Origin of the sequence: Hansschlegelia quercus (genome assembly GCF_004310425.1) — a bacterium.
Taxonomy (GTDB): domain Bacteria; phylum Pseudomonadota; class Alphaproteobacteria; order Rhizobiales; family Methylopilaceae; genus Methylopila; species Methylopila quercus.
In genome coordinates this window covers 281,596-336,610 of record NZ_SIUB01000001.1, presented here as the reverse complement: position 1 = coordinate 336,610, position 55,015 = coordinate 281,596, and the positions used below count along the sequence as shown (strand labels likewise).

54 protein-coding genes (2 of these 54 running past the window's edge) are annotated in these 55,015 nt (G+C 68.1%); 15 read left to right on the top strand and 39 right to left on the bottom strand.

The window, feature by feature from the left end:
- Positions 1-265: the final stretch of a transporter family protein gene (locus EYR15_RS01595; protein WP_131001135.1), read on the top strand. It extends 593 nt beyond the left edge of the window; 265 of the gene's 858 nt are visible here — the last part of the coding sequence; the start codon falls outside the window, past its left edge; the stop codon is at positions 263-265.
- 207 nt (positions 266-472) lie between these two features.
- Here EYR15_RS01595 and EYR15_RS01590 read toward each other — a convergent pair whose 3' ends face one another.
- Positions 473-1,069, bottom strand: a complete 597-nt coding sequence (locus EYR15_RS01590; protein WP_131001134.1) for a superoxide dismutase — start codon at positions 1,067-1,069, stop codon at positions 473-475.
- 207 nt (positions 1,070-1,276) lie between these two features.
- On the opposite strand from EYR15_RS01590, the gene EYR15_RS01585 reads away from it, so the two are divergent.
- Positions 1,277-2,608, top strand: coding sequence for a hypothetical protein (locus tag EYR15_RS01585; RefSeq protein WP_131001133.1), 1,332 nt, complete (start codon positions 1,277-1,279; stop codon positions 2,606-2,608).
- Between the two features lie 3 nt (positions 2,609-2,611).
- Here EYR15_RS01585 and EYR15_RS01580 read toward each other — a convergent pair whose 3' ends face one another.
- The gene (locus EYR15_RS01580) at positions 2,612-4,711 is read right to left on the bottom strand and encodes a S9 family peptidase (protein WP_131001132.1); all 2,100 of its coding nucleotides are present in this window, start codon (positions 4,709-4,711) and stop codon (positions 2,612-2,614) included.
- Positions 4,712-5,052: 341 nt separating this feature from the next.
- Between EYR15_RS01580 and EYR15_RS01575 the strand changes: the two genes are divergently transcribed.
- Entirely contained in the window at positions 5,053-5,475 is a 423-nt protein-coding gene (locus tag EYR15_RS01575) for a Ros/MucR family transcriptional regulator (RefSeq protein WP_131001131.1), read from the top strand.
- A 136-nt stretch (positions 5,476-5,611) separates the two neighbouring features.
- Here the strand turns inward: EYR15_RS01575 and ureG are convergent, their stop codons facing one another.
- The 20 genes from ureG to EYR15_RS01475 all read right to left on the bottom strand — a co-directional run bounded on the left by ureG (position 5,612) and on the right by EYR15_RS01475 (position 24,619).
- Positions 5,612-6,241, bottom strand: a complete 630-nt coding sequence (gene ureG / locus EYR15_RS01570) for an urease accessory protein UreG (protein ID WP_131001130.1) — start codon at positions 6,239-6,241, stop codon at positions 5,612-5,614.
- A complete protein-coding gene (locus EYR15_RS01565) occupies positions 6,238-6,924 on the bottom strand; it encodes an urease accessory protein UreF (protein WP_131001129.1) in 687 nt (228 codons plus the stop codon). The genes ureG and EYR15_RS01565 overlap by 4 nt, the downstream gene beginning before the upstream one ends.
- The gene (locus tag EYR15_RS01560; RefSeq protein WP_131001128.1) at positions 6,917-7,366 is read right to left on the bottom strand and encodes an urease accessory protein UreE; all 450 of its coding nucleotides are present in this window, start codon (positions 7,364-7,366) and stop codon (positions 6,917-6,919) included. The genes EYR15_RS01565 and EYR15_RS01560 overlap by 8 nt, the downstream gene beginning before the upstream one ends.
- Positions 7,367-7,391: 25 nt before the next feature.
- On the bottom strand, positions 7,392-9,104 hold the full coding sequence (ureC, locus tag EYR15_RS01555; protein ID WP_131001127.1) for an urease subunit alpha: 1,713 nt from the start codon (positions 9,102-9,104) through the stop codon (positions 7,392-7,394).
- A complete protein-coding gene (locus EYR15_RS01550; RefSeq protein WP_131001126.1) occupies positions 9,104-9,724 on the bottom strand; it encodes an urease subunit gamma in 621 nt (206 codons plus the stop codon). Before EYR15_RS01550 ends, ureC begins: the two co-directional genes overlap by 1 nt.
- Positions 9,725-9,737: 13 nt before the next feature.
- Positions 9,738-10,613: an urease accessory protein UreD gene (locus EYR15_RS01545; protein WP_131001125.1), complete on the bottom strand. Its 876-nt coding sequence runs from the start codon at positions 10,611-10,613 to the stop codon at positions 9,738-9,740.
- A complete protein-coding gene (gene urtE / locus EYR15_RS01540) occupies positions 10,588-11,283 on the bottom strand; it encodes an urea ABC transporter ATP-binding subunit UrtE (protein ID WP_131001124.1) in 696 nt (231 codons plus the stop codon). Before urtE ends, EYR15_RS01545 begins: the two co-directional genes overlap by 26 nt.
- A 4-nt stretch (positions 11,284-11,287) precedes the next feature.
- Entirely contained in the window at positions 11,288-12,046 is a 759-nt protein-coding gene (gene urtD / locus EYR15_RS01535; protein WP_131001123.1) for an urea ABC transporter ATP-binding protein UrtD, read from the bottom strand.
- The gene (gene urtC / locus EYR15_RS01530) at positions 12,043-13,194 is read right to left on the bottom strand and encodes an urea ABC transporter permease subunit UrtC (protein ID WP_131001122.1); all 1,152 of its coding nucleotides are present in this window, start codon (positions 13,192-13,194) and stop codon (positions 12,043-12,045) included. Before urtC ends, urtD begins: the two co-directional genes overlap by 4 nt.
- On the bottom strand, positions 13,191-14,801 hold the full coding sequence (gene urtB, locus EYR15_RS01525) for an urea ABC transporter permease subunit UrtB (RefSeq protein WP_245498091.1): 1,611 nt from the start codon (positions 14,799-14,801) through the stop codon (positions 13,191-13,193). The genes urtC and urtB overlap by 4 nt, the downstream gene beginning before the upstream one ends.
- 81 nt (positions 14,802-14,882) lie before the next feature.
- Entirely contained in the window at positions 14,883-16,175 is a 1,293-nt protein-coding gene (urtA, locus tag EYR15_RS01520) for an urea ABC transporter substrate-binding protein (protein ID WP_131001120.1), read from the bottom strand.
- Positions 16,176-16,453: 278 nt separating this feature from the next.
- The gene (locus EYR15_RS01515; protein WP_131001119.1) at positions 16,454-17,839 is read right to left on the bottom strand and encodes a cytochrome P450; all 1,386 of its coding nucleotides are present in this window, start codon (positions 17,837-17,839) and stop codon (positions 16,454-16,456) included.
- Between the two features lie 9 nt (positions 17,840-17,848).
- The gene (locus EYR15_RS01510) at positions 17,849-18,088 is read right to left on the bottom strand and encodes a DUF2188 domain-containing protein (RefSeq protein ID WP_131001118.1); all 240 of its coding nucleotides are present in this window, start codon (positions 18,086-18,088) and stop codon (positions 17,849-17,851) included.
- A gap of 69 nt (positions 18,089-18,157) precedes the next feature.
- Positions 18,158-19,336, bottom strand: a complete 1,179-nt coding sequence (locus EYR15_RS01505; protein WP_245498090.1) for an acyl-CoA dehydrogenase — start codon at positions 19,334-19,336, stop codon at positions 18,158-18,160.
- 45 nt (positions 19,337-19,381) lie between these two features.
- Positions 19,382-20,920 (bottom strand): cryptochrome/photolyase family protein, encoded by a 1,539-nt coding sequence (locus tag EYR15_RS01500; RefSeq protein WP_131001117.1) that lies wholly within the window; start codon positions 20,918-20,920, stop codon positions 19,382-19,384.
- A gap of 33 nt (positions 20,921-20,953) precedes the next feature.
- The gene (locus EYR15_RS01495) at positions 20,954-22,564 is read right to left on the bottom strand and encodes an NTP transferase domain-containing protein (protein ID WP_131001116.1); all 1,611 of its coding nucleotides are present in this window, start codon (positions 22,562-22,564) and stop codon (positions 20,954-20,956) included.
- Positions 22,561-23,250 (bottom strand): XdhC family protein, encoded by a 690-nt coding sequence (locus EYR15_RS01490; RefSeq protein ID WP_131001115.1) that lies wholly within the window; start codon positions 23,248-23,250, stop codon positions 22,561-22,563. The genes EYR15_RS01495 and EYR15_RS01490 overlap by 4 nt, the downstream gene beginning before the upstream one ends.
- Entirely contained in the window at positions 23,247-23,555 is a 309-nt protein-coding gene (locus EYR15_RS01485) for an XdhC family protein (RefSeq protein ID WP_131001114.1), read from the bottom strand. The genes EYR15_RS01490 and EYR15_RS01485 overlap by 4 nt, the downstream gene beginning before the upstream one ends.
- A 73-nt stretch (positions 23,556-23,628) precedes the next feature.
- Positions 23,629-24,096 carry a DUF488 domain-containing protein gene (locus tag EYR15_RS01480; RefSeq protein ID WP_131001113.1) on the bottom strand — a complete coding sequence of 156 codons (468 nt, stop codon included), beginning with the start codon at positions 24,094-24,096 and terminating at the stop codon, positions 23,629-23,631.
- 13 nt (positions 24,097-24,109) lie between these two features.
- Positions 24,110-24,619, bottom strand: a complete 510-nt coding sequence (locus tag EYR15_RS01475) for a hypothetical protein (RefSeq protein WP_131001112.1) — start codon at positions 24,617-24,619, stop codon at positions 24,110-24,112.
- Positions 24,620-24,847: 228 nt separating this feature from the next.
- On the opposite strand from EYR15_RS01475, the gene EYR15_RS01470 reads away from it, so the two are divergent.
- Positions 24,848-25,138: an usg protein gene (locus EYR15_RS01470; protein ID WP_131001111.1), complete on the top strand. Its 291-nt coding sequence runs from the start codon at positions 24,848-24,850 to the stop codon at positions 25,136-25,138.
- 12 nt (positions 25,139-25,150) lie between these two features.
- Here EYR15_RS01470 and EYR15_RS01465 read toward each other — a convergent pair whose 3' ends face one another.
- The 3 genes from EYR15_RS01465 to EYR15_RS01455 are packed head-to-tail and all read right to left on the bottom strand — an operon-like array spanning position 25,151 to position 30,532.
- A complete protein-coding gene (locus EYR15_RS01465; RefSeq protein WP_131001110.1) occupies positions 25,151-28,633 on the bottom strand; it encodes an ATP-binding protein in 3,483 nt (1,160 codons plus the stop codon).
- Positions 28,620-29,885 carry a metallophosphoesterase family protein gene (locus EYR15_RS01460; RefSeq protein WP_131001109.1) on the bottom strand — a complete coding sequence of 422 codons (1,266 nt, stop codon included), beginning with the start codon at positions 29,883-29,885 and terminating at the stop codon, positions 28,620-28,622. The genes EYR15_RS01465 and EYR15_RS01460 overlap by 14 nt, the downstream gene beginning before the upstream one ends.
- A gap of 59 nt (positions 29,886-29,944) precedes the next feature.
- A complete protein-coding gene (locus EYR15_RS01455; protein ID WP_131001108.1) occupies positions 29,945-30,532 on the bottom strand; it encodes a biliverdin-producing heme oxygenase in 588 nt (195 codons plus the stop codon).
- A gap of 130 nt (positions 30,533-30,662) precedes the next feature.
- Here EYR15_RS01455 and EYR15_RS01450 point away from each other — a divergent pair, with 130 nt between their 5' ends.
- Positions 30,663-31,571 carry an MBL fold metallo-hydrolase gene (locus EYR15_RS01450; RefSeq protein ID WP_245498089.1) on the top strand — a complete coding sequence of 303 codons (909 nt, stop codon included), beginning with the start codon at positions 30,663-30,665 and terminating at the stop codon, positions 31,569-31,571.
- A 5-nt stretch (positions 31,572-31,576) separates the two neighbouring features.
- On the opposite strand, the gene EYR15_RS01445 is transcribed toward EYR15_RS01450, so the two are convergent.
- The gene (locus tag EYR15_RS01445) at positions 31,577-32,368 is read right to left on the bottom strand and encodes a DUF1499 domain-containing protein (protein WP_131001107.1); all 792 of its coding nucleotides are present in this window, start codon (positions 32,366-32,368) and stop codon (positions 31,577-31,579) included.
- Positions 32,365-32,520, bottom strand: a complete 156-nt coding sequence (locus EYR15_RS16920) for a hypothetical protein (protein WP_165455392.1) — start codon at positions 32,518-32,520, stop codon at positions 32,365-32,367. Before EYR15_RS16920 ends, EYR15_RS01445 begins: the two co-directional genes overlap by 4 nt.
- A gap of 139 nt (positions 32,521-32,659) precedes the next feature.
- On the opposite strand from EYR15_RS16920, the gene EYR15_RS01440 reads away from it, so the two are divergent.
- Positions 32,660-33,091, top strand: a complete 432-nt coding sequence (locus tag EYR15_RS01440) for a GNAT family N-acetyltransferase (protein ID WP_131001106.1) — start codon at positions 32,660-32,662, stop codon at positions 33,089-33,091.
- A gap of 37 nt (positions 33,092-33,128) precedes the next feature.
- Here EYR15_RS01440 and EYR15_RS01435 read toward each other — a convergent pair whose 3' ends face one another.
- Positions 33,129-34,511 (bottom strand): aspartate aminotransferase family protein, encoded by a 1,383-nt coding sequence (locus EYR15_RS01435; protein ID WP_131001105.1) that lies wholly within the window; start codon positions 34,509-34,511, stop codon positions 33,129-33,131.
- A gap of 185 nt (positions 34,512-34,696) precedes the next feature.
- On the opposite strand from EYR15_RS01435, the gene EYR15_RS01430 reads away from it, so the two are divergent.
- Positions 34,697-35,023 carry a hypothetical protein gene (locus tag EYR15_RS01430; protein WP_131001104.1) on the top strand — a complete coding sequence of 109 codons (327 nt, stop codon included), beginning with the start codon at positions 34,697-34,699 and terminating at the stop codon, positions 35,021-35,023.
- A 4-nt stretch (positions 35,024-35,027) separates the two neighbouring features.
- Here the strand turns inward: EYR15_RS01430 and EYR15_RS16915 are convergent, their stop codons facing one another.
- On the bottom strand, positions 35,028-36,293 hold the full coding sequence (locus tag EYR15_RS16915; RefSeq protein WP_165455391.1) for an extensin-like domain-containing protein: 1,266 nt from the start codon (positions 36,291-36,293) through the stop codon (positions 35,028-35,030).
- A gap of 114 nt (positions 36,294-36,407) precedes the next feature.
- Between EYR15_RS16915 and EYR15_RS16910 the strand changes: the two genes are divergently transcribed.
- Both EYR15_RS16910 and dxs read left to right on the top strand, forming a co-directional pair.
- On the top strand, positions 36,408-37,631 hold the full coding sequence (locus EYR15_RS16910; RefSeq protein ID WP_165455390.1) for a hypothetical protein: 1,224 nt from the start codon (positions 36,408-36,410) through the stop codon (positions 37,629-37,631).
- A 75-nt stretch (positions 37,632-37,706) separates the two neighbouring features.
- Positions 37,707-39,626: a 1-deoxy-D-xylulose-5-phosphate synthase gene (gene dxs, locus EYR15_RS01415; protein WP_245498088.1), complete on the top strand. Its 1,920-nt coding sequence runs from the start codon at positions 37,707-37,709 to the stop codon at positions 39,624-39,626.
- Here dxs and EYR15_RS01410 read toward each other — a convergent pair.
- Both EYR15_RS01410 and meaB read right to left on the bottom strand, forming a co-directional pair.
- Positions 39,623-40,684, bottom strand: coding sequence for an SDR family oxidoreductase (locus EYR15_RS01410; RefSeq protein ID WP_131001100.1), 1,062 nt, complete (start codon positions 40,682-40,684; stop codon positions 39,623-39,625). The two genes, dxs and EYR15_RS01410, sit on opposite strands and share 4 nt — an antisense overlap.
- Positions 40,685-40,783: 99 nt before the next feature.
- Positions 40,784-41,779 (bottom strand): methylmalonyl Co-A mutase-associated GTPase MeaB, encoded by a 996-nt coding sequence (meaB, locus tag EYR15_RS01405; protein ID WP_131001099.1) that lies wholly within the window; start codon positions 41,777-41,779, stop codon positions 40,784-40,786.
- 177 nt (positions 41,780-41,956) lie between these two features.
- On the opposite strand from meaB, the gene EYR15_RS01400 reads away from it, so the two are divergent.
- Positions 41,957-42,157, top strand: coding sequence for a CsbD family protein (locus EYR15_RS01400; RefSeq protein WP_131001098.1), 201 nt, complete (start codon positions 41,957-41,959; stop codon positions 42,155-42,157).
- Between the two features lie 53 nt (positions 42,158-42,210).
- Here EYR15_RS01400 and EYR15_RS01395 read toward each other — a convergent pair whose 3' ends face one another.
- The 6 genes from EYR15_RS01395 to EYR15_RS01370 all read right to left on the bottom strand — a co-directional run bounded on the left by EYR15_RS01395 (position 42,211) and on the right by EYR15_RS01370 (position 50,901).
- Entirely contained in the window at positions 42,211-42,435 is a 225-nt protein-coding gene (locus tag EYR15_RS01395) for a hypothetical protein (protein WP_131001097.1), read from the bottom strand.
- Positions 42,435-44,588: a methylmalonyl-CoA mutase gene (gene scpA / locus EYR15_RS01390; RefSeq protein ID WP_131001096.1), complete on the bottom strand. Its 2,154-nt coding sequence runs from the start codon at positions 44,586-44,588 to the stop codon at positions 42,435-42,437. The genes EYR15_RS01395 and scpA overlap by 1 nt, the downstream gene beginning before the upstream one ends.
- Positions 44,585-46,525, bottom strand: coding sequence for a methylmalonyl-CoA mutase family protein (locus EYR15_RS01385; RefSeq protein ID WP_131001095.1), 1,941 nt, complete (start codon positions 46,523-46,525; stop codon positions 44,585-44,587). Before EYR15_RS01385 ends, scpA begins: the two co-directional genes overlap by 4 nt.
- A 130-nt stretch (positions 46,526-46,655) precedes the next feature.
- On the bottom strand, positions 46,656-47,666 hold the full coding sequence (locus tag EYR15_RS01380; RefSeq protein WP_131001094.1) for a hypothetical protein: 1,011 nt from the start codon (positions 47,664-47,666) through the stop codon (positions 46,656-46,658).
- 214 nt (positions 47,667-47,880) lie between these two features.
- Positions 47,881-49,260, bottom strand: coding sequence for a dipeptidase (locus EYR15_RS01375; protein ID WP_131001093.1), 1,380 nt, complete (start codon positions 49,258-49,260; stop codon positions 47,881-47,883).
- A 63-nt stretch (positions 49,261-49,323) separates the two neighbouring features.
- On the bottom strand, positions 49,324-50,901 hold the full coding sequence (locus EYR15_RS01370; RefSeq protein WP_131001092.1) for a helicase HerA-like C-terminal domain-containing protein: 1,578 nt from the start codon (positions 50,899-50,901) through the stop codon (positions 49,324-49,326).
- Positions 50,902-51,057: 156 nt separating this feature from the next.
- Here EYR15_RS01370 and EYR15_RS01365 point away from each other — a divergent pair, with 156 nt between their 5' ends.
- The 3 genes from EYR15_RS01365 to folP all read left to right on the top strand — a co-directional run bounded on the left by EYR15_RS01365 (position 51,058) and on the right by folP (position 52,826).
- Positions 51,058-51,426, top strand: coding sequence for a hypothetical protein (locus EYR15_RS01365; RefSeq protein ID WP_131001091.1), 369 nt, complete (start codon positions 51,058-51,060; stop codon positions 51,424-51,426).
- 94 nt (positions 51,427-51,520) lie between these two features.
- Positions 51,521-51,928, top strand: coding sequence for a DUF4332 domain-containing protein (locus tag EYR15_RS01360; RefSeq protein ID WP_131001090.1), 408 nt, complete (start codon positions 51,521-51,523; stop codon positions 51,926-51,928).
- A gap of 49 nt (positions 51,929-51,977) precedes the next feature.
- Complete coding sequence (gene folP / locus EYR15_RS01355; RefSeq protein WP_131001089.1) at positions 51,978-52,826, top strand: dihydropteroate synthase; 849 nt, start codon at positions 51,978-51,980, stop codon at positions 52,824-52,826.
- Here the strand turns inward: folP and EYR15_RS01350 are convergent.
- Positions 52,823-53,827, bottom strand: a complete 1,005-nt coding sequence (locus EYR15_RS01350) for an asparaginase (protein WP_131001088.1) — start codon at positions 53,825-53,827, stop codon at positions 52,823-52,825. The two genes, folP and EYR15_RS01350, sit on opposite strands and share 4 nt — an antisense overlap.
- Positions 53,828-53,899: 72 nt before the next feature.
- The gene (locus EYR15_RS01345; protein WP_131001087.1) at positions 53,900-54,259 is read right to left on the bottom strand and encodes a flagellar basal body rod protein FlgC; all 360 of its coding nucleotides are present in this window, start codon (positions 54,257-54,259) and stop codon (positions 53,900-53,902) included.
- A 152-nt stretch (positions 54,260-54,411) separates the two neighbouring features.
- Between EYR15_RS01345 and EYR15_RS01340 the strand changes: the two genes are divergently transcribed.
- Positions 54,412-54,708 carry a DUF7218 family protein gene (locus EYR15_RS01340; RefSeq protein WP_131001086.1) on the top strand — a complete coding sequence of 99 codons (297 nt, stop codon included), beginning with the start codon at positions 54,412-54,414 and terminating at the stop codon, positions 54,706-54,708.
- Positions 54,708-55,015, top strand: partial view of a DNA topoisomerase IB gene (locus EYR15_RS01335; RefSeq protein WP_131001085.1) — the beginning only. 739 nt of this gene lie beyond the right edge of the window; the window shows 308 of its 1,047 coding nt (coding positions 1-308); it begins with the start codon at positions 54,708-54,710; its stop codon lies off the right edge, out of view. The genes EYR15_RS01340 and EYR15_RS01335 overlap by 1 nt, the downstream gene beginning before the upstream one ends.

Genomic DNA, 55,015 nt, shown 5'->3' with positions numbered 1-55,015 from the left:
GACCTTCGGCAACTGGGAAGTCGGCGCTGTCGGCTTCGGCTCGACCGAATACGATCTCCCGACCGGACAGGCTGGCAAGGGCAAGCAGTTCGCGCTGGGTCCGCTCGTCGGCTACAACTTCGGCCCGGCCATCCTGCAGGCCTACGTGACGCGCGACATCTACCAGCGCAACCTGGGCGGCAAGGAGACCCGTTTCTGGGGTCGCGTGATCATCCCGCTGTGGACGCCGACTGCGGCGGCCGCTCCGCTGGTCACCAAGTACTGAGATCGACCGAACCTCTCGGTTAAACCGGATGCGACGGAAACGGGGACGCCGAAGGGCGTCCCCGTTTTCTTTTGGCGTTTCGGAGCCGGCTCCCGCAGAGAAGTTCTAGGTGAGCCGCGACGATCGCCGGACACAGCCGCCAGCGACTGGACATGAAAACGGGGCCTTTCGGCCCCGTTCGCAGATCACGTTCAGATTCAAGAGACGTTACTTCGCCTCGGAGTAGAGCTTCTCGACATATTCCCAGTTCACGAGATTCTCGATGAACGCCTTGAGATAGTCGGGACGCTTGTTGCGATAATCGATGTAGTAGGAGTGCTCCCAGACGTCGACGCCGAGCAGCGGGGTCGCGCCGTGGACCAGCGGGTTTTCGCCGTTCGGGGTCTTCATCACCTCGAGCTTGCCGCCCTTCAGCGCGAGCCACGCCCAGCCTGAGCCGAACTGGCCCTTGCCGGCCTCGATGAAGTCCTCCTTGAACTTCTCGACGCCGCCGAGATCCTCCTTGATCTTGGCCTCGAGCGCGCCGGGGATCGATCCGCCGCCGTTCGGCTTCATCCAGTTCCAGAAATGGAGGTGGTTGTAGTGCTGGCCGGCATTGTTGAAGAGGGCCGCGTTCTTGCCGTGCGACTCCTTCACGATCTCCTCGAGCGACTTGCCCTCGAGGCCCGATCCGGCGAGCAGCTTGTTGCCGGTCTCGACATAGGTGTTGTGATGCTTGTCGTGGTGGAACTCGAGGGTCTCCTTCGACATGTAAGGCTGCAACGCGTCATAGGCGTAAGGCAGTTCAGGCAGTTCGAAAGCCATCGAAATCTCCGGAGAAAGGGATTCGTTTCATTCCCGGCGGGAAAGAGGCGCGTCAGCGCTGACTCCCCCCGGCGGCTTGCAAGCGGTAGATAGGCAGGCCGGGCAAGGCGGCAACAAGACCGCGGGCCCGCCATGCTTCATCCGCCGCTAAGGCGCGCCGGGTCAAGAATGAAGAACGCCCGACGCGGAACGAGGCCCAATCCGTCCATGCCCTTCGTCATGCCCTTTGTACTGTATGCGCTCGGCGCAGCGCTTCTCGGCTGGAGCGGGCTGACCATCGTCCGGGCTGATGGATTCGGCGCGCTCGACATCGCCGCGACGCTCGCCGGAGCCGGCGTCCTGTCGATCGGCCTCGGCGCGATCGCGGCGGCGGTTTCGCGTGCAGGCGGACAGATCGTCCGGGCTTTCGAAGTGCGAACGGAGCCGGTCGCGACTTCAGCGAGCTTCACTGCGAGCGAGCCCGCGACTGAACCCGAGGCCGATCCAGCTCCCTCGATCATAGCTCCCGCGCCTGCCAAGGCGCCGGCGCCGCGCGTCGGCCCGACCTTGCCCACCGCGCCGACGTTGCAGGAGCCGCCCGCAAGCATCGAGGAGCGCGCGCCGCCGCCCGTCGCGCCCTCCCGCTCGGAAGCCGCGATGGCCGTAAAGCGGGGTCTGAGGCCTACGGTCCAGGTCGCCCGCCCGAAACGCGAATCTCGGCCTGCCGCGACTCCCGCGGCGGAATTTCCTGTTCCGCGTTCGATTGATGCGAGGACGTCCAAATCGCCCAAGCCGGCGCAAGAGCCTCGGCCGGGTGTCGCCGTTGAGTCGCCAAAGCCCGTGGCTGAGGAGCCCGTGACCGTCTCCGAAACTGCTCCTACGGAGTCTGCGCCGCCGGCCGCGCCCAAACCCGTGCCGGCTCGGCCTGTCGCGGCGGAACCGCCTACGCCCGTAACGCTGGCGCCGCTCGAACGTCGGCCGCGGCCTGCTGCGATCGAAAAGAAGCCCGCGCTCGTTGCGGAGCCTATAATCCCGTCCGAGCCGCTGGCTCCGGCGGAGCCGGCTCAGGCGGCGAAGACAGAGCCTGCAGCGGAGCCCACAGCCTCGGACTCGCCGGGCGCGACGACGCCGGAATGGCTGTTGCGGGCGCGGGCGAGGCGCGAGGCCCGTGCAAAAGCCGAAAGCGAAGCCGCCGCGCACGCGTCGCAGGCGCCTGTCGCGGCTGAACCGGCGACCCAACCCGGCGCCGCCGAAACCGCGCCGCGGGCCGAGGTCCAGCCGCCCCGCGTCGTGCTGCGCGAGGGCGAGCATAACGGCGTCACCTACCGCTTCCTCGAAGGCGGCGCGATCGAAGCCGAGTCCGAACACGGGACGCGCCATTTCTCCTCGATCGAGGAGTTGAAGGCGACGGTGGCGCGCGCTCGCGGCGAGAGCGGTGATCCAGACGCCGAGCTTGGACTCGGAACCGCGCCGACGAGCGAGGCGGACGCGCTCGACGCCGCGATTTTGGCGCTTGAGGACGCGCCGGCCGAAGAAATCGGCGCGTCTCGCCCCGCTTAGCCGTCAGTCGGTTAGGCCGACAGACTGTAGCGCAAAGGCGTAGGCAAGACCGACCTCCTCGAGCCTGTCGAACCTGCCGGCCGCGCCGCCATGCCCGGCGTCCATATTGGTGCGCAGTAGGATCGGACGGTCCGAGGTCGTCGCCTCGCGCAGTCGCGCCACCCACTTGGCGGGTTCCCAATAGGTCACGCGTGGATCGGTGAGACCGGCGAGAGCCAGGATCGCCGGGTAGGGGCGAGCCGCCACGTTGTCGACCGGGCTGTAGCTCAGGATGCGGCGGAAGGCCTCCTTGTCGCGGATCGGATCGCCCCATTCCGGCCATTCCGGCGGCGTCAGCGGCAGGGTGTCGTCGAGCATCGTGGCGAGCACGTCGACGAAGGGCACCTCGGCGACGATCCCCGCAAACAGGTCCGGCCGCAGGTTGGCAACCGCGCCCATCAGCATCCCGCCGGCGGATCCGCCCTGCGCGACGATCCGTCCGCTCGCCGTGAATCCCTCGGCGACCAGCGTCTCGGCGGCCGCGACGAAATCGGTGAAAGTGTTGGTCTTGGCCGCGAGTTTGCCATCGAGATACCAGCCCCAGCCCTTCTCGGTCCCGCCGCGGATGTGGGCGACCGCATAGACGAAGCCGCGGTCGACCAGCGACAGGCGAGCCCCGGAGAAGCTCGCCGGGATCGAGATCCCGTAGGCCCCGTAGCCGTAGAGCAGGCAGGGCGCCGAGCCGTCGGTCGGGACGCCCGCTTTATGGATGATCGTGATCGGCACGCTCTCGCCGTCCGGCGCGCGCGCGGAGAGGCGGCGCACGACGTAATCCTTCGGATCGTGGCCGGAGGGGATCTCCTGCCGCTTGCGGAAGGTCCTCTCGCGGCTGCCCATGTCATAATCCCAGACCTCAGCCGGCGTAGCGGGCGACGAGTAGGAGAACCGCGCGACGTCCGAGTTGAACTCCCGCGGCGCGTCGAGGCCCAGCGAAAACGCCTCCTCATCGAAGGAGATCGCGTGCTCCGCCCCGCCGTCGAGCGCGCGGATCACGATGCGGGGCAGGGCGTCGACGCGTTCGAGCCGTACGAGCCGCCGCTCGGTGACCGCGTGGTCAAGGATGTAGACGCCCGGCCGGTGGCCGACGATCTCGCGCGCAGAGCCCGTCGGATCATCGGCTTCCACCGCGAGCAGCTTGAAGTCGGTCGCGCCGTCCGCATTGGTGCGGAGCACAAGGGTCGAGCGGCCGTTGAGGTCCGGGTGGTGGTCGAGTTCGTAGCGCACGCCGGCCTGGCGCTTTAGCACCAGCCTCGGGGCCGACGCAGACGCTGTGCGGTCTATGAGATGCGATTCCGTGGTGTCGTGATCGGAGACGGTGATGACGCAGAAGGCGCCGGAGCGCGTCTCCTCGACGCCCACGAACCAGCCGGGATCCTGCTCCTTGAAGACGAGCATGTCGCTCGCCGAGGGCTGGCCGAGAACGTGGCGCCACACTTCCAGCGCGCGGTGCTGCTGGTCGAGCCGGACATACCAGTAGCTTGCCCCATCCGCCGACCAGACCGCCGCGCCGGTCGAGTCCGGCGTGACGTCGGGGAGGTCCTCGCCGGTGGCGAGATCGCGGATGCGGATAGACAGGAACTCCGAGCCCTTGTCGTCGGCGCTCCAGGCGAGCAGCGCATGGTCGGGCGAGACGCGCCAGGAGCCGAGCTGGAAGAAGGCGTGGCCTCTTGCAAGCGCGTCGCCATCGAGCAGCACGGTCTCGTCTCCGCCTGCGCGCGGCCGCCGCACGACGAGAGGATGCTGGCCGCCCTGGCGGTGGCGCACGGCGTAAGCGAAGGGGCCGTCGTCCACGGGCACCGAGGAATCGTCCTCCTTGATGCGTCCGCGGATCTCCGCCACCAGCCTCGTCTTGAGCGCGTCGAGCGGGCCGAGGACGCGGGCGGCGTAGGCGTTCTCTGCCTCAAGATGGGCGCGGATGTCAGCCGGCAGAACGGAAGGGTCGCGGATCGCCTCCTGCCAGTTTTCCGCCTTCAACCAGCCGTAAGGATTCTCCAGGACGACGCCATGGACGGTCCTGCTGGAGGGGCGGCGGTCAGCATGGGGGGCGCTGGCGGGAGCGGTCATGAACGATCCTCTGGAAGAAGGCGGAGACCCCGTCGGTCGACGTTGCGTGGGCGCGGAACGGCCCTGCAGTCGACGGGACTTGAAAGATGACGGTGTTGCGATGATGCGGAGCGGTTTCGCGCAGTCATCGAGAGCATCGGCAAACAAAAAGCGCTTGAAAACTGTGAGCAGAACTTGCGTCACTGAAATCGGTTGTCTATCAAACTACCAGTCACATCGGCTTCGAATCGATCGAACGGTAGCGCTTCAGGTCTGATTTAGGTCGCCTAAAGACATTCGCGGCGGAGATGGTTTTCCACGGTAATCCGTCGTGTCCCATCAAAACTCTGGAACCTGATTTCATGAGCGATACCGCGCCTTCCGCCAATTACATCGAGCTCGCCGCCGAGATCGTGTCGGCCTATGTGAGCAACAACTCGATTTCGGCGGCGGATCTCCCTTCGTTGATCAACGAGGTTCACGCCGCGCTCAGTCGTGTCTCCCCCGGAGTCGCCGAGCCGGCCGCCGAGGCGCCGAAGCCTGCGGTGCCGGTCAAGAAGTCCGTCAATTCGGACTACATCGTCTGTCTTGAGGACGGCAAAAAGTTCAAGTCGCTGAAGCGCCACCTGCGCACGCAGTACAACATGTCGCCGGAAGAGTACCGGGAGAAGTGGGGCCTGCCGTCCGACTACCCCATGGTTGCGCCGAACTACGCGGCGGCGCGCTCCGAACTCGCCAAAAAGATGGGCCTCGGCCAGCAGCGCGGCAAGCGCGGCTCCCGCTGACGCGTTTGGACGTCCAGATTTTGGAGACGCCGCCTAGGAGATCGGGCGGCGTTTTTGTTTGCGCGAACGACGGCCGCGCGCTCGTCGTCCCGGCTCGGCGCAGTGCGCCCTCCGGGACAACGCGTAATGAACGGCCTCACCTCAGCCCGCCGGCCTTCTCGATGAACGCCGCGACCGGTTCGACGCCCTCGCCGTTCCGTACGCTCGCGAAGACGTAAGGCGCGCCCTTGCGCATGCGGATCGTATCCGCCTCCATCACCGAGAGGTCCGCGCCGACCATCGGCGCGAGATCGGTCTTGTTGACGACGAGGATGTCGGAGCGGGTGATGCCCGGGCCCCCTTTTCGCGGGATCTTCTCGCCTCCCGCGACGTCGATGACGTAGACGGTGATGTCGGCGAGTTCCGGCGAGAAGGTCGCGGCGAGATTGTCCCCACCGGACTCGATCAGCACGATGTCGAGCTTCGGGAACTTCCGGCTCATCTCGGCGATCGCCGCGAGGTTGATAGAGGCGTCCTCGCGGATCGCGGTGTGCGGACAGCCGCCGGTCTCCACCCCCATGATCCGCTCCGCGTCCAGCGCCCCGGCCTCGACCAGAATGCGCGCGTCCTCCTTGGTGTAGATGTCGTTGGTGATCGCGCAGATCTCGTAGGCGTCGCGGAAGCGGCGGCAGAGCGCTTCCATCAGCGCCGTCTTGCCCGAGCCGACGGGGCCGCCGACGCCGACCCGCAGAGGGCCATGCGAGAGATTGGGTCCGTTGGAGCTCATGAGCGGAACAGCCTCGTATATTGCGTCTCGTGGCGGGCGGAGCCGAGATCGAGCCTGAATGTGGCGCTGGCGAGGTCGTCGATTGTGGCGGCCATAGCTCCCGCGGCGAGCCTGCTGACGAGGGGGGCGAGGCGCGCGACGATCTTCGCGCCGGATGTCTGGCCGACGGGCGCCAGCCTGACCCCGGCGGAGACCAGCGCCTGCGAGATCGCCAGCAGGAAGGCGGCCGCGGCGTTCTCCGCCGGGATATCGTGCGCAGCCGACGCGACGCCGACGGCGATGGGGTAGGCGACCTCGCCTGGAAGAGCCTCAGCGGCGAGGGCGAGCCGCGGATTCGGCCATGCCGCGAGCGTCGCGTCGAGGAAGCTGCGTCCCTGTTGACTGGTCTCGAGATTAAGCTCGCGCGTCGGCGCGAAAGCGAGCGCAAGCTCGTTCGTTTCGCCAAGCGTCCTCAGGTCATCGCTCAAGACGGCGCGGTGCGCAGTGATCAGCAGGATCGCGTCGTTGCGCGCGAAACCCAATTCAAGCGCCTCGCCGAGCCAGATTTCGAGGCTTGCCGCGTCGCGGACGTCGCCGTCCTCCACCGCCTGCTCAAGCCCGTGGCTGTATGCGTAGCCGCCGACCGGAAAAGCAGGCGTGAGCCAGGCGAACAGGGGAAGCAGCGCGGCGCCGCCGTCACCCATGGTCGTGCCCGTGGGAATAGGCGCCGAGTTCTGGTCTGAATGGCCGCTTCATCGGCCGCGTCGTCCCGCCAAGGCCGCGCACCATCTCCACCAGCACATGGTCGGGCGCGACGTAGATCGCGTCCTCCGTCACCTCCGCCGGCGTGTGCCGGTTGCCGAGGTGCCAGGCGATCTTGGCAAGCCTCAAGGGCGTCGCGGCGGTGATCTCAACGACCTCCTCCTCAGCGGCGCGGACAAGCACCAGCCTTCCGTCCTCCAACGCCAGCGCGTCGCCGTCGTCGAGCGCCATGGGGCGGGGCAGGTCGAGCAGGAAGTCGAGGCCGGCATCCGTCGTCATCGCGAGCCGCCGCCGGCCACGGGCCTCATGGTCGAGCGTGATGGCGTCGGAGACGGCGGCGGTCTTCACCGCAGGGCGACGCAGGACGGATACGGCGCGTGTCATATGATGCAGCGACGCACAACGCTTTTCAAAACAGGAAATACCGCTGCGCCATCGGCAGCACTTCGGCCGGCTCGCAGACCAGCAGCTCGCCGTCAGCGCGGACGTCGTAGGTCTCGGGGTCGATCTCGATGACGGGCGTGGCGTCGTTCAGCTTCATCGCCTTCTTGCCGATTCCGCCGCGCACGTTCTCGACCGCGACCATCGGCTTTTGCGCCCAGATCTTCTCGCCAAGTCCATCCTCGATCGCCGCCTTGGAGACGAAGGTCAGCGAGGTCGAGAGCGGCCCCGAACCGAAGGCCGCGAACATTGGTCGGTAATGCGCCGGCTGCGGGGTCGGGATCGAGGCGTTGGGGTCGCCCATCGGGGCGGCTGCGATCATGCCGCCCTTGATCACGAGGTCCGGCTTCACGCCGAAGAAGGCCGGCGTCCACACCACGAGATCGGCGAGCTTGCCGGCCTCGACCGAGCCGACATGAGCCGACACGCCGTGGGCGATCGCCGGGTTGATGGTGTATTTCGCGACATAGCGGCGGGCGCGGAGATTGTCGTTGTCGCCGCTCTCGCCGGGCAGGCTTCCGCGCTGGCGCTTCATCTTGTCGGCGGTCTGCCATGTGCGGATGACGACCTCGCCGACCCGGCCCATCGCCTGGCTGTCCGACGACATCATCGAAAGCGCGCCGAGGTCGTGCAGGATGTCTTCGGCCGCGATCGTCTCCTTGCGGATGCGGCTCTCGGCGAAGGCGAGGTCTTCGGGGATCGACGGGTCGAGGTGGTGGCAGACCATGAGCATGTCGAGATGCTCGTCGATCGTGTTGCGGGTGTAGGGCCGCGTCGGGTTGGTCGAGGAGGGCAGCACGTTGCTCAGCCCCGCCACCTTCATGATGTCCGGCGCGTGGCCGCCGCCGGCGCCTTCGGTGTGGAAGGCGTGGATCGTGCGACCCTTGAAGGCCGCGATCGTGTCCTCGACGAAGCCGCTCTCGTTCAGCGTGTCGGTGTGGATCATCACCTGCACGTCGGTCTCGTCGGCGACGGACAGGCAGCAGTCGATCGCGGCGGGCGTCGTGCCCCAGTCCTCGTGCAGCTTCAGCGCGCAGGCGCCGCCGCGGACCATCTCGTGCAGCCCCGCGGGCAGCGAGGCGTTGCCCTTGCCGGCGAAGCCGAGATTCATCGGGAAGCCGTCGGCCGCCTCGATCATCCGAGCCAGATGCCACGGCCCTGGCGTGCAGGTGGTGGCGTTGGTGCCGGTCGCAGGCCCGGTGCCGCCGCCGAGCATGGAGGTGACGCCGGAAAACAGCGCCTCCTCGATCTGCTGCGGGCAGATGAAGTGGATGTGGCTGTCGAAGCCGCCTGCGGTGATGATCTTGCCCTCGCCTGCGATCACCTCCGTGCCGGGCCCGACGATGATGTCGACGCCGGGCTGCACGTCCGGATTGCCGGCCTTGCCGATCTTGACGATGCGGCCGCCGGTGATCCCGATGTCGCATTTGAAGATTCCGGTGTAGTCGAGCACCACGGCGTTGGTGATCACCGTGTCGACCGCGCCTTGCGCCCGGGTGTGCTGCGACTGCCCCATTCCGTCGCGGATCGTCTTGCCGCCGCCGAACTTCACCTCCTCGCCATAGGTGGTGAAGTCACGCTCGACCTCGATCATCAGCGTCGTGTCGGCGAGCCGGATACGGTCGCCGGTCGTCGGGCCGAACATGTCGGCATAGGCTGCGCGGGTGATCCTGGCGGGCATCAGAGCGCTCCCATCACGTCCTGCCGGAAGCCGAACACTTGTCTTGCGCCGACGAAGGGCACGAGGGTGACGGTCCGCGTCTGGCCCGGCTCGAAGCGCACGGCCGTGCCGGACGCGATGTCGAGGCGCATGCCGCGGGCGGCCGCGCGGTCGAATTCAAGCGCCGCGTTGGTTTCGGCGAAGTGGTAGTGGCTGCCGACCTGAATCGGCCTGTCGCCGGTGTTCGCGACCTGGACGGTCATGGTCTCCGCGCCTGCGTTCAGCTCGATCTCGCCGGAGACGGCGACGACTTCGCCCGCCGCCATCTCTGACGCCGGGCCGCGGATCGGGTTGTGCACGGTGACGAGCTTGGTGCCGTCCGGGAACGTCGCCTCGACCTGGATGTCGTCGATCATCTCCGGCACGCCATCCATGACCTGATCGCTCGTCAGCACATGCGCGCCGGCCTCCATCAATTGGGCGACGGTCTTGCCGTCGCGGGCGCCTTCCACGACGAAATCGGTGATCAGCGCGATCGACTCGGGGTGGTTGAGCTTCACCCCCCGCTCCAGCCGGTTGCGCGCGACGATCGCCGCCATCGCGACCAGCAGCTTGTCCTTCTCGCGGTTGGTCAGGTTCACGATCGGGCCCCCGTTAACATGACCATACCCTCGGCAGAGGCCGCCCAAGAAGCAAGGGCAGCACGCTGCGCGAAGCGTCGCGCAACGCTTCCGTGCGCGCCGCAAGGAAGCGGACGACCAGCATGCCGTTCCAGGCGCTGACGCCCGACTCTACTGCCGGGTGGCCCTCCAGCGCGGCGCGGACCGGGTCGAGCAGGGCTTCCGCGTCCGGCGCGACATGGAGCAGCGTCGCAAGTGTCGTCGCTCCGGCGGCCACGGTCCGCTTCGCCATCAATTCGCGCACCGCGCCCGCGATCCGCAGCCGGTCGGCGAAGACGAGCTTGTTGTCGCGGCGCACGCGCCAGCAATCGTCGAACTGGCCGCTCTCCACGGTTTCGCCGCGCGCCGTGCGGCCGAACATGACGGCTTCGTAGACCGTGAGGCGGCCGTCGCGGGCGATGTCGGCATCCAGCCTGCGGGCGAGGCGGGCGTGGTCGAACAGGATCGTCTCCTGCGGGACCCAGGCGAGCGCGCCGCCTGGCTCGATGGCGAGCCGCGTTGAGACCTCGGTGACCGGTCCGTCCGAGCGGTAGACGCGCTCGGCGCCAGGCGTCGAAAGCGTAAGCGCGGCGCCCGGTCCGACGTCGGCCGCGACGCGCATCCGGTCGCCGCAGGCGAGGCCGCCGGCGACGTTCAGCATCACCCCGTCGAGCCCGTGCTCGGAACGCGGCAGGCGCAAGCGCGCCGCGCCGCTTTCGGCGACACGCGCCGCGCGGGAAACGCCGCGGGACGCTTCGGCCCGGACCACGATCGAGCCGTCCGCGCGCTGGCGACGGGAGGCGTCTTCGGACTGCGAAGGCTGGGGCGGCTCGCGCTCCAAAACCTCAGAAGGCGAGGCGCTGGCGTACATTGTCCCCCTGGAGCGCCTTGGCGTCGCCGCTCTCCACAACCTCGCCGCGCTCCATCACGATGAAGCGGTCCGCGAGCTCCTGGGCGAAGTCGAAATACTGCTCGACCAGCACGATGGCCATCGTGCCCTTGCTCCGCAAGTAGCGGATCGCGCGACCGATGTCCTTGATGATCGAGGGCTGGATGCCCTCGGTCGGCTCGTCGAGCACCAGCAGCTTCGGCCGCGTCACGAGCGCGCGGCCGATCGCGAGCTGCTGCTGCTGGCCGCCGGAAAGGTCGCCGCCGCGCCGGTGAAGCATGCTCTTCAGCACGGGAAACAGTTCGAAGATCTCGTCGGGAATGGTCCGCTCGGCGCGCTTCAGCGGCGCGAAGCCGGTCTCGAGGTTCTCGCGGACGGTGAGCAGCGGAAAGATCTCGCGGCCCTGCGGCACGTAAGCAATGCCGAGGCTCGCGCGGTCGTAAGGGCGAAGGCCCTGAAGCGAGCGACCCCCGAAGCTGATCGAGCCGCCTGAGATCGGCCGGTGGCCGGCGATGGCGCGCAGCAGCGACGTCTTGCCGACGCCGTTGCGCCCGAGCACGCAAGTGACCTCGCCGGCGTTCGCCTCGACCGAGACGCCTTTCAGCGCGCGGGCGGAGCCGTAATGCAGCGAGATGTCGTCGACCTTCAGCATGGTCTCAGCGCCCCAGATAGACTTCGATCACCCGCTCGTTCGCCGAGACCGCGTCGAGCGAGCCTTCGGCGAGCACCGAACCCTCGTGCAGGCAAGTGACCTTCACGCCGAGGTCGCGCACGAACACCATGTCGTGCTCGACCACGACCACCGACGCGGTCTTGGCGATCTCGCGCAGCAGGTCGGCGGTGTCGGCGGTCTCCTGGTCGGTCATCCCCGCGGCGGGCTCGTCGACCAGCAGCAGCTTCGGCTCCTGCGCGAGCAGCATGCCGATCTCGAGCCACTGCTTCTGGCCGTGGCTAAGCTCGCCTGCGCTGCGATGGCGCGAGGCGGTGAGGCGCACGCGCTCAAGCAGCGCGTCGATACGCTCCTTCTCTTCCCGCGTGCGCTTGGAGAACAGCACGGGGAACGGCCTCCGGTCCGTCTTCAGCGCGAGCAGGATGTTGTCTTCGACCGTGTGCATGTCGAACACGGTCGGGGTCTGGAACTTGCGGCCGATGCCGAGCTGCGAGATCGACGCCTCGTCGAGGCGGGTGAGATCGTGCCGCGCCTGGAACAAGGCGGTCCCGGTGTTCGGCCGGGTCTTGCCGGTGATGACGTCCATCATCGTGGTCTTGCCGGCGCCGTTCGGGCCGATGATCGCGCGCATCTCGTTGGCGCCGATCGACAAGGACAGCCTGTTCAGCGCGCGGAAGCCGTCGAAGGTGACGGAGACGTCGTCGAGATAGAGCAGCGCGCTGGTGACCTCCCCGCCGATCGTCATTGCGCGGGCTCCGCGGGCGCGGTCTTCGGAGCGACGACGCCGGGCGCCGCCGGCAGTTCGCTCTTGCGCCTGATGCCGAGAATGTCCGTCACCGCCCCGACCACGCCCTTCGGGATGAGCAGCGTGGTCGCGACGAACAGGCCGCCGAGCGCGAATAGCCAAAGCGAGGGCAGGGCGCCCGTGAACCAGGTCTTGCCGGCGTTGACGATGACGGCGCCGAGCGCGGCCCCCACCAGCGTGCCGCGCCCGCCAACTGCGACCCAGATCACCGCCTCGATCGAGTTCGCCGGCGCAAACTCTGATGGGTTGATGATGCCGACCTGTGGCACGTAGAGCGCCCCGGCGACGCCGGCGATCATGGCGGAAAGCGTGAAGACCACTAGCTTGTAGTTCTCGACCCGGTAGCCGATGAACCGTGTCCGGCTCTCGGCGTCGCGCACAGCGACGACGACCTTGCCGAGCTTCGACGTCACCACCCAGCGGGCGAGCAGGTAGCCGAGCGCCAGCGCGACGGCGGTGGCCGCGAACAGAGCCGCGCGCGTCTCCGCCCATTGCAGCGGGTAACCGACGATCTCCTTGAAGTCGGTGAGGCCGTTATTGCCGCCAAAGCCCATGTCGTTGCGGAAGAAGGCGAGCATCAGCGCAAAGGTCATGGCCTGCGTGATGATCGAGAGATAGACGCCCGTGACGCGGGAGCGGAAGGCGAGCCAGCCGAAGCCGAAAGCCAGCAGGCCGGGCACGGCGATCGCCACCAGGCACGCGAACCAGAAGTGGTCGAAGCCCAGCCAGAACCATGGCAGCTCCTGCCAGTTCAGGAACACCATGAAGTCGGGCAGCACCAGGTTTCCGTAGACGCCGCGCGAGCCGATCTGGCGCATCAGGTACATGCCCATCGCGTAGCCGCCGAGCGCGAAGAACGCGCCGTGACCGAGCGAGAGGATGCCGCAATAGCCCCAGACGAGATCGAGCGCGAGGGCGAGCAGAGCGAAGGCGAGGTACTTGCCCAGCAGCGGGACCAGATAGTCCGGGATGTGCAGGGCCGAGTCCGGGGCGAGCCACAGGTTCGACGCCGGCACCAGCACCGCGAGCGCAAGCACGATCGCGAGGAAGATGAGCCCCGCGCCGTCGATCAGGCGATAGCGGCTCATGCTTCGACAGCCCTTCCCTTGAGCGCGAACAGGCCGCGGGGCTTCTTCTGGATGAACAGGATGATCGCGATCAGCAGGATGATCTTGCCCAGCACCGCGCCGGCGAAGGGCTCCAGCAGCTTGTTCGCGACGCCGATCGAGAGCGCGCCGACAAGCGTGCCCCAAAGATTGCCGACGCCGCCGAACACGACGACCAGGAAGCTGTCGATGATGTAGTTCTGGCCGAGGTTGGGACTGACATTGTCGATCTGGCTGAGCGCCACGCCCGCGATGCCGGCGACGCCGGAGCCGAGGCCGAAGGTCATCGCGTCGACGCGCGGCGTGCGGATGCCCATCGAGCCCGCCATGCGCCGGTTCTGCGTCACCGCGCGGACCTGCAGCCCGAGGCTGGTGCGCCGCAGGAGAAGCTGGAGCGCGAAGAACACGGCGAGCGCGAACAGGATGATCGCGATGCGGTTCCATGTCAGCGACACGCCGAGGATTTCGATCGAGCCTTGCAGCCATTCCGGCGTCTGCACGGTGCGATTGCTCGGCCCGAACACCGAGCGGACGGCCTGCTGAAGGATCAGGCTGACGCCCCAGGTTGCGAGCAACGTCTCGAGCGGACGGCCGTAGAGGAAGCGGATCACCGTGCGCTCGATCAGCGCCCCGACGGCGCCCGCGACCAAGAAGGCGACGGGGATCGCGATGACGAGCGAGGCGCTGTTCAGCGCGGGTAGGTAGGCGCCGATCAGGCTCTGCGTGAGGAAGGTCGCATAGGCGCCGATCATCACCATTTCGCCATGCGCCATGTTGATCACGCCCATGACGCCGAAGGTGATGGCGAGGCCGATGGCTGCGAGCAGCAGCACGGAGCCGAGCGACATGCCGTAGACGAGGTTCTGGATGACGTTGGCGACCGTGGCCCAGCGCTCGATCGCGGCGACGCCCTTTTCGGCCGCGGCCTTGACGGAGACGGGCGTGTCGGCGGGCAGGGTGCGGAGCGCGGCGAGAGCGTCTGGATCGGCGACGGAGGCGACGGTCGCGGCGGCGGCGGCCCGCTCTGCTTCGGGCGCGTCCGCCTTGCCAAGGATGATCGCGGCGCGGGCCTGCTCTAGGGCCTTCTTCGCCGCAGCGTCCTTCTCGTCGGCGAGCGCGTGGTCGATCGCGGGGAGGGCGGTTGACTCGCGCGTCTTGAACACCGCGCGGGCGGCGGCGGCGCGCTTGGCCGCATCGGGCGAGCGCAGCTCGAATGCGCCACCGGCGGCGTCGACTGCGCGGCGAAGGCGGTTGTTGACGCGCACGGTCTTCAGGGGTTTGCCCGCGAGTTCGGCCGGGGCGGGCTCGCCGGTCTTGGCGAGCTTCAGAGCGCCGGAGGCGTCCTTGTAGAGGACGGTCTTGCTCTCTGGATCGAATAGGAGCCGTCCTGCGGCGAGCGCTTCGATCACCGCAAGGCCGTTCGGCGCAGCGGTCGCGACGAGGCCCTGCAGAGCTTTGTCCGTGTCGTCATATTTGTCGGTGGTGAAGCCACTCAGCGCGTCGTCGATTGCGTCGGCGCACGCCGGGCCCGCGACAAGCGCTGCGCAGAAGGCGGCGAAGGCGATCAGCCGGACAAGACCGGAGAGCATGGGCGGCGCCACCATTTCCAGGAGAAAGCGCGGCCGACGCGCGGGAGGACGCGCCGGCCGCGGAGCTTAAGCAGGGCGGGCTCAGGCGCCCCCGCCGCACTTCTTGGTCTTGGTGTTGTAGTTGCCGCACTTGAGCGTGACCCAGTCGGCCTCAAGGTCCTTCGAGCCGGGCAGGAAGTCCGACCAGGCGTCGCCCGGCACGAGATCGGGGGTCTTCTCCACAACGTCGAACTGGCCGTCGTCACGGATTTCGCCGATCAGCACCGGCTTGGTGATGTGGTGGTTCGGCAGCATCTTGGACACGCCGCCGGTCAGGTTCGCCTGCTCCGTGCCGGGAAGCGCGTCGATGACCTTGTCAGGGTCCGTGGAGCCCGCTTTTTCGACCGCCTTCACCCACATGTTGAAGCCGATGTAGTGCGCTTCCATCGGGTCATTGGTCACGCGTTTCGGGTTCTTGGTGAAGGTCTGCCATTTGGCGATGAAGTCCTTGTTCTCCGGCGTGTCGACGGACATGAAGTAGTTCCACGCCGCGAGGTGGCCGACGAGCGGCGCAGTGTCGATGCCCGCGAGCTCCTCTTCGCCGACCGAGAAGGCGATGACGGGGATATCGGTTGCCTTCACGCCCTGATTGCCGAGCTCCTTGTAGAACGGCACGTTGGCGTCGCCGTTGATGGTGGAGACGACCGCGGTCTTCTTGCCCTCAGACCCGAACTTCTTGATGTCGGACACGATCGTCTGCCAGTCGGAATGACCGAACGGCGTGTAGTTGATCATGATGTCTTCGGCCGCGACGCCTTTCTCCTTGAGGTAGGCCTCGAGGATCTTGTTCGTCGTGCGCGGATAGACATAGTCGGTGCCGGCGAGCACCCAGCGCTTCACGCCTTCTTCCTTCATCAGATAGTCGACGGCCGGGATCGCCTGCTGGTTGGGGGCGGCGCCGGTGTAGAACACGTTGCGCTCGCTCTCCTCGCCCTCGTACTGCACGGGGTAGAACAGGACAGAATTCAGCTCCTTGAAGACCGGGAGCACGGACTTGCGGCTCACCGACGTCCAGCAGCCGAACACCACCGCGACCTTGTTCTGCGCGATCAACTCACGCGCCTTCTCCGCGAACAGCGGCCAGTTCGAGGCGGGATCGACGACCACCGGCTCGAGCTTCTTGCCGAGCACGCCGCCCTTCTTGTTCTGCTCGTCGATGAGCATGAGCATGGCGTCCTTCAGCGTGGACTCGCTGATCGCCATCGTGCCCGACAGCGAATGTAGAATGCCGACCTTGATGGTGTCGTCGGCCGCCCGAGCCGCCCCCGCGGCTCCGAATAACGCTGCCGCCGCCAGCGCGCCGGCCGCGACCGCTCCCCCGATTATTTTTAGCATCTCGATCTCCGTCGATCCGTCCGCTGAAGGGACGACGTGGAGCCTTCGCAAGCTCGGCGCCAAGGCGCGGAGAAGCGGCAGTTGCGCATCAGTCTCGCAGCAACGCGGCGCCGTTAGCTCTCAGTTTTGATTAAGAACGAGGCGCCTTGCCCGCGCACGAGGCGATAGGGCGAAAAGATGGCCCTTTCACTGCCTATCGGACGGGCTTCCGGCTTGATGGGGTTGTAGCACGATGGCGGCACGGCCCGAGCCGCAGATAGCGACGCCGTCTAGCAAGCTCAGGTCCGACGCGCGCGCATCCACATGCCGCCGTCAGGTTGCAGCGTGATGCGGGCGACCGGGAACACCTTATCGGGAGCTGCAAGCGCGAAGCGAAAAGCGGGAAGCACGCGCGACAGCACGATCACGATCTCCTGCAGCGCGAAGCCCTGGCCGATGCAGATGCGGGGCCCCAGTCCGAACGGGATGAACGCGCCGCGCGGCCTTTCCTCCGCGTCTGGGAGGAAACGCTCGGGGCGGAAGCGGTCCGGCTCCTCCCACGTCGCGCGGCGGCGGTGGGCGATCCAGGGCGAGATCACGATTTCCGTGCCCTTCGCGACGGGCTCGCCCGCGAGTTCATCCGCCTCAAGCGCGACGCGGGCGATGAAAGGCGCGGGCGGGTAGAGCCTCATCGCCTCGTCGATGACGGCGCGGGTGAAGACGAGCTTCTCCTCGATGTCCTTGCGTCCCGGCGCGCCGGACGCGAGGCTCGAGAGCTCGTCCCGCACGCGTCGCTCCACGCTTGGGAACAGCGACAGCAGATAGAGGATCCAGGCGAGCGCGTTGCCGGTCGTCTCGTGCCCGGCCGACAGGAAGGTCAGCACATTGTCCGCGACCGCCGGGGTCGCAAGCGTGCGTCCGCTCTGCGGGTCCGGCGCGCGCATCAGCCGGTCGAGCAGATCGACCGCTTCCTGACGGTCTTCCGCCTCCCGCGCGTCGACGACGCGGTTCACCACGCCGCGGAAGAACGCGATCGAGGGACGCGCCCTGATCGCTGAGAGGCTCGGCCACCATTTCGGCAGGCCGAGCACCGACGCCATGTCGATCCGGCCGATCGTATCGAAATAAATCGCCATATGCGCGTGCAGCCGCACGCGGTCGTCGTCCAGCGCCCCGGAGAACACGGTGCGGGAGACGATCTCGTAGGTGAGGCGCTGGAACTCGGCCGAAAGATCGAGCGGCGCGGCTTCGTCCGCCCGGTCCCGCCAGCGGGCGACCATCGCGTCCGCGGCGACCGCCATGTCGTCCCCGAGCGCCGCGATCGCGCGTGGGGAGAACAACGGCGCCGCCACGCGCCTCGCGCTCCGCCATTCCGCGCCTTCCGCCGTCAAAAGGCCGGCGCCGAGGGCAGGCTTCAGCCTGCGCTGCTGCTGCTCGCTCTTGGCGTAGGCCTGCGCATTGTCGACGAGGATCCGCTCAATCGCCGCCGGCTCGTTGACCAGCACGACGCGGTTGCGACCACGCGTGATGTCAATGATCCCGGCCTCGTAGGCCTGCTCGGAAAACGCGTCGATAGGGTTGGCGCGCAGCAGCCTGAGCGCGGAGAGAAGCGGAGGCCGCTTCGGCCGCGGCAGGGGCGCCGCAGGTCGAAGGAGCCGCGTGGCGTCGGAATCGGCGAGCGTCACGGCCGGGCGTCAGTCCTCGACATCGGTCGTCGGCCGGTCGCCGCCCGCGGAATGCTCTTCGCGCCAGACGCCCTTCTCGTCCTCGTATTCGATCTCGGTATCCTCGTCCGGAGCGCGCTGCTCGCGGGCGGCCTGTTCCGCCGCCGCATGGGCCTCCTCGCGCGTCGGAAAGGTTTCGGAGAACACGTCGCCGAGTTTGTACGCCCAGCCGCCGTCGTGCTCGACGACCGTGTAGTGCGCGTCCGACATTGAGGTCTCCTGAGGCCGGGTATGGTGAGCCAGAGATACGCTCGGCAGGCCCCGAGACAAGGAGGCCGTTCAGAACGCTGAGAGGCCGGTCACGCCGCGGCCGATGATCAGCGCGTGGATGTCGTGCGCGCCCTCGTAGGTGTTCACGGTCTCGAGGTTCAGCATGTGCCGCATGACAGGGAAGTCCTGACTGATGCCGGCGCCGCCGAGCATGTCGCGGGCGGTTCGGGCGATGTCGAGCGCCTTGCCCGCATTGTTGCGTTTGACGATGGAGATCATCTCCGGAGCGACGCGGCCCTCGTCGAACAGGCGCCCGACCCGTAAGGAAGCCTGCAGGCCGAGCGCGATCTCCGTCTCCATGTCGGCGAACTTCTTCTGCATCAGCTGGTTCGCGGCGAGCGGCCGGCCGAACTGCTTTCGGTCGAGCGTGTACGTGCGAGCGACGGCGAGGCAATTCTCCGCCGCCCCCATCGCGCCCCAGGAAATGCCGTAGCGCGCCCGGTTGAGGCAGCCGAACGGGCCCTTCAAACCAGAAATTCCCGGCAGCAGCGCGTCCTCGCCGACTTCGACGCCGTCCATGACGATCTCGCCGGTGACGGATGCGCGCAGCGAAAGCTTGCCCTCGATTTTCGGCGCGGAGAGGCCCGAAAGGCCTTTCTCCAGCACGAAGCCACGGATTGCGCCGTCATGCGCATCGGATCTCGCCCAGACCACGAAGAGGTCGGCGATCGGCGCGTTGGTGATCCAGGTCTTCACGCCCGAAAGGCGGTAGCCGGCGTCGGTTTTCTTCGCGAGCGTCAGCATGGCCGAGGGGTCGGAGCCGGCGTCGGGCTCCGTCAGGCCGAAGCAGCCGATGAGCTCGCCGCTCGCAAGCTTCGGCAGATAGCGCTCTTTCTGCGCCTCCGAGCCATAGGCGAAGATCGGATACATCACGAGCGACGACTGCACGCTCATCATCGAGCGATAGCCGCTATCGACGCGCTCAACTTCGCGCGCCACGAGGCCATAGGCGACATAGCTCGCTTCGGCGCAGCCATAGGCCGCGGGCAGGGTGACTCCCAGCAAGCCGAGCGCGCCCATCTCGCGGAAGATCTCGGGGTCGGCTCGTTCCTGCGCGAAGGCGTCGACGACCCGTGGCGCGAGTCTCGCCTGCGCGTAGTCCTCCGCCGTGTCCCGGATCATGCGTTCCTCCTCAGTGAGCTGATCGTCGAGGAGTAGGGGATCTTCCCATTCGAACGTGATGGCCAAGGCTCGCTCCGCCCGGTGGAAACGTCTCGTCACGCGGCTCCCGCGTCACCCCTCATAGTCGCTCGGCAGCGCGTCGAGAAAGGCCTTCGCGTCTCGCCCGATCTCAGCGCGGCGCTCGGGCGTCATCTTCGAAAGCGTGCGATAGGGCATCGCCAGCCGCTGGTTGTCGCCGAGCTTCCTCTCGTTCCGGGAGAGAAAATCCCAGTAGAGGTAGTTGAACGGGCAAGCGTCCGGGCCGGTTTTCTGTCTCACGTCGAAGCGGCAGGGGCCGCAATAATCCGACATCCGGTCGATGTAGGCGCCCGACGACGCATAGGGCTTTGAGCCCAACAGGCCGCCATCGGCGAACAGCGCCATACCGTGGACGTTCGGCAGCTCAACCCATTCATAAGCGTCGGCATAGACCAGCAGGTACCAGTCCTGGACCTCGCGGGGGCGAACGCCTGCGAGCAGCGCGAAATTGCCCAAAACCATCAGGCGCTGGATGTGATGGGCGTAGGCGTGATCCCGCGTGTCCGCCACGCAGTTCGCGAGGCAGTTCATCTCGGTCTCCGCCGTCCAATAGAGGTCGGGGAGCTTCCGGTCGGCCTCGAGGTGGTTGGTCTCGCGGTAGTCCGGCATCTTCAGCCAATAGACGCCGCGGATGTACTCCCGCCATCCGATGATCTGGCGGATGAAGCCCTCTACTGCGTTCAGCGGCGCGGCGCCCGCGCGGTAGGCGCGTTCGGCGGCCTCGCAGACCTCGCGTGGCGTGAGAAGGCCGGCGTTGATGTAGGGCGAGATCAGGCCATGGAAGATGAAGGGTCCGCCGGCCTTCATCGCATCCTGATAGTCTCCGAAGGTCGGCAGAGCGGAGGAAATGAAGGAGGCCAGAGCCTTCAGCGCGTCTTTGCGGGTGACCGCCCAGCCGAAATCGTCGAGCGTCCCGAAATTGTCAGGAAAGCGCGCCTCGACCAGCGTCATCACCTCCTGTGTCGTTTGGTCGGGCGGAAAGCGCAGCCGGTCCGGAATCGCCATGCCCTTCGGCAGCTTCTTGCGGTTTTCGGCGTCGAAGTTCCAGCGGCCGCCTTCCGGCTTGTCGTCATCCATCAGGAACCCGGTGGACTTGCGAACCTCGCGATAAAAGAACTCCATCCGCAGGCCCTTGCGGCCCGTCGCCCAGCGCTCGAAATCGCCGCGCGAGCAGAGGAAGCGGTCGTCCTCCCGGAGGAGGACGTCGCAGGAAAGCTCCTCACGCCAGTCCTGCATCATCTCCAGCACGCGCCACTCGCCCGGCTCCGTCAGCAAGAGCCGGTCGGGCCTGTGGCGCTCGATGGCGCGGGCGACTTCGCCGCCGAGCGAGCCGGTATTTCCTGCCTCGTCCAGGCGGACATAGTCGACCGTTACGCCTTCGTCGCGCAGCTCGTCGGCGAAACGGCGCATGGCGGCGAACAGGAAGACGAGTTTCTGCTTGTGGTGGCGGACATAGTTCGCCTCCTCCATGACCTCGGCCATGAGGACGACGTCTTGCGCCGGGTCGAGATCCTTAAGGGAGGCGAGGCCGCGGGTCAGTTGGTCAGCGAGAATGAGGCGCAGCGTCGTCATGGATCGACGCTACGTCCGGGATGGGCTCCCGGTTCAGCCTTGCTCGCGCAACGCCGCGAGCGCTTCGGGCGTATCAACGTCGATCAGCGAACCGTCGTCGTCGGCCGCGACCTCGCGCAAGGCTTCCAGATTCTCTTCGATCAGGTGGCGACCGCCGACGTCGCCTTCGACCTGCGCCAAGGCCTCGAAGAAGCGCCGTCCCCACAGCACAGGATTGCCGCGCCGCCCGCCGCGCGTCGGAGCGACTAGATGAGCGCCCGACGCGGGGTCGAACGCCTCCGCCAACCGGGCGACGAGGCGCGCGCCGACGCGGGGCATGTCGCCGAGAAGAACGAGAGCGCCATCCGTCTTCGACGGCAAGGCCGCGAGGCCCGCTTTCAGCGAGGTCGAGAGTCCCTCGGCGAAGCGCGGATTGTCGACGAAGCGGACGTTCAGGCCCGAGAGCGCCGCTTGTACGGCCAAGCGCTGATGGCCGGTCACGACCACCACGTCCTTCAGGCCGCCCGCAAGCGCAGCCTCCACTGCCAAGCGCACCAGCGGGCGCCCGTTGATCGTCTCCAGCAGCTTGTTCGGACCCCCCATCCGCGTCGATCGGCCCGCCGCGAGGATGATCGCTGAGACCTTCGGCTTTGCGGGCTCGGCTGGCTTATCCGCCCGCGGCTGAGGGCGCGAGACGATTTCCATCAGCAGACCTCCGACCCCCATGGCGGTGATGTCGCGCGCGCCGATCGGGAGCTTCGCGAGCAGGCGGTTCAACACCCAGTCGAAGCCGTTTTCCTTGGGGCTGCGCGCGCAGCCTGGCGCGCCGAGCACAGGCCGGCCGTCGATCTCGCCCAGCAGCAGCAGATTGCCCGGATCGACCGGCATGCCGAGGCGCTCGATCGCGCCGCCGGCAGCCTCGATCGCCGCCGGCACGACGTCGCGCCGGTCGGTGATCGCCGAGGCGCCGAACACCACGATGAGGTCGGGCTTCTCGATCGCGAGCTCGTTCAGCGCGCGCGTCAGCGCCGCTTCGTCGTGCGCGACCCGCCGCTCCGCGAAGACCTTTGCGCCAGCTATTGTAAGACGGCGCTCGAGCACTGCGATCGTCTTGTCGACCACCTTAGGATCGAGGCCCGGCAGCAGCGTCGAGACGGCCGCGACGCGCCTCAGGGCAAATGGCGCGACGCGCGCTAGGGGCCCGCGCGCGGCTTCCTCGCAGCGTGCGACGAGCGCCTCCGGCAGCGCGAAAGGAATGATCTTGACAGTCGCGACCATCGCGCCTTCCGCGACCACCGCATGCTCGTTCAGCGTCGCGAAGGTCACGGCCTCGTCGATCTCGTTCAGCGCGTCGATCCGCGCGCGGTCGACGATCAGCAGTCCGGCTTTCTTTGCGAAGATGTTCGCGCGCCCCGTGAAGGGCGCCTCGACGCGAACGGCGTCGCCAGCGAGCGCCATGGCGATGCGGTAAGCCGCCTCGTCCTCGGTGACGTCGTCCGGCCCAAGCTCGGCGCCGACGATCTCCGTGACGCCGCGCGCTCGGAGCTCAGAGATGTCCGCCGCCGTGACCCGCGCGCCTTTTTTCAGCACGTAACCATTCGAGCGGATCGCATGCGCCGCGACAGCGCCCTCGGAGCGGGCGAGCGGAATGGGACCGAACCTCACGCCCTGATCTCCGGCTTGCGCAGCGCGGCGGTGATTTCCGCCATGATCGAAACCGCGATCTCGGCCGGCGACGCGGCCCCGATGGGGAGGCCGATCGGCGCCCGAATGCGGTCGAAGTCGGCGGCCTTGACCCCCGTCGCGGCAAGGCGGTCGCGCCGCGCTGCGTGTGTCTTCCGAGAGCCGAGCGCGCCGACATAGAAGCAGCCGGCGGCGAGCGCCGCGGAAAGGCCGGGATCGTCGATCTTGGGATCGTGAGTCAGGGCGGCGAAGGCGGTGAAGGGGTCGAGGCCGAGGCGCGGCAGCGCGACGTCGGGCCATTCCGCGACGAGGTCGACGCCCGGAAAACGCTCCGGCGCCGCAAAGGCGGTGCGCGGATCGAGGACGGTCACCTCATAGCCGAGCGTGGCCGCCATCGGCGCAAGCGTCTGCGAGACATGGACAGCCCCGAGCACTACGAGCCGCGGCGAGGGGACATGGACGTTAAGGAAAACGGCTTTTCCATCAATGCTCTCAGCGGTCGTGCTCTTGCCCGACGCGAAGGCGTTTCTGATCTTTTCGGCGAACGGATCCGACGCTTCCGGCTCGATCACCAACCGCTGATCGCCGCTCGCCAGCTCCGTCACGATACAGGCGGCGCGGCGCGCGTCGCGCACCGCGTTCAGTTCGGCGAGCAGGTCGAGCCTCATGCCACCTTCTCGACGAACACCTTGATGCGCCCACCGCAGGAGAGCCCGACCCGCCAGGCGGTCTCGTCGGCGACACCGAATTCGAGGAGGCGCGGGCGGCCTGTCTCGATCACGTCAGCGGCTTCCGAGACCACGGCGCCCTCGACGCAGCCGCCGGAGACCGAGCCTTCAAACAGGCCGTCGCCGTCGATCACGAGATGACTGCCGACGGGGCGGGGCGCCGAGCCCCAGGTTTCCACGACGGTCGCGAGCGCCACCGCACGGCCTTCGCGCGCCCAGGTCTCGGCGGTCGACAGGGGGTCCATGGGCAAGCGTTTCCGGATGGAATGACGAACGTGAAATAGAACCCGCGCTCGGACTGCGCAACGCGGCTTGGGGTCAGGGCCGCTCGAAGGTCGCGGGCAGCGCGTGCAGGTGCTCGATCTCGATGTCGAGCTCGGCGTCGACGCGCTCCGCGATCATCAGGCGATGGCAGTGTTCGGACTCGCGCTCGAAACACAGCAGGCAGAGCTTCTTCCCCGTCCGCGTCAACGCCTTGAGGGCGGCGAGCTCCTCCTTCGCGGCGTCGGTCTCGAGATGAGCGGCGAAGATGCGGCGCATGTCGTCGTGGCGGCCGCTGCGCGCGGCGGCGCGGCCGTCCGCAGGCGTACCGAGCGCGCGCATGTGGAGATAGCCGACGCCGCGCTCCTCGACCTGCGCCGCGAGCGCGCGCTTGGAAAAGCCCGGCCGGCGGGAATTCGCGACCGCGCGCACGTCGACCAGCGTCTCGACGCCCGCGGTCGCGAGCGCGTCGGCGAGCGCGTTCGGCGTCGCGCCTTCGTAGCCGATGGTGAAGAGACGGGTCATTCGTGGTCCGAAATTATTTGAGGTCGCAGGCCCAGATCGTCTTGATCTTGGCCGCGAAACGCACGGCGGGATAGCCGTCGAAGAAGCCCGGAATGACGAACGTGGCTTCGCCCGACGGCGGGACGAGTCCGGTCGCGGTGAAGGCCATGTCGTTGAGGTCCATGTTCTGCGCCGTCACCTCGATCCGCGTCAACGCTCTGTCCGGAAATGGATTCTTGGCCTCCCAAGTGAACGTGCCCGCTTCCACGGTGTAGGACGGGCTCGCCGAGCGCACCTTGCGGAACTCCTCCAGCGTCAGCGGCGTCGCCTTGCAGCCGTCGAGCTTCGAACCGACGCCCTTCGCGTCCATCGCCTCGCGCGTTCGCGCGTCGCACGTCCCCCTGCATTCCTTGGCGGCGTCGCGGATGGCGATGTCGTCGGAGGACGATTCGAGCTTGCCCGAGAGGCACTCGCGGAAACAGCTTTGGGCGTCGGCCGCGCCTGCCGAGAGCGCGAAGAAGGCGGCGGCGAGGACGAAACGCATCGGGCATGCTCCGGAGGAAGGCTCTGACATCAGGCGCCCCAGCCTTACGCAGACGTCGGACCGTCGGACGTCGCCCTGTCCGATCGCAGCACTCGCGAGGTCCGGCTGCCAAAAGAATCTGGTTAAAGCGTTGTTAACGTCTTGGGATTGTCATGGAGGAGCAAGGCGTAACACAGTATTTGTGCGGCGCGTCGGACCCCGCGCCGTAAAGGCGATGGAGCGCGACCCATGAACGGATGCGGACGTTCTGTAAGCGACGGGGACTTTGCCCGCCAGATCGACGGTTTCGGCCTGACGACTGCCGAGATCCTCTACCGGCTGCCGGATCATCCGGCGCTTCTGCAATCATATGTCTGGCAGGAGTACGATCGCGCGCCGGAATACCCGGTGCTGCGCGGCTTTCTCGATTGGTGGCGGCGCGAGATCGAGGGCATGCTGCATTCGGTGCGCGTCGGCCACAAGGCGCTGATCGGCCCGGCCGACTTCGCGCCGGTTAAGGCCGAGTTCAGGCTCAACTAGGCGCGGCTTAACTCAGCCGCCGATCTCCACCAGACCGCACCGGCCTTGGGCCGCGAGCGCGGCGCCCATGTCGCGCACGCCGGCGTGGTGGGTGAACAGCAGCACCTGCGTGACGGATGCGAACTCCGCCAGCAGGTCGAGCGTGGCCTGGGCGCGGTCGTCGTCGAAGTGGACGAGCACGTCATCGGCGACGAAGGGCAGGGGCTCGGCCGCACGGCAATAGCTTTCGAGGCTCGCGAGCCGGAAGGCGAGGAACAACTGGTCGCGCGTGCCGTCGCTCATTGCGGCGACATGGACGGTGCGCCCGTCCGCGCGACGACCGACGACGACCGGCTGACCGCCGTCGTCGACATCCGCGCCGACGCCGGCATAGGCGCCGCGGGTCGCGAGCGCGAACAGCTCTCCGGCGCGCGCCACCAGCGGGTCCTGTCGCTCGGCGCGCACCTTCTGGATCGCCTCGTTGACGAGGTCTCGGGCGAGCGACAGCTCGACGTAACGCTCCGCCGCCTCGTGGAGCTCCGCGGTCGCGCTTTCGCGGGCGACAATCGCGCGGTTCACGCCCTCCTGCGTCGCCAGCGCGTCGAGGCTTGCGCGGGCGTCGTGCTCGGCGCGGATGGCGTCGTGATGGTCCTCGTCCGTGCGGCGAACCTGAGCTCGCATCGCTTCGGCGTCGGCTTTGACCTCGTCGAGATCGCGCCCGGCGGCGGCTTGCCTGAGATCATCGATCGAGCGTCCGTCCCCAGCGGTCGCGAGACCCTCCGTCAGCCGGGCGATCTCCTGCGCGAGCGATCGCCGCTCGGCGTGCCGGGCCGCGACCGCCGCGAGGGCTGCGCCGTCATCGGTGGCCACGCCGGCGGCTTCGGCGAGCCGGTCGATCTCGGCCCGCCGCTCGTCCAGCTCGGCGCGGCGACGGTCGAGGACGAGAGCGACTTCCTTCGCGTCGGGAGCCAGAGTTTCTCGATCGCGGCGGCGGCCGTCCGTTTCGGCGAAATGCGCAAACAGCATTCGCGCCGCCGCGACCGAATCGTCGGGCAACGCGACGCCGGCCGTGTCGCCGATTGCGGCGATGCGGTCGGAAAGCTCGGCCTCGTCGCGGTCCATCTTGCCGATGCGGTCGCGGATCAGGTCGAGCGCCGTCATTACGCCTCGGGCGCCCGACCATTCGACCGCGGCCGCCGCGGCGTCGTCGGCCGAGACGGTCACGTCGAGGCCGAGCCTGCGGACGGCCGGCCCCCACGCCTCGCGCCAGATCGACTCCTCCGCCTCGAGCATCGTGAGTTGCCGGCGCTCGGCTGTAAGCCGCGCAGCCGTCTTCTCGCGCGCGGCGAGGTCGCGCATATGTTCGGCATGGGCGTGGTCGTGCCGCTCGACCGCCGCAAGCGTAGCGCGCACCCGGTGTGGGAGCGGCTCATTCGGCTGAGGGGAGAGGCCGCAAGCCCGCTCCGCGAAATCGAGCGCCGCAAGCGACCCCGAAAGCTGGGCGCGCGCTGCCTCCGCGTCCCGAAGAAGGCTTCGCGCCTCACGGGTCGCAGCGAGGATGTCGCGGCGGCGTTCGGCGAGCGCCTTGAGGCCGCCGAGTTCGGGCGCGCGGGCGTCCGCGTCGGGGAAAGCCGCGGAGCGTTCCGCTCGCGCTTCGGCGCGTCCGGCCTCGATCGCCTGCAGCGCCCGTTCGGCGGCTTCCGCCGCAGCCGCCGCTTCGCTCAGGCGGCGCTTGGCCTGCGCCAGCCCCGCCGCGCGCTCGGCCTCGGCGGCGCGGCGGTCGGCGATGTCGTCTGAGGTCGCGAACGCCGCCTCGAGCGCGTCCGCCTCCAAGCGCCTGGTCTCCGGATCGCTCGACGACGCCTGCCCTGAGAGATGCGCCTCGCGGATCGGGCGCCACGCCTCGGTCCGGATCTGGCGGGCGGCGGCGAGCGAGGCCTCGCTTGCGACCTCGCGGCCCATGTCGAGCCGCGCGACGTCGGACAGCGCGATGTCGCGACGGGTCTCGGCGTCCGCTCTAAGCGTCGTCTGCCGAAGCCGCTCGGTCTCCGCCGTCTCGTCACGGGCGATGGCGCGCGCCAGCCAGTCCGGGTCTGGGCAGGACAGCGCTTCGAGTGCGGCGACGTCCGCAAAGGCGAGCGCACGCGCCGCCGCTTCGGCGCCGGCTTCCGCCGCGGCGCCCTGCGCGCGCTTGGTCTCGGCAATCGCGATCGCGCCGGGAAGCCCGGCGATTTCGGCCGTCGACACCCCAACTGGCGCGCCGCGGCCGGCGCGAAGCTCCGCGGCGATCCGGGCGTCAAGCGCGTCGATCTCGGCCTCCGCCTCGGCGATCGCCCGGTGCGCGTTCTCAACCGCGGGAGCCCTGCGCTGCGCTGCGCCCGCAAGCGCCCCGACAGCTCTCACGGCCTCCTCGGCGGGTAGGCGCGGGCCGAGGTCTTCGTCCGGCCCAAGCCCGAGCCGGCGCCGCAGCCCGTCGAGCCTGGCGCTGGTCTCGCCGAGCTCTTTCAGGCGGTTCGGCCTGTCGTCGCGCTGCTTGGCGAGGTGGGTCGCGCGCTCCGCGGCGTCTCGGATCTCGGCTTCGGCGGCCACCAGCCGGTCGTCGACGGCGATCGCGCCAAGGCGGGCGTTCAGCACTTCGGAAGCCGCCTCCGCCGAGGCGAGCGCGGCTTCCGCCTGGGTCAGCGCCGCAACCGCCGCCGAGACGTCGGCGTCGAAGGTTTCGGGCAGCGCTGGCGCGTCGATCGCAGCGAGCGCCTGTTCGGCCTGGTCGAGCGAGCGCAGTAGCGGAATGACGCGCGCGGTCCGCTCCAGCGCGGAAAGCGTGAGCGCCAGCGCCCGACGCTCCTCTCCGAGCCTGTTCTCCTCGCCCTTGGCCGCGGCCTGAGCGGCGCGGGCGGCTTCGTGCTTCTCACGCGTCAGAAGTCCTTCCTTCGCCTCGCGATCCGCGCCCTCGAAGGCGTCGAGCGCCTTGTAGAACGCGCGGTCGGCGGAGCGGCGCGGCGCGAACAGGCGGTCGATCTCGGAATCGATCGCCTTGAGCCGCGCGACGAGGGCGGAGAGCCCGCCGCCGGCCTCCACGATCAGCCGGCCGATTTCGCCGTCGGCTTGCAGCAGGCGCTCGCCGCCGCGGCGCAGGCGTTCGTGGTCAAGGCCGAACAGCGTCTCGAAGCGGTCGCGGTTCGTCGGGCCGAGCAGCGTGGCGAGCGCCGCCTCTTCGACGATGGAATTGTCGCCGTTTGTCAGCGTCCGAACATTTCCCTTGCGCCGGCGCAGCGTGAGGCTCGATCCATCGGCGCGGGATAGCGTGGCCTGAATTCGGATGGCGTCGTTTCCGAACACCGCGCCGCGGACGGTTCGGGGCGGCACGCCGAACAGGAAGTCGCCGATCGCGGAGAGCGTCGTGCTTTTGCCTGCCTCGTTCGGGCCGTAGATCACCGAGAGCCCGGTCTTCGGCAGCGTCAGCGCGCGGCTTTCGAACGCCCCGTAGCGCTCGATCGCGATCTCATCGAAGCGCATCGTCGCCCGTCACTTTGCCTTCGACGATGGCGAGCGCGAGATCGCGCGCCCGCGCGCCGGCGCTTTCGCGCAGCTGAGCGAACAGCTCTTCGGCGCGGGCGGAGGCTGGGAGCTTCGCCTTGAGTTCGGCGAGCCTGAGCTCGACTTTTTCGGTGAAAGCCGGATCTTCCGCGATCCCCGCGACGCCCGCCGCGATCTGGCCCGCGACGGTGGGATCGACGCTTCCGGCGGGCGCTGGGGGCATCCTGGTGGCGAGCGACAGCTTTTCGAGCCAGACTTCGGCCGACAGGCCGGCGGCGATGGTCTCGGCCTCGTCGCGCAGCAAGGCGCGCTTCAGCGTGAGTTCCCCGTGAAGCGACGTCACGCCGGTGAGCTTGAGTCTGAGCGCAAGCGGCCGGCCGTCGCTCGTCGCCGTCTCCTCGTCCATCGCGGCACGTATCGCGGCGAGCGCATCGTTCAACGTCTCGGCGCCTGCGACGTCGACCGTCCGGTTTGCCCAGCGCACGGAATCGAGGTCCCGGTGCTCGATCTTGTCGACCAAGCCGTCCGCGACATGGACCAGCGTCGCGCCCTTCGGTCCGGTCTCGCGCGCGCTGCGGCCCTGCAGGTTGCCGGGATAGAGCACGTGCGGCCGCTCGCTGAGGACGCGCCGGTCATGGATGTGGCCAAGCGCCCAGTAGTCGTAGCCGTGGTTCCTGAGCTGCTCGACGGAGCAGGGGGCGTAGGCCGCGTGCTCGCCTTCGTGGCCGATGCAGGCGGTGTGCAGCAGGCCGACATTGAAGGCTCCGGCCAAGGGCGGCGGATATTCCTGCGCGATGTTCTCGACCACGTCGCGCTGCGGAAAGCTGCGGCCATGGATCGCGACGTCGAGCCCTTCGATCGTCCGCGTCTCGGCCTTCTTCGTCGAGAACAGATGGACGTTCTCCGGGAACTCCAGCCGCGCCATGAAGCGGTTCTCGGCGTCGTGATTGCCGAGGATGATGAAAACGGGGATGCCGGCGTCGTTCAGCTTCCGCATGCGGGAGACGAAGAACAGGCCGGCCTTGATGTTGCGGAGGTCGCCGTCGAACACGTCGCCCGCGAGCAGGACGAAGCGGCACAGTTCGCCGATCGCAAGCGCCACGAGGGCGTCGAGCGCAGCGCGCGAGGCCTCCTCGACGCGCGCCGCGAAATCAGGCGAGCGGCCGGCGAGGCCGAGCAGCGGACTGTCGAGATGCAGGTCGGCTGCGTGGAGGAACCGGAAATCCGGCATGGCGGTCGCTCTGGAAGAGGAAGCGAGACCGTTAACGCGAGTCGGGCATTCGCGCAGAATCAGAAGGCGACGTCGACCAGCGCGCGGACATGGGCGAAAGCCTCGCGGGCGCCTTCGATCGCGCGGGTCTCGCCGGCTGGATCGAGCGGGACGGCGTCGAGCGCCGCGCTGAACGCGCGCCAGCGGGCGCCGCGGCCTTCCGGCGCGCCGGCGAGATGACGGGCGCCGAAGGCTTCGTCGAGACCGAGCCCCGCCGCCGCCTTGAGCAGGAAGGCCGCGCCGAGGTTGGAGCCTTCCGCGACATAGAGCCAGCCGAGCGCGCGGGCGGGATCGACCGTTTGGCCGGGCTCGAAGACGCGCGGGACGGACGGCGCGGCGGGCGCCAGGCCGAGATCGGCGAGGTCGGCTTCGATCTGGCCGAACCGCCGGTCGGCCCGGGGCAGGACGGCGGCGTCGACGTCGTTGATCAGCCGGTCGATCTCCGCATGGAAGGCGTGCTGCACGACGAGGAAGTGGCCATAGGCTTCGCGGGAGGCGAACGGCGCTTTGGCCATGATCGCGGCGTCGAGAGCGGCGTGGGCCTCAGTCGTCTCCGCCTTGAGGCGGCGGGAGAGGGCCTGCGTGTCGGCTTCGGCTACGAGACTCATCGGGCGTCCGGCGTGTGTGGAGCGCGCTAGCTATCATTGCGACGCCGCCGGACGCCAGCGCGGCGACGAGGGGTTGACGCGGCGTGCGCCGACGGCGATGGGAGGCTTCCCGGCGGAAGCGAGAGCGGCTTTGAGCGACAACTTCGCATTCGACAGGTCGCGCGACGCCGGGCCGGGAGAGGTCGTCGAAATCGCCCCCCTGGTGCGCCGGGTGATCGCGCCGAACGCCTCGCCCTTCACCTTCACCGGCAGCGCCAGCTATCTGGTCGGCCGAGGAAAGATCGCGGTGGTCGACGCTGGTCCAGACCACGCCGCACACCGCGCGGCGATCCTAGAGGCCGTCGGGTCGGAGACGATCACTCACGTCGTCTCGACCCACACCCACCTCGATCATACCGGCGGCGCGGCTATTCTGGCGGCGGAGGTCGGCGCGCCGCTCGTCGGCTGCTCCGCGCATCGCGCTTTCCGCGCGTCGCTCGATGGCGAGGGCGATCCGCTCGAGGCAGGCGCGGACGGCCGCTACCGTCCGGACCAAGCGTTGGCGGACGGCGATGCGATCGCGGGTCCTGGCTGGACGCTGGTCGCGGTCGAGACGCCCGGTCACACCGCGAACCATCTCGCCTTCGCGCTGCCGGAGACGAGCGCGCTGTTTTCCGGCGACCACGTGATGTCGTGGTCGACCACCGTCGTCGCGCCGCCGGACGGGGCGATGGCCCCTTACGTCGCGTCGCTCAGGAAGCTGATCGCCCGCGACGAGGAGGTTTATTTCCCCGGTCACGGGCCGATGCTGAGGAACGCGCGGCAGTTCTCGCGCCACCTTCTCGGTCATCGGCTGATGCGCGAGCAGGCGATCCGCGGCCGCTTGGCGCTCGGAGCCCGGACGATCCCGGAACTCGTTGCCGAACTCTATCGCGGGCTGGACCCGCGGCTGTCGCGCGCCGCGGGGCTGTCGGTGTTCGCCCATCTCGAAGACCTCGTCGCCCGCGGCGAGGCGGCGACAGATGGCCCGGCGCGGATCGACGGGGTTTATCGGGCGTGAGGCCCTTAGGGCGCGGCGTTCGCCGCCGCGGCGAGGTCGGCCAGAAAGCTCTCGATCCGTTTGGCGTTCGTGCCGAAATCGACGCCCGGAAGCCTTGAGACCGACCGCATGTCGACGCGGGCGCCCTCGGCGTCCGGGCGGATGCGGATCGAGACCGCATCGCGGATCCCGAGGATCGGCGACGGCGCGATCGCCTCGATGCGCCCCGTCGGCGGCCCGCCGCGCGGGAACGACGTCGGCCCCAGCAAGCGCCAGCCGCGCGCCTCGACGAGGCCGAGCGCTAGCCCCGCGACATCGCCCTCCGAAAGCGCGAGGCGGAGCGGCGCGAGATCGCGGAACACCGTGCGCTGTCTGTCCGCCTCCGGGGCGGGAACGATTGGGCCGGGCGCCGGCCGCTCGCCGAAAGCGCGGTCCCGACCGGCGCGATCGAAGCGCGGGGGATCGGCGAGATCGGTCGAGACGTCGTCCGTCCCCCGCGCGAAGATGTTGCGGCCGGCGACATAGGCTGGGCCGGCGAGCACGCAAGCTGCAAGCACCACCGCTACGAACGCCCGGACTCCGCCGCGCCGGCCGCTGCGCCAGACGAGAACCATCGCGAGGATCCCGAGCAGCGCCGCGAGCGCTGCAAGCGCCAGCCCGCTAAGGAAGGCGGCGAAGCCCGAAAACGCTTCGACGGCGTGCAGTCTCAGCAGGACGAGCGCGTAAAGCGTGACGAGGATCGAGAACCACGCGAGCGCGAGCGCGGCGCCCGCCAGCCGCGATCGGCCGCGCGGCCTCAGCGCGAACGGCGCGCTCATGCCCGCGCCTCGCGGATGGAGAGGCCGAGCGTCATGAAGGTCAGCAGGCCGCCCTTAAGCATGACGGCCGCCAGCGCCCGCGCCGAGCCGTGAAATCGCGGACGAACCCCTGGCGCGCTCGCGACGTTCGCGCCCATCGTCCTCGCGTCCATGCCTAATCAAAGCCCCGCCGCGGCGTCGCCGCTCGCAAGGGATCAAACCACGAGTCGAGGCGAAGTGGCGAGATCGACGATGAGGGTGGGAGCTCTTAAAGAAGGTCGCCTGGCTCACGGTCAGGCGGATCGAGGCGACATGAGCGTTCGGATCGAAATCGAGGATGCGCCTGATCAGGCGACGCAGGACGCGGTGTCCGATGGGCTCAGTCGTTATAACGTAGCGCAGGTGGGTCCTGATCCGTCGTCGCCGCCGGTCTGGATCGTCGCGCGCGACGCCGAAGGCGCGGTGATCGGCGGTTTGCAGGGCGTCGTGCTGTGGACCTGGTTCTTCGTCGTCTGCCTCTGGGTCGACGACGCCGCTCGCGGCGCCGGCCTGGGATCGACGCTGCTGCGCACAGCTGAACGCGCGGCCGCGGACAGAGGATGCAGGAACGCGTACCTCAACACCTTCAGCTTCCAAGCCCCGGATTTCTATCGGCGACAGGGGTATGAGGTGTTCGGGAAGCTCGAAGGTTTCCCGGGAGACAATAGCCAGTTCTGGATGCGGAAGCGGCTCGCGGACGGGTAAACCCGTCCGTCGCCTTCGCCAAGCCGGCCCAGTGGTCCTAGGCGGCGGCTCGCGCGCCGGCGCCGGTCGCCCATTCCTCGGCGCGGTCGAGAGCGCGGCCAAGTCGGTCGAACAGCGCGTCGATCTCGGCCTCGGTGATGACCATCGGCGGGCAGACCGCAATGCCGTCGCCAATTGCTCGCACGATCAGGCCCTCCTCCTGCGCGAGGCCGACAATCTTTGTTCCCATTCCCGTCTTGGGGTCGAACAGCCGCTTGGAGGCTTTGTCGGCGACGATCTCGACCGCGCCTATAAGTCCCATGCCGCGGGCTTCGCCGATCAGCGGATGCTCCCCGAGCGCCTTCAGCCTCGCCTGAAAATGCGGGGTAATCCTGCGGACATGGCCAAGAATGTCCTCGCGCTCGTAGATCTCGAGCGTCTTCAGCGCGACGGCGGCAGCGACCGGATGGCCGGAATAGGTGTAGCCGTGACCGAAGGTCCCGATCTTGGCGCTCTGCGAGGTCAGCGCTTCGTCGATCCAGTCCGGGATGATGACGCCCGCGATCGGCAGATAGGACGAAGAGAGCTGCTTCGCGACCGAGACCGTGTCGGGCTTCATGCCGAGTGCGGTCGAACCGAACCATTCGCCAAGCCGGCCGAAGCCGCAGATCACCTCGTCGGCGATCAGCATCACGTCGTGCTTCTCCAGCACCGGCTGGATCTTCTCGAAGTAGGTCGCGGGCGGCACGATCACGCCGCCGGCGCCCATGATCGGTTCGGCGATGAAAGCCGCAACGGTCTCCGGCCCCTCCGCCTCGATCAGCGCGTCGAGTTCGGCCGCAAGCCTGGTCGCAAAATCCTCCTCGGTCTCGCCGGGCGCCGCGAATCGATAATGGTGAGGGCAGCCGGCGTGGCGGACCTGAGGAAGCGGCAGATCGAAATCGATGTGGTTGTTCGGCAGGCCGGTGAGGCTCGCGCTTGCGACCGTGACGCCGTGATAGGCCTTGATACGGCTGATGATCTTCTTCTTCTGCGGCCGGCCGAGCGCATTGTTGACGTACCAGACGAGCTTGACCTGGGTGTCGTTCGCCTCCGAGCCCGAGTTGCAGAAGAAGACCTTTGCGGCCTTCATCGGCGCGAGCTCCTTCAGCTTCTCCGCAAGCGCGATCGCTGGATCGTGGCTCTTGCCCGTAAAGAGATGAGCGAAGGGCAGCCTACGCATCTGCTCGGCAGCGGCCTCGACCAGCTCCTCGCGACCATGGCCGAGCCCGTTGCACCACAGGCCCGCCATTCCCTCGATGTAGGGCTTGCCGTCGACGTCGTAGACGAACACGCCCTCGCCGCGCTCGAGGATCAGCGAGCCCTGCGAGGGCAGGGTCGCAAGGTTGGAATAAGGGTGCAGGACCGTCGCGGCGTCGCGCGCCTGAAGATTGCTGACCATGCCGTCCGCTCCCATTCGATCTGTTCGACGAAGGTTTTAAGCGCAAGCGCGCCGCGATGTAAGCGGACCGGCCGCCGCCCGGCGCGGGAAGCGAAAGATTCCTTTGGACGCCGTCCGACTTTGGTGGAACGTTAAGCTCGCGCTCTCGTAATGGCGCGGTCGAACTCCCTCGTGGATCAACCAGTATGCGGCTCGCCCTGTCCGGCGTAACGCTCGCCGCGGTGGCTTTCGCGGCGCTGACCCCTGTCGTCTATCTCAATGCCGGCGGCTATTCCGCGGACTGGCCGGAATACCGGCGCATAGCGGTCTCCTCGGAAGAGGAGTGCGCGCAGATCATCGACCGCGCGGAGCGGACGCTCGGCGCCGCGCACGGCATGGCTTGCGAACGCGTTCCTCGCTGGCGTCACGTGGTGAACCTCGTGCGCGCCGCTTATGAGCGCGACGGCGCGTCCGGCGTCGGCAGTCTCGCTTTCGGCGGCGAAGCTCAGGCGAGCGTCGCGCCAACTCGCTGAAAGCCTACTTCGCGTCCTCAGATTTCTCTTCTTTCGCCGGCTCCGGCTCCTCGTCACCATCCCATTGGCAGAGCTTGTTGTGACGGCTCTTGCGCGGCTGGAGGTCGACATGGAGGTGGGTCGCGTGGGCGGCGTCCGAGCCTTCTCCCAAAACTGTGTTGAACCGCCCGCAGGCCGAGCCGCGCAGGACGGAAGCGAAGGTCTCCGGCATGTCCTTGGCGTAAACCGCGTACGATTTGCCGTCCGCCATCGTGAAGCCGGCGACGTCGAGCGCGTTCGCTCTGCCGTGCTCGCTCATCTTGCCGCCGGAAACGTTGTTGCGGCCGCGGCATGAATAGGAACCGGCCGCGTTGAGCCGCGCCAGCGTGACGCCGGCGGCGGAGGCCGCAGGCGCGAGGTCGTCGCGAAGCCAGGCCGCCACCACGCGCGCCATCTCGCAGCGCAGGGTCGCAGCGGGCTTGAGATCGATCGTCTCGCCGTTTTTCGTCTTCACGCCGGACAACTCGACCAAGGGACCGGCGCCGCAAACGCCCGGCCCCTCGATCGACGGCAGGGGCTTCGAGATCACGACGTCGGACTTGTCCAACGCCTGGCAGTCTGGATCGTCCTCCCGCGCGGTCTCAGGCAGCGGCAGGTCGGGCGGCCCGGGCTCGGCGGGCCCGGCCGGCAGCGGCGCCTTCGGGATGAGCGCCGCGCTCTTCATGTCGCCGGGCTTCTCCGGCGGCAGCGGCGCGGCCGGCGTCTCCGCCTCCTGCGACGTCGCGGTCTCGGAGCCCGGCCGGCGGGGCGGCAGGGGGACGTGGTCCCGCTCGAGTTCAGTCTCGTCCGTCTGCTCCACCGGCTGCGTCGCGGGAGGCATCAGCGCGACGACCCACATCGGCGCAGGCGCAGGGCCTTCTGGCGGAAGCGGAGGCGCGGCCTCGGGCGGCGGAATTTGAGCTGCGAGCGCGCGCCAATCCGCTTCCGCACCCTTCGGCCCGGAGAAGACCAGAAGACCTGGAGGGGCGAGCAGCGTGGGCGCAGCTGGCGCGGCCGCCGCTGCGGTCGGAGGCTGCGCGGGCTTTGTGGCGGGGCTGCGCTCACGCGCAGGAGCCGCCGGCTTCGACTTCGGTTTGGCGGGACGCTTCGCCCGCTTCGCCGGACGGCGTTGAGCCTCCCAGGGGAAGCGGAACTGCACGAGCCTGATCGATGGGGAAGCGCCGGCGGCGAACGCTATGCGGGAACCTCCCGCGTTCGCCGCCGTGAACGCGACGACGCCGAGGGCGAGCAATGCAAGACGTCGTCCCCGGATTCCTATCATCCGCTTGCTAGATAAGCCCGCGACGCGCTGCGGCCAGTCGTCCAAGGCATGTCGGTCTCGCTGTGTCGTGCTAGAAGCCGCCGCGTGACAGAGTATCTCGCCGAAGCGGCGCCGAGCGCAGAGGGCTTTGCCCGGCTCGCCCGCCATGTCCTCTATATCCCGGGCTATGCGCCGGAGGGACCCGAGCGCCATCATGCGCTCGTCTCGCGCGAAGCCGCGCGCTTCGCCCGCGTATGGGGCGTCGAGGTCGATGTCTCTCCGATCCGTCCAGCGCTTCCCGATGGCCCGCCCACGACGTGGACGTTGACGACCCGGATGCGCGAGGCGACCGCCGTCACCACCTTTGAGACCCTGGCCTGGGAGGATTTCGTCCGCGCGGATTTCCGAACCTCGCTGCGCCACAAGCTGGTAGAGGGCGCGGCGACGCTCGGCGACGCGATCTCCTCCGGCCTGCTGGCTCGGGTCTGGCGCGCGGCTCCCTGGTTCGGCTTCGCCTATCTCTATCCCTTCCTCTGGATCTTCGGCTGCGTCCTTGCAGGCGCCGCTGCAGCCGCCGTGATCGTCGCGTTTGCGCCGAGCGTGTCTGGCTTGGCTCTGGGCGCCCTCGTGGGGGCAGGGGTGTTCGTGGCGGCGCTCAAGGCGCTCCAAGGCTCTGGCCTCTTCGCGATCCATCTGCTCGACGATTGGAGCGCCCAGCGCCGCTACCGGCTCCGCTCAGATCCCGCTTTCGAACGCCGTCTCGACGCTTTCGCGGCGCGCATCTCGGAGATCGACCGGGCGGAATCAAACGATGAGATCCTGGTCGTCGGCCACTCCTCCGGCAGCTTCCTGGCGATCGACGCCGTCGCTCGCGCTTTCCAGGTGGATGAAGGTCTCGGGACTCGGAAGTCGCAGGTCGCGCTGCTCACTGTCGGCGTCGCCGAATTGTTGGTGGCGATGCACCCAGGGGCCGGTTGGCTACGGGACAGGATCGCTCGCCTCGCGCACGAGAAGCGGCTGTTTTGGGCCGAGGTCGTCGGGCATTTCGACGCGCTCAACTTCTCCCGGCGCTCGCCGACGGAGGAATTGGGGTTCGAGAAGGGCGGTCGCAATCCGCGCTTCGTCCGCATACGGCTGAACGATATGCTCGAAAGATCGAAGGTCGTCGCCATGAGCCGCTCTCTCAACGCCTTCCGCATCCACTTCCAGTTCGTGATGGCGAACGACAAGCGCGCGTCCTACGACTTCTTCTCGTTGCTTTGCGGCGCTCGGACGGCGAAGGCTCAATTCCGCCGTGAAGTCAGTGAGACTATGGCGCCATGGCCCTAGCGCCTGTGCGGTTTGCGCCCGACATGAGGGTGATGTAACCCTCGATCTTTCAACCTTGGTGCGATGCGAGCCCCTTTGGCCGACACGTCCTCCACGCCATTGCTCGACTCCGTCCGCGTTCCCGCCGATCTTCGCGCGCTGCCGGAAGACAGGCTGCCTCAGCTCGCCGACGAACTGCGTTCCGAGACCATCGACGCGGTTTCCGTCACCGGCGGCCATCTCGGCGCCGGCCTCGGCGTGGTGGAGCTGACGGTCGCGCTGCACCACGTCTTCGATACGCCAAAGGACCGGCTGATCTGGGACGTCGGCCACCAGTGCTATCCGCACAAGATCCTGACCAGTCGGCGCGATCGCATCCGCACGCTGCGCCGTGGCGGCGGCCTGTCCGGCTTCACCAACCGGGCAGAGAGCGAATACGACCCGTTCGGCGCCGGCCATTCCTCGACCTCGATCTCGGCCGGCCTCGGCATGGCCGTCGCGCGCGACCTCAAGGGCGCCGACAATCGCGTGGTCTGCGTGATCGGCGACGGCGCAATGTCGGCCGGCATGGCCTACGAGGCCATGAACAACGCCGGCGGGCTGAACTCGCGGCTGATCGTCATCCTCAACGACAACGACATGTCGATCGCGCCGCCGACGGGCGCGATGTCGGCTTATCTCGCGCGCCTCGTCTCCGGCCGCACCTACCTCTCGTTGCGCGATATCGGCCGCGGACTCGCGAAGCGGCTGCCGAAATTCGTCGAGCGCGGCGCGGCGCGGGCTGAGGAATACGCCCGCGGCTGGGCGATGGGCGGCACGCTGTTCGAGGAGCTCGGCTTCTTCTACGTGGGCCCGATCGACGGCCACAATCTCGATCACCTGCTGCCCGTGCTCAAGAACGTGCGCGACGCGGAGCTCGGTCCGATCCTCGTCCATGTCGTGACGCAGAAGGGCAAGGGCTACGCGCCGGCGGAGGCCTCGGCCGACAAGTATCATGGCGTCTCAGCCTTCGACGTGGTCTCCGGCGCGCAGACCAAATCTAGCGCCAACGCGCCGACCTACACGCGCGTCTTCGCTGAGAGCCTGATCCGCGAGGCTGAAGCAGACGATCGCATCGTCGCGATCACCGCCGCGATGCCCGGCGGCACAGGGCTCGACCTGTTCGCCAAGGCTTACCCTGAGCGGACGTTCGACGTCGGCATTGCCGAGCAGCACGCCGTGACCTTCGCGGCGGGGCTCGCCACCGAAGGCATGCGGCCGTTCTGCGCGCTGTATTCGACTTTCTTGCAACGAGCCTACGACCAGGTGGTCCACGACGTCGCGATCCAGAAACTGCCCGTCCGTTTTGCGCTCGATCGGGCGGGCCTTGTCGGCGCAGACGGTGCGACCCATGCCGGGCTCTATGACCTCGCTTATCTCGGCTGTCTGCCCGATTTCGTGGTGATGGCGCCGGCCGACGAGGCCGAGCTTGTCCACATGGTAGCGACCGCCGCCGCTTACGACGAAGGCCCGAGCGCGTTCCGTTATCCCCGCGGCGAGGGCGTGGGCGTTGAACTGCCGGCTCGTGGACATGTGCTGGAGATTGGACGCGGCCGCGTCGTCCGTGAAGGCGCGACCGTCGCGCTGCTCTCGCTCGGCACGCGCCTTCGGGCGGCGACCGACGCCGCGGAGGAGCTCGCGCTCAAGGGGGTCTCGACCACGGTCGCCGACGCCCGCTTCATGAAGCCGCTCGACCGCGATCTCATCCTGCGGCTCGCCCGCGAGCACGAGGTGCTGATCACGATCGAGGAGGCCGCCCCCGCCGGCGGCTTCGGCGCGACCGTGCTCCAGTTGCTGGCGACGGAGGGCGTGCTCGACCGCGGGTTGAAGATACGCACCCTCGCTTTACCCGACCGCTTCATCGACCACGACAAGCCCGAGCGTCAGATCATCGAGGCGGGTCTCGACGCCAAATCGATCGCCGCGGCGGCGCTTGGGGCTTTGGGACGGGAAGTGAGGCCGGCGCTGAGGGCCTAGGGGATCAGCCGGTCGGTCCGAAGCCGCTCGAAAAGATCGAAGAACGCCTCGTCGGTCGGCTGGTAGTCCAGGAAGCCGAGCTTCCGGCTCTTGCTCATGTCGGTGACGACCTCGATCGGACGACCAAGATCGGCGTCCGTATGCCAGGCGGAGATCAGCCGATCGAGATCTGGCTCTGCAAGGCCGCGCCTTTCGGCGATCTCCTTCCAAACTGGCGCGTCGTCCTTCATCTGCTCTTCGAGCGGCCGCACCGTCCCGTCGAAGGCTTCGGCCTCGATACCGAACCAGCCGGCGATGCGCGGCCACATCCAGCTCCAGCGGAAAACGTCGCCGTTGACGACGTTGAACGCCTCGTTCGCCGCGTCCGGCTCGGTGGACGCCCAGAGGATCTGCCGCGCGAGGAGCCGCGCATCCGTCATGTCGGTGAGAAAGCGCCACTGCTCGGGCGAGCCGGGGAAGCGGAACAGGCGTCCGGTCTCCTTGCAGATCGAAGCGTAGACCGCGAGCGTCGTGCCCATGTTCATGGCGTTGCCGACGGCCTGTCCGATCATCGTGTGCGGTCGGTGCACGCTCCAGGCGAAGCCGCCGCGCTCGGCGGCTTCGAACACCGCGTCTTCCTGCGCGTAATAGAAGTTGGCGACGTCGAGCCGCCCCTGCTCCTCGCGGAAGGGCGTCGGCGGCATCTTGCCTTTGCCGTAGGCCTCGAACGGCCCGAGATAATGCTTGAGCCCGGTGACAAGCGCGACGTGCCTGATCGAGCCCGCGGGCTGGAGCGCGTCGAGAAGATTGCGAACCATTGCGCTGTTGAGACGGATCATCTCCTGCTCGGTCGACTGGCGCATCCAACTCGCGAACACGACGTGCGTGGGCTCAACGCCCTCGAGCGCCGCTTTGAGCGATGCGGGGTCTTGAAGGTCCGCCGCGACCGGGATCAGGCCCTCGACCTCAATAGGCTTTCGGGCGAGGCCGTAGACCTGCCAGCCCTCTTCGGCGAACAGCGCAGCCGCCGAGCTTCCGACGATGCCACTCGCCCCTGCGATCAAGGCCTTGTCCGCCATGTAGAATTCTCCTCATGCTGGAGGGCGAGATAAGGCAACAAGCGAGAAGCGCCAATTCGGGAATGCGTCGCGCGCCGGTGGATATCTGGCCCTACGACCTCAAAACCCCAGCACCTTTGCGATCTCGTCCGCCGCCACAGTCGGCGCGAGTTCCCCGCTGGCGACGTCGCGCTCGAGCGCCGGCACGCGTGCGGCGAGCCGGGGGTCTTCTGCGAGGCGCTCCCTAAAGCGCGCCTCCACCATTGTCCACATCCAGCGGACCTGCTGCTTCTCGCGGCGGGTTTTCAGTTCGCCAGCGCGCTCGCGGGCGTCGCGGCAGGCGACGACCCGGTCCCAGAGAACGTCAAGGCGCATGTCTTCCCGGCCGGAGATGGTGAGCACCTCCGGAATCCATGCGCCGCCGGCCCCAGACAGGATTCTGAGCGCTGCGCTGTAATCTGCCGCGGCGTCCTTCGCGCGGGTCGCGCCGTCGCCATCGGCCTTGTTGACGGCGATGATGTCGGCGACCTCGATGACACCCTTCTTTATGCCCTGCAGCTCGTCGCCCGCGCCGGGCAGCATGAGGACGAGGAAGACGTCCGTCATGTCGGCGACGGCGGTCTCCGACTGTCCAATGCCGACAGTCTCCACCAGGATCACGTCGAAGCCCGCGGCCTCCAGCAGCAGCATGCTTTCGCGCGTCTTGGCGGCGACGCCGCCGAGCGTGCCGGCGGAGGGGGAGGGGCGAACGTAAGCGGCTCGATCAAGGGCAAGGCGCGCCATACGCGTCTTGTCGCCGAGAATCGAGCCGCCAGTGCGCGTTGAGGAAGGATCGACGGCGAGCACCGCGACCTTGTGGCCTGCGGTCGTCAGCCGGCTGCCGAGCGCGTCGATCGTGGTGGACTTGCCCACGCCTGGCACCCCGGTGACGCCCACGCGGATCGCCTTGCCGGTCTCAGGCAGCAGCGCCTGAACCAGCGCGCGAGCATCGGCCTGATGGTCGGCGCGGCGGGATTCGGCGAGCGTGATGGCGCGCGCGAGCGCCGCCCGCTCGCCGCGGCGGATGCGGGCGGCGAGGTCTTCGAGATCGAGCGCTGGGCGAGGAGAGGACTGCAAGGACGGACCAAAGCGAGAGCGTCAGGAATTATCAGGTCGGGAAGCGTGCGGCGAAAGCTGCGGCGGACGCCTGGCGCCGATCACGAAAATCTTAGCGGACAGTTCGAACTGTCATCTGCCGTTCAGCGTTCTCTGCGAGTATCGTTACAGAATGTTTCATTCAGCCCGGAGGGCCCAATGAACGCGGATCGCATGGAAGGCGTCTATCGCCAGATCAAGGGACGTGTGCAGCAGCTTTGGGGTCGCGCCAGCGGCGATCGTGCGCTGGTGATGCGCGGCAAGGCCACGCAATTTTCTGGGGCCGCCCAGGCGAGCTTCGGCCGCGCAATGGGCGCGACGAGAGCGGGATGGCTGACGCGCCGCCGCGTCGGGGCGTAAAGCTGCACATTCTGCAGCAATCCGATCCAAGTTAAGGGCGCCGCACGGCGCCCTTATGCATTCGGCTCCGTATCGGCGAGCGCACGTAATGTCCGCGCGCGGTACGCAGCCTTGGTTTCGGCGTCGGCAACCTTTAGGCCGTTGATGGAACGGCCCATTCGCTCGAACAGCGCCGTGTCCCAAAGAACGTCGGGCGGGTTTTCGCTCCGGAACAGCTGCCTCGCGAAAGCCTCCAGGACTTCGGGATCGGGCTCGCCGCCCGTCTGTTGGTCGTCCATCACTCCGCCGCCTGCGCGTCGGTGTAGCCGAGGCTGGCGCTGAGCTGCGCAACAAGGTCCTTCGCGGCGTTCGCGACCACCGTGCCGGGCGGGAAGATCAGGCTGGCGCCGGCTTCCTTCAGCGCGGGGTAGTCGACCGGCGGAATGACGCCGCCCACAACGATCATGATGTCCCCGCGACCCTCCGCCCGTAGGGCGTCGCGTAGCGCCGGCACGAGCGTAAGGTGGCCCGCGGTCATGGTTGAAATGCCGACCACGTGGACGTCGTTCTCTATCGCCTGCCGGGCGCACTCTTCGGGCGTCGCAAATAGGGGCCCGATATCGACATCGAAGCCGAGATCGGCGAAGGCCGAGGCGATGATCTTTTGGCCGCGATCATGGCCGTCCTGGCCGACCTTGGCCACCAGGATGCGCGGCCGCCGTCCGTCCGCCCGCTCGAACGCCTCGACCTGTTTCTGCACGTCCTCGATCGCGCCCATGTTGCGGGCCTCCCGCTTATAGACGCCGGAGATCGACTTGATCTCGGCGCGGTGCCTCCCGAACACACGCTCCATCGCCTGGGTGATCTCGCCGACCGTCGCCTCCACCCGCGCCGCTTCGATGGAGAGCGCGAGCAGATTGCCGTTTCCACGCGCGCCGTTCTCGAGCGCGCTCAGCGCCGCCTCGACCGCGTTCGGGTCGCGTTCGGCGCGCAGGCGCTCCAGCTTGGCGAACTGCGCCGCGCGGACTTCGGCGTTTTTTATCTGGCGGACGTCGAGCGTCTCGTTCTTTAGCACCTTGTAGGCGTTCACGCCGACGACGATCTGCTCGCCGGAATCGATCCGCGCCTGCGTGGTGGCGGCCGCCTCCTCGATGCGCAGCTTCGGCACGCCGGCCTCGATCGCCTTCGCCATGCCGCCGAGCCGGTCGATCTCGGCGATATGGCCGAGCGCCTTGGTCGCGAGGTCGTGCGTCAGCTTCTCGACATAGGCCGAGCCGCCCCATGGATCGATGAAGCGCGTCGTGCCGCTCTCCATCTGCAGCACGAGCTGCGTGTTGCGGGCGATCCGGGCGGAAAAATCCGTCGGGAGCGCCAGCGCTTCGTCGAAGGAGTTGGTGTGCAGCGACTGGGTCCCGCCCTGCGTCGCCGCGATCGCCTCCAGCGTGGTGCGGATGACGTTGTTGTAGACGTCCTGCGCGGTGAGCGACCAGCCGGACGTCTGGCTGTGTGTGCGCAAGGGCAGCGACTTTGGGTTCTTCGCGCCCAGGTCGGTCATGAGCTTCGTCCAGATGAGGCGCGCGGCCCGCATCTTGGCGATCTCCATGAAGACGTTCATGCCGATCGCCCAGAAGAACGACAGGCGCGGCGCGAAGCGGTCGATGTCGAGGCCCGCCGCCATGCCGGCGCGGACATATTCCGCGCCGTCGGCGAGCGTATAGGCGAGCTCGAGGTCCGCCGTCGCTCCCGCCTCCTGCATGTGGTAGCCGGAGATCGAGATCGAGTTGAACTTCGGCATGTGCTGCGACGTGTGCGCGAAAATGTCGGAGACGATCCGCATCGAGGGCGCAGGCGGGTAGATATAGGTGTTGCGGACCATGAACTCCTTCAGAATGTCGTTCTGAATGGTCCCCGACAGCTTCTCCGGCCCGACACCCTGCTCCTCCGCCGCCACGACGAACAACGCCAGCACGGGCAGCACCGCGCCGTTCATCGTCATCGACACCGACATCCTGTCGAGCGGGATGCCGTCGAACAGCGTGCGCATGTCGTAGATCGAGTCGATCGCGACGCCCGCCATGCCGACGTCGCCGGCGACGCGCGGATGGTCGCTGTCGTAGCCGCGGTGGGTTGCGAGATCGAACGCGACGGAAACGCCCGTCTGACCCGCCGCAAGGTTGGCGCGATAGAAGACGTTGGAGTCTTCGGCCGTGGAGAAGCCGGCATATTGCCGGATCGTCCAGGGCTGGGAGGCGTACATCGTGGTGTAGGGGCCGCGGATGAACGGCGGCAGGCCGGGCCAGGTGTCGAGCCCTTCGAGGCCTTCGAGATCGGCGGCGCCATAGATCGGCGGCACGGCGACGCCTTCCGGCGTTATCCAGGGGTCGGCCTTAGCTTCCGGCGCGGCGAGGTCGGGCTTCTTCCAGCCGATCGAGGCGAAATCGGGCAGGCTCATGCCGCAGCTCCCCTCGTCAGCGCAGGGGCGGAGGCCGCCTCCAGCACGGCGAGCGCGTCGTCGCCCGCCGCCACGAAGCGCGAGGCGCCTGCGGCTTCGAGCGCGTCCGCGCCGTCCTTCGGGCGGCCCGCGATCCAGACCGTCCCGCCGGCCTTCTTCAACGCTGCGATCAGGCCGATCGTCTCCGGATAGTCCGCATCGTCCGCGCAAAGGATGGCGGTCGCGGCGGCCGATTGCTTGAACGCCGAGACCACCGCCGCCTCGTCCGATCCGGTCGGGCCTTCGATCGCGGCGATGCCACCGGCGGCGAGCAGGTTGCGGATGAAGCCGGCGCGGGCGGAATGTCGCGCGATCGGTCCCGCCAGCGCGAGGAAAGCGGCCGGCTGGGGATGTTGAGCCTCGTTGCGGTCGCGCATTGTCTCGAAGGCCTCAGCGGTCCGCTGGGACAGGAGCGCGGTCGCGCGCGGACCGGACGGCTGCACAGCGAAATCGGCGAAGGAGGCGCCGTTCGCGAAGGCCCGCGCCATGTCGGGGAAGGCCGAGGCCGAGGAAGCGCTAGTCGCTGCTGCGAAGGTCGGGGCAGGAGTGGCGGGAGCGTCCGGCGTGCGCTCGCCGGCCTTGGGAAATTCGCTCACCCCGACGATCGCGCTCTTGCGCGTTGCGATGGAGGCCGCGCGCTTCTTCCTGACGTCGGCGATATCTGCCGCCCAACGGCCGCTCTCGACCGCGGCGCGCATGCCGCCGGCCTTCTCGATGTCCTGGAACAGCCCCCAGGCTTTTTCGGCGAGCGCGTCCGTCAGCTGTTCGATCGCGCCGGCGCCGGCTGCCGGGTCGGCGACGCGATAGGCGTTGGTCTCTTCGAGCACGATCGACTGTGCATTGCGCGCGAGACGGCGTGCGTCCGGGCCCGCGGGGCCGATCGCCTGATCGTAGGGAAGCACCGTCACCGAGTCAGCGCCGCCGACGCCCGCGGCGAAAGCGGCGATGGTGGTTCGAACGAGATTGGTCTCGGCATCCTTGCGCGTCATCATCCGCCGCGAGGTTTCGGCGTGAATGTGGAGCGGGCGATCGCCGAGGCCGAGCTCCCGCCGGATCGCCGCCCACAGCAAGCGCCCGGCGCGGAGTTTGGCGATGGTCGCGAACTGGTCGGCGTCGCAGGCGAAGACGAAGGCGATCGAATCCACTGCGCTCGTGGCGTCGACGCCCTCGTCGGTGAGCGCTCGCACATGCTCGACGGCAGAGGCCAGCGCGCCGGCAAGCTCCTGCGCCTCGCTGGCTCCGGCATCATGGGCCGTGCGCTGGTCGATCACGAAGACCGGCGAGGCGAAGCCCCGGGCGCGCAACTCGTTCAGCGCCGCCGCGCCGCGGGAGGCGGCCTCCTTCCACTCGCGCGCGAACGCGCCGGCGCGGACGGCGTCGCCGAGCAGGTCGAGGCCGAACAGGATTGAGACGTCCGAGGGCGCGACCTGTCCTTTTTCGACGAACGCCGCCATCAGCGCCGCCGCCGCTTCCGCCTGGTAAGGCGCGGCGTCAAGGTGGATAGGCGCGAGGTCGAGCATCACCCCGTGCAGGGCCTTCGCGAGGCGTTTGAGATTGTCTGCGACGAGGCCGGATCGGTCTTGTCCTGCAAACACCAGCGACAGGCCGGACGAACCGTTGTTGAGGTCTTCGAGCGCCTGAACGTTCGCGGCTTCGGGATCCGCGACGTCGATGCGGCTCATCGCGATCCAACGCGCGCCGGCAGGACGGCCCACGATGACCCGCGGCACGGCGCGGGGCGCAAGACCCGCGACCGCGACGCCGTCGATCGTGCGGCGCGAAATCAGAGGCTCCAGCGGCCGACCCTTGAGCGCGGCTTCCGCCGCCGCGCGCCAGGCGTCCTCCGTCGCCGGAAAATCGGCGGCGAAACCAGTCGCAGGGGCGGTCGTCATCGTCATGCGCGTCTCGGGCGATGGGGGATCGCCGCAGACCCTGCCATAGAGGGGGGCCTCAAGCCATTATGGACAATGGAACTAGGTTGCGCTGCAGCAACGGCCGGCCAGCCGAAATTTCGCTACGGCTCAGCCGTCAGAATGAGACACCCAGCCGCGCTCGGCTCGAATGGGTCGAGACGCTGTCCCTGCGACCGTAATCGTAGTCGACCGTCATGCTGATCCCGGGGGCGAGGGTCGTGCCGACGCCGAGTCCGCCAACCACGCCGCGGCCGGTAGGCGCGGATTCGCGTGCGAGGCGCTGGCGCACGCCCGACGAATCGACCGCGGCCGCGCGGGTCGCGCTGTAACCGAGCACGTCCTCGGTCCCGAGGAACCCGCGAAGCTCGACATCCTGGGTCGGGCCGACGCGGAAGCTGCGCGACCCGTTCAACCGGAACGAACCCACGGCGGCGGTCGCCCAACGCGCGTTGAAATCGAACGGCGTCGCGCCGCCGCACTCGTCGTACCCTCCGAGCCGGTTGGCGTAGGTCGCGAGCGATACGGTCGGCGTGACCTTGACCCCGCGCAGCGAGAGGTTCGCGCCGAACTGGGCTGCGGCCCGCGCCCCGTAGGACATCGCGGAGGCCTTGGACGCGTCGTCGTCCGGCCCACGGCGGATCGAGGAGAAGTCGAACATCGAGCCGCCGAACAGCAGCTTGGTGAAGAACGAGCCTCGATCGACGCGCCCATAGAGGTCGACATGCTGGCCGATGGTCTGGGAGCCAAGATCGCCAGAGCCGACGCTGCCGAAGCCTGCGCTCGCCATCGCGCCGACGATGGCGCCGTTGAAGCCCCGCTCGGCGCCCAGCCGCATCTGCGAGGTCGATCCGCCGGAGCCGATACGCCTTGCCGAGCCCGCCTGGCCGAACGACGCTCCGCCGCCTTCCCAATAGGCGGTGAGCTTGGGGAGCAGCGCGTTGGCGTCAGGCTTCGGCGCATCGAGACGCGCGAACGCGGCCTCGGTCTCGGCATGGGCGAGGAAGACCCCACCCTCGACGAGCACCTGCGTGGAGCGCAGGTCGTCCGCGAAAGCTGAAAGGCCGGAGACGCAAAGCGTCGCCATCGCGCCGGGCAACAGCCCTGCGCTGGGTCTGAACATCCGCATGTTCACCGCTCCGAAGAACGCGGTCGGCCGGCCCGCACGGCGGCGCGACGCGCTGTTTCATTCGCAAGCGCAGTATGAACGGACGTTCAGAAAAGTCGACCCCTTGGCGATTCACGACGACGTCAGAGGTATTTACGAGCGTCGTTCAAGGCGCGATACGGGTTGCTGCCTCCTAATGCGCATTCGGTAATGCTGCGTTGCGGTAGCTGGGGTTCTAGCTCGCGAGCGCCGCCAGGATTCGGATCCACGAGCGCGTTCCCTTGCGAAAGCTCTCGAGGTCGTACTTCTCATTTGGGGAGTGGATCTGGTCCTCGTCGAGCGCAAAGCCGACGAGCAGCGTGTCCAGGCCGAGCGTCCGCTTGAAGTCGCCGACGACGGGGATCGACCCGCCGGAGCCGATCGTGACCGGCGCGACGCCCCATTCGTCGGCAAGCGCCGCGCCGGCCTTGGAAAGGGCAGGGCTGTAGAACGGCACGCGGATCGCCCGCGAGCCCTTATGGCCCTCGAACGAGACCCTGCAGTCCGCCGGCAGCCGCTCCCGCACGAAGGCGCGGAACGCATCGCGCACCGCCGCGGGGTCCTGATCGCCGACGAGGCGGAAGGAGATCTTAGCGTGCGCCTCCGACGCTATCACGGTCTTCGCGCCGGCGCCGGTGTAGCCGCCCCACATGCCGTTCACGTCGCAGGTTGGACGCGACTGGATCTGCTCGATGATCATGCGGTCGGATTCGCCGGCGGGGATCGCCAGGCCAATCGGTTTCAGGAAAGCGTCGGCGTCGAGGCCAAGTCCTCGCCATTGCTCGCGCACCTCCTCGGGCGTCTCGGGCACGCCGTCATAGAAGCCCGCCACTGTCACGCGGCCGCTCTCGTCGTGCAGCGCAGCGACGATCGCCGACAGGACGTGGAGCGGGTTCCTCGCCGCGCCGCCATACATGCCGGAATGAAGGTCGCGGTCGGCGGCGATGACCGTCACCTCCTCATAGATCAGCCCGCGGAGGGACGAGGTGATGGCGGGCTTGCCCTCGGCCCACATGGTGGTGTCGCAGACCAGCGCGACCTGCGCCGCAAGCTCGTCCTTGGCTTCTTCGAGGAACGCCGGGAGGTTGGTCGAGCCGCACTCCTCTTCGCCCTCGATCATGATCGTGACGCCGAGCGGCAGTGAACCCGTGGTCTCGAGCCAGGCGCGGCAGGCTTCCACGAAGGTCATCACCTGACCCTTGTCGTCGCTCGACCCGCGGGCGACCACGACCTTCTTGCCGCCGCCCTCGATGATCCGCGGCTCGAACGGCGGCGTGGTCCACTTCTCCAGCGGATCGACCGGCTGCACGTCATAATGGCCGTAGAAGAGGACGGTCGGGGCGGACGGCTTAAGCATGCTCCCGAGGACGATCGGATGACCGGGCGTCTCGCGCGCGGAGGCTGAAAAGCCGAGGCCGCCGAGCTCGCGTTTCAACCAGTCGGCCGCCTCCCGGCAGCCATGGCGATAGGCCGGGTCGGTCGAGATCGACGGGATCTTCAGCCAGGCGAACAGCCGCTCGAGGCTCGCCTCGTGATTGGCGTCGGCGCGCTCCAGCGCGCGGTCGAGATCGGACATGAGATGCTCCTGCGCTGTTTCACGCGAAGACGTGTGTGCGAAGTTTGCACGCCGTCTTCAAGGTCAACGCTTGAGCAGGCTCCCCAGCACGCCGCGCACCAGCGCGCGACCGACCGAACCGCCAAGCGAGCCTGCGACGGAGCGGCCGACCTGCGCCGCGATGTTGCCGGCGGTCTGATTGACGATGGTGCGGGTGACTTCGCGCGCGACGCGCTGGCCGGGGTTGAGCGAGCCCTTGCGGCCGGAGCTTCCGCCGAAGACGGATTTGAACAGCCCGCCAATGCCGCCAGCGTCGGCCTCCTGCGCCGTCTGTTCAGCCTGCTCGGCGACGACCTTGTCCTTGGCCTTCTTCCCCAGCATCTCGTAGGCGGAGTTGCGGTCGATCGCGATGTCGTAATGGCCGGCGACGGGCGAGGAGGCGATCGCGGCCTTGCGATCCTCCGTGCTGATCGGGCCGATCTTGGCGGCGGGCGGGCGGATCAGCGTCCGCTGCACCATCGAGGGCGCGCCCTTGCCTTCGAGCGTGGAGACCAGCGCCTCGCCGACGCCGAGCTCGGAGATCACCTGCGCCGTGTTGAGGTCAGGATTCGCGCGGAAGGTTTCGGCCGCGGCGCGCACCGCCTTCTGGTCGCGCGGGGTGTAGGCGCGTAGCGCATGCTGAACCCGGTTGCCGAGCTGGCCGGCGACCGTCTCCGGCACGTCGATCGGGTTCTGCGTCACGAAATAGACGCCGACGCCCTTGGAGCGGATGAGGCGCACGACCTGCTCGACCTTGTCGATCAGGATCTTCGGCGCCTCATCGAACAGCAGGTGCGCCTCGTCGAAGAAGAACACGAGCTTCGGTTTGTCGGGATCGCCAACCTCCGGCAGCTGCTCGAACAGCTCCGACATCAGCCACAGCAAGAATGTCGCATAGAGCCGCGGGCTTGCCATCAGCTTGTCGGCGGCGAGGATCGAGACGAAGCCGCGACCCTTAGCGTCCTTACGCATCAGGTCGCTAAGCGAGAGCGCGGGTTCGCCAAAGAATTTCGCGGCGCCCTGCTGCTCCAGCACCAGGAGCTGACGCTGGACTGCGCCGACGGTCGCCTTGGCGACATTGCCGTATTCGGTGGTGAGCTCCGCCGCGTTCTCCGCGACGTAACCGAGCAGCGCCTGAAGGTCCTTCAGGTCGAGCAGCAAAAGGCCCTGCTCGTCGGCGACCTTGAAGACGATGTTGAGCACGCCTTCCTGCGTGTCGTTCAGGCCCATCAGGCGCGACAGCAGCAGCGGCCCCATTTCGGAGATGGTTGTGCGGATCGGATGACCCTGCTCGCCGAAGAGGTCCCAGAAGATCACCGGGAACTTGTCGTTCTCGTATGGGTCGAGGCCGATCTCCTTGGCCCGAGCTACGAGAAAGTCTTTCGGCTCGCCCATCGCCCCGATGCCTGAGAGGTCGCCTTTGATGTCGGAGGCGAACACCGGAACGCCGGCTGCCGAAAAGCCCTCCGCCAACGCCTGGAGCGTCACCGTCTTGCCTGTGCCCGTCGCGCCCGTGATGAGGCCGTGACGGTTCGCGAGCTTCAGTTCGAGGAACTCGCCCTTCGGCTCGTGATCCTTCTTGCCGAAGCTAGAGCCGATGAAAATATTGCCGTCCACGAGCACTGGCGCCGTCCTCGATGCATCTGAAGCGGCAGGAAGGTCGCATGCCGCCGAGGACGAACCAAGCGGCCAAAGCGCCCATTTGGGCGAACTTGTGTTCGCCGGCCTGCTCCGTAGTATGCGCGGCCGCAAAAAGACGGCGACGGGGAAGGGCGGCACATGGACGAACTGCTAACGAGGCTGTCGAACGCCGCGCATATCGACCACGCGAAGGCCTCGGCGGCGGTGAAGACAATCCTAGTGTTTCTAGAGACGGAAGCGCCGGGGCAGGCCGTGAACGAACTGGTCGACGCCATGCCCGGCGCGCGCCCGATGCTCGACGAGGGCCGCGCGGAGAAGGCGGGTTCGCCGGGCTATGCCGGCTTCGGCGCGATGGCGGCCTATCACGCCCTGACCGCCGCCGGCCTCTCCGGCGGCGAGGTGCAGGTGGTGACGAAAGAGTTGCTCGCCTATTCCCGGGAAACGGTGGGCGACGAGACGACTGGGCTCATCGTGGGGGCGGTGCCGGGTCTTGAGGCCTTCGTCTGAGAGAGGTCGCTCGGGGGAGCGGCGACTGGCGTTCAGCGTAAGTCCGGCCTGGTCCGGGCCTGAGTGAGAAGGATCCGACAGCCCGGGGGGGACGGTGAGCTATCCAATCGCGAGCATTGAAGGGGTGGGGCCGGAGCTTGCTCAGAAACTGAAGAAGGTTGGGGTTCGCACGACGAAAACGCTTCTCGAGCGCGCAAAGGATCCGCGCGGCCGCAAGGCGCTGGCGGCCGCTTCGGAGATTGCGGAAAGCCGGATTCTGAAATTCGCGAACATCGCGGACCTGCTTCGGCTGAAGGGCGTCGGCGCGGAATATTCCGAGCTCCTGGAGGCCGCCGGCGTCGATACGGTGAAGGGGCTCAAGAACCGCAATGTCGCAAACCTCACCCGCGCCATCATGGAGGTGAACGACAAGCGCAAACTGGTGCGCTCGCCGCCCTCCGAGAAGACGGTGGCGAAATGGATCGCGGAAGCGAAGACTCTGCCGCCGATGATGACGTATTGAGAACGCCCTTCTAGACGCGCATCCCTCGCGCCCCTACTCCGAGCGTCCGATGCCGTCTCCTTTCGCCGCAGCCTCCTTGTTCGACCGCGCCGGCGGGCCGCGCGTGATGGGCATCCTCAACGTCACGCCGGACAGTTTCTCAGACGGCGGCAGGTTCCAGGCGGCCGAGATCGCGGCTGAGCACGCGCGCGCCATGGCCGAGGACGGGGCGGACGTCATCGACATCGGCGGCGAATCCACCCGGCCGGGCTATCAGGCAGTGGACGCCGAGGAGGAGATCCGCCGCGTCGTGCCTGCTATCCGCGCCGTTAGGGCCGCGATCCCGACGCCCATCTCGATCGATACGATGAAGGCCAAGGTTGCAGTGGCCGCGCTCGAGGCTGGGGCCGAGATCGTCAACGACGTCTGGGGCCTGCAGCGCGACCCCGACATCGCCCGCGTGGCCGCCGAGCACGGCGCGCCAGTCGTCGTGATGCATCACCGCACCGAGGTCGACGCCAGCCTCGACGTCGTCGAGGACATGAAGCGTTTCCTCGGCCGCTCTATTGAGATCGCGCAGAAGGCGGGCGTGCCGGATCACGCGATCGCGCTCGATCCCGGCGTCGGCTTCGGCAAGACGGTCGAGCAGAACCTCACCGCCATCAAGCGCGTCGACGCGCTCGCCGCGATGGGTTTTCCCGTCTTGCTCGGAACGTCCCGCAAATCGCTGATCGGCCACATCATCCAGCGCACGCCGGAAGAGCGCGTGTTCGGCACGGTGGCAACCTCGGTGCTAGGCTGGGCGGCGGGCGCCGTGATGTTTCGCGTCCACGACATCCGCGCCAACCGCGACGCCTTGCTTGTGGCGCAGGCGGTGCTGGCGCCGGAGACGGCGGCTCGGTCGAGCGCGGCCGTCTAACTCGACAGCGCCTCTCCCGCGCGGATCGCGCCGACCTCCACGCCGGACCAATTGTGGAGCCGCCGGTAGGTTCGCGCATCCAGCCACGCCGCGAAGTCGCCCTCCACAGCCAACAGCCGGCGGATGACGGCGGCCATCGCCGTCTCGGCCGCGCGACCCGCGCCATCGTCGATCTTGAGCGCGACGCCGAGGCCGAGTTCGGGGAGCGCGGCGAGATGGACGCCCTCTGCGCCCATCTTGGTGAAGACCCGGCGAGGGGCGAGTTGCATGGCTTCGGTGTCGAAACGGCCGGAGCCTGCGACCTGGAACGGCGCCGACCACACCGCCTCACGCAGCCGTTTTGCGGCAGCTGCGCGCTCCGGCGCGAACCCTGCGCCCGTGCCGAGCCGGGCAAAGGCGATGGCGAGGTTCTTCAGCGGGATGGCGAAAGCCGGGATGCCGCAGCCGTCGACGCCGGAGGCCGCCTCCGAAAGCCGCGTGCCGGTCGTTTCCTCGATGGCCGCCGAAACCGCGCGCTGCACCGGATGGTCCTCGGCGACATAGCCGATGGGATCCACGTCGATCGCGCAGGCGAGGCACAGGAAGCCGGCATGCTTGCCCGAGCAATTGTTGTGGAGCGCGGTCGGCCCCGCGCCGCTCGCGGCCAGCGCCCGCGCGCTCGCCTCGCTCAGCGGCCAGTGCGCGCCGCATTCGAGCGCATGGGCGTCGAGGCCGGCGCGGGCGAGGACGCCTGCGGCGGTCGCGATATGTTCGGGCTCGCCGGCATGCGACGCGCAGGCGAGCGCGATCTCGGAATCCGTCAGGCCGTATCGATCGGCAGCTCCGCTCTCGATCAGCGGCAACGCCTGCAGCGCCTTGACCCCGGACCGCGGAAACACCGCGCGCTCGACGTCGCCGACGTTGAAGACCAGCGCGCCATCAGCGTCGCAGACTGCGACCGAGCCGTGATGTCGGCTTTCGACGGCGAGGCCGCGGGTAACCTCGACCAGCGCCGCGCTCATTGCCGCTCCCTCGCGATCCGCTCGCCGCTTCAGCTTAATGGCGCGGCGGCGGAGCGAAGCAAGCGCGGACGCTCAGGCGCGTCTTTCCCGGCGGGGGCTGAAGGCGTCCAGGAGGCTTTTAGACATTTCGTCGGCGACGACGGCGACGGCGAGCGAGGCGCGATAGGCGGCCCGCGCTCCGAGCGCGTCGACGACTTCGCTTCCGAGATCGACGTCCGTGTTGGTCGCCTGCGCTGTGACGACAGTCGATACGCCCCCGTCAGGCTGCGCCGTCTGGCGCACCGCGCGGGGGCGATAGGCGATGGTCTCGCCTGTCTCCGGCGCCGTTTCGGTGCTGCCTGCGTTGGCGATGTTCGAGGCTGCGACCTCGAAGCGCGTGTTCGCGGCCCGCATGCCGGATGCTGCGATCGAGAGGGCGGACGTCATGGTCATGGCGTGATCTCCACGCCTTGTCGGTAGTCCTGCTCCGCTCGCTGCCGGATGAAGTAAATCCGTAAAATGCAACCTATACGCGATTAAGGTGCCGCCGGAACCGGCGCGCTTCCGCCGCTGTTTAGGGGATGATCACCCAAGAGGAGCGCACGATGCCAAAATCCCAGCCGAGCGCCGCGACGAAAGCGAATCCCTCGATCAAGAACCCCGAACTCTATGAAGAGCTGCGCGAGCAGGGGAACAGCGCTGAAAAGGCCGCTCGCATCTCGAACGCGCAGGCGAAGTACGGGAACAAGGGCAAGAACGCGCCGTCGCATAAGGGCGGCAAATCGCCGAAGTATGAGGAGTGGGGCCGCGACGAGCTCTACGCGAAGGCCAAGGAGATCGGCCTTTCCGGTCTCTCCCGTGCGCCGAAGCCGAAGCTGATCGACGCGCTGAGATCGCATTGATGGCCGCCGAGGAGGAGCTCTCGATCGAGCAGATCGCCGCAGAAGCGGGCTTGAAACTGACGAAGCCGCGCGATCTCTCGATCCAGCGCAAGCGCGCCGGCAAAAGCTTCTCCTACGTCGACAAGAAGGGCGGCAAGATCACGGACGAAGCCGTACTGGCGCGCATCCGCTCGCTCGCTATTCCGCCGGCCTATGAAGACGTGCGGATCGCGACGAGCGCCGCACACCACCTTCAGGCCATCGGCCGCGATGAGGCCGGCCGGTCGCAATACCGCTACCATCCCGACTGGGATGCGGTGCGCGAACT

What these genes read in the sequence shown, in the direction of transcription:
- EYR15_RS01590 (WP_131001134.1), bottom strand. Translation starts at nt 1,069, where the DNA reads ATGGCTTTCGAACTGCCTGAACTGCCTTACGCCTATGACGCGTTGCAG.
- EYR15_RS01585 (WP_131001133.1), top strand. Translation starts at nt 1,277, where the DNA reads ATGCCCTTCGTCATGCCCTTTGTACTGTATGCGCTCGGCGCAGCGCTT.
- EYR15_RS01580 (WP_131001132.1), bottom strand. Translation starts at nt 4,711, where the DNA reads ATGACCGCTCCCGCCAGCGCCCCCCATGCTGACCGCCGCCCCTCCAGC.
- EYR15_RS01575 (WP_131001131.1), top strand. Translation starts at nt 5,053, where the DNA reads ATGAGCGATACCGCGCCTTCCGCCAATTACATCGAGCTCGCCGCCGAG.
- ureG (WP_131001130.1), bottom strand. Translation starts at nt 6,241, where the DNA reads ATGAGCTCCAACGGACCCAATCTCTCGCATGGCCCTCTGCGGGTCGGC.
- EYR15_RS01565 (WP_131001129.1), bottom strand. Translation starts at nt 6,924, where the DNA reads ATGGGTGACGGCGGCGCCGCGCTGCTTCCCCTGTTCGCCTGGCTCACG.
- EYR15_RS01560 (WP_131001128.1), bottom strand. Translation starts at nt 7,366, where the DNA reads ATGACACGCGCCGTATCCGTCCTGCGTCGCCCTGCGGTGAAGACCGCC.
- ureC (WP_131001127.1), bottom strand. Translation starts at nt 9,104, where the DNA reads ATGCCCGCCAGGATCACCCGCGCAGCCTATGCCGACATGTTCGGCCCG.
- EYR15_RS01545 (WP_131001125.1), bottom strand. Translation starts at nt 10,613, where the DNA reads ATGTACGCCAGCGCCTCGCCTTCTGAGGTTTTGGAGCGCGAGCCGCCC.
- urtE (WP_131001124.1), bottom strand. Translation starts at nt 11,283, where the DNA reads ATGCTGAAGGTCGACGACATCTCGCTGCATTACGGCTCCGCCCGCGCG.
- urtD (WP_131001123.1), bottom strand. Translation starts at nt 12,046, where the DNA reads ATGACGATCGGCGGGGAGGTCACCAGCGCGCTGCTCTATCTCGACGAC.
- urtC (WP_131001122.1), bottom strand. Translation starts at nt 13,194, where the DNA reads ATGAGCCGCTATCGCCTGATCGACGGCGCGGGGCTCATCTTCCTCGCG.
- urtB (WP_245498091.1), bottom strand. Translation starts at nt 14,801, where the DNA reads ATGCTCTCCGGTCTTGTCCGGCTGATCGCCTTCGCCGCCTTCTGCGCA.
- urtA (WP_131001120.1), bottom strand. Translation starts at nt 16,175, where the DNA reads ATGCTAAAAATAATCGGGGGAGCGGTCGCGGCCGGCGCGCTGGCGGCG.
- EYR15_RS01510 (WP_131001118.1), bottom strand. Translation starts at nt 18,088, where the DNA reads ATGTCGGACGCGCACTACACGGTCGTCGAGCACGACGGCGGCTGGGCG.
- EYR15_RS01500 (WP_131001117.1), bottom strand. Translation starts at nt 20,920, where the DNA reads ATGACGACGCTGCGCCTCATTCTCGCTGACCAACTGACCCGCGGCCTC.
- EYR15_RS01490 (WP_131001115.1), bottom strand. Translation starts at nt 23,250, where the DNA reads ATGAGGCTCGACCTGCTCGCCGAACTGAACGCGGTGCGCGACGCGCGC.
- EYR15_RS01485 (WP_131001114.1), bottom strand. Translation starts at nt 23,555, where the DNA reads ATGGACCCCCTGTCGACCGCCGAGACCTGGGCGCGCGAAGGCCGTGCG.
- EYR15_RS01480 (WP_131001113.1), bottom strand. Translation starts at nt 24,096, where the DNA reads ATGACCCGTCTCTTCACCATCGGCTACGAAGGCGCGACGCCGAACGCG.
- EYR15_RS01475 (WP_131001112.1), bottom strand. Translation starts at nt 24,619, where the DNA reads ATGCGTTTCGTCCTCGCCGCCGCCTTCTTCGCGCTCTCGGCAGGCGCG.
- EYR15_RS01470 (WP_131001111.1), top strand. Translation starts at nt 24,848, where the DNA reads ATGAACGGATGCGGACGTTCTGTAAGCGACGGGGACTTTGCCCGCCAG.
- EYR15_RS01465 (WP_131001110.1), bottom strand. Translation starts at nt 28,633, where the DNA reads ATGCGCTTCGATGAGATCGCGATCGAGCGCTACGGGGCGTTCGAAAGC.
- EYR15_RS01460 (WP_131001109.1), bottom strand. Translation starts at nt 29,885, where the DNA reads ATGCCGGATTTCCGGTTCCTCCACGCAGCCGACCTGCATCTCGACAGT.
- EYR15_RS01455 (WP_131001108.1), bottom strand. Translation starts at nt 30,532, where the DNA reads ATGAGTCTCGTAGCCGAAGCCGACACGCAGGCCCTCTCCCGCCGCCTC.
- EYR15_RS01445 (WP_131001107.1), bottom strand. Translation starts at nt 32,368, where the DNA reads ATGAGCGCGCCGTTCGCGCTGAGGCCGCGCGGCCGATCGCGGCTGGCG.
- EYR15_RS16920 (WP_165455392.1), bottom strand. Translation starts at nt 32,520, where the DNA reads ATGGACGCGAGGACGATGGGCGCGAACGTCGCGAGCGCGCCAGGGGTT.
- EYR15_RS01440 (WP_131001106.1), top strand. Translation starts at nt 32,660, where the DNA reads ATGAGCGTTCGGATCGAAATCGAGGATGCGCCTGATCAGGCGACGCAG.
- EYR15_RS01435 (WP_131001105.1), bottom strand. Translation starts at nt 34,511, where the DNA reads ATGGTCAGCAATCTTCAGGCGCGCGACGCCGCGACGGTCCTGCACCCT.
- EYR15_RS01430 (WP_131001104.1), top strand. Translation starts at nt 34,697, where the DNA reads ATGCGGCTCGCCCTGTCCGGCGTAACGCTCGCCGCGGTGGCTTTCGCG.
- EYR15_RS01410 (WP_131001100.1), bottom strand. Translation starts at nt 40,684, where the DNA reads ATGGCGGACAAGGCCTTGATCGCAGGGGCGAGTGGCATCGTCGGAAGC.
- EYR15_RS01400 (WP_131001098.1), top strand. Translation starts at nt 41,957, where the DNA reads ATGAACGCGGATCGCATGGAAGGCGTCTATCGCCAGATCAAGGGACGT.
- EYR15_RS01395 (WP_131001097.1), bottom strand. Translation starts at nt 42,435, where the DNA reads ATGGACGACCAACAGACGGGCGGCGAGCCCGATCCCGAAGTCCTGGAG.
- scpA (WP_131001096.1), bottom strand. Translation starts at nt 44,588, where the DNA reads ATGAGCCTGCCCGATTTCGCCTCGATCGGCTGGAAGAAGCCCGACCTC.
- EYR15_RS01385 (WP_131001095.1), bottom strand. Translation starts at nt 46,525, where the DNA reads ATGACGATGACGACCGCCCCTGCGACTGGTTTCGCCGCCGATTTTCCG.
- EYR15_RS01380 (WP_131001094.1), bottom strand. Translation starts at nt 47,666, where the DNA reads ATGCGGATGTTCAGACCCAGCGCAGGGCTGTTGCCCGGCGCGATGGCG.
- EYR15_RS01375 (WP_131001093.1), bottom strand. Translation starts at nt 49,260, where the DNA reads ATGTCCGATCTCGACCGCGCGCTGGAGCGCGCCGACGCCAATCACGAG.
- EYR15_RS01365 (WP_131001091.1), top strand. Translation starts at nt 51,058, where the DNA reads ATGGACGAACTGCTAACGAGGCTGTCGAACGCCGCGCATATCGACCAC.
- folP (WP_131001089.1), top strand. Translation starts at nt 51,978, where the DNA reads ATGCCGTCTCCTTTCGCCGCAGCCTCCTTGTTCGACCGCGCCGGCGGG.
- EYR15_RS01350 (WP_131001088.1), bottom strand. Translation starts at nt 53,827, where the DNA reads ATGAGCGCGGCGCTGGTCGAGGTTACCCGCGGCCTCGCCGTCGAAAGC.
- EYR15_RS01345 (WP_131001087.1), bottom strand. Translation starts at nt 54,259, where the DNA reads ATGACCATGACGTCCGCCCTCTCGATCGCAGCATCCGGCATGCGGGCC.
- EYR15_RS01340 (WP_131001086.1), top strand. Translation starts at nt 54,412, where the DNA reads ATGCCAAAATCCCAGCCGAGCGCCGCGACGAAAGCGAATCCCTCGATC.